The 56,398-nt window shown below is 58.6% G+C and carries 56 protein-coding genes, 1 tRNA gene and 2 pseudogenes (1 of these 59 cut by a window edge); 25 read left to right on the forward strand and 34 right to left on the reverse strand.

All coding sequences use genetic code 11. The annotated features are described in order from the left end of the window. From AC13RE_RS15095 to AC13RE_RS15110, 4 genes and pseudogenes are all read right to left on the reverse strand, one after another. Positions 1-462 (reverse strand): annotated as a pseudogene (locus tag AC13RE_RS15095) (signal recognition particle-docking protein FtsY); the annotation flags it as partial. Positions 463-480: 18 nt separating this feature from the next. Continuing rightward, positions 481-1,755: a tRNA (N(6)-L-threonylcarbamoyladenosine(37)-C(2))-methylthiotransferase MtaB gene (gene mtaB, locus AC13RE_RS15100; protein WP_488563530.1), complete on the reverse strand. Its 1,275-nt coding sequence runs from the start codon at positions 1,753-1,755 to the stop codon at positions 481-483. Beyond that, positions 1,752-2,657 (reverse strand): diaminopimelate epimerase, encoded by a 906-nt coding sequence (gene dapF / locus AC13RE_RS15105; RefSeq protein WP_488563531.1) that lies wholly within the window; start codon positions 2,655-2,657, stop codon positions 1,752-1,754. Before dapF ends, mtaB begins: the two co-directional genes overlap by 4 nt. A gap of 131 nt (positions 2,658-2,788) precedes the next feature. Beyond that, on the reverse strand, positions 2,789-3,370 hold the full coding sequence (locus AC13RE_RS15110; protein ID WP_488563532.1) for a hypothetical protein: 582 nt from the start codon (positions 3,368-3,370) through the stop codon (positions 2,789-2,791). A gap of 223 nt (positions 3,371-3,593) precedes the next feature. Between AC13RE_RS15110 and AC13RE_RS15115 the strand changes: the two genes are divergently transcribed. Beyond that, positions 3,594-4,037, forward strand: a complete 444-nt coding sequence (locus tag AC13RE_RS15115; protein WP_374819425.1) for an SRPBCC family protein — start codon at positions 3,594-3,596, stop codon at positions 4,035-4,037. A 61-nt stretch (positions 4,038-4,098) separates the two neighbouring features. Here the strand turns inward: AC13RE_RS15115 and AC13RE_RS15120 are convergent, their stop codons facing one another. Both AC13RE_RS15120 and AC13RE_RS15125 read right to left on the reverse strand, forming a co-directional pair. Beyond that, positions 4,099-5,115 (reverse strand): MBL fold metallo-hydrolase, encoded by a 1,017-nt coding sequence (locus tag AC13RE_RS15120; protein WP_488563533.1) that lies wholly within the window; start codon positions 5,113-5,115, stop codon positions 4,099-4,101. Next, the gene (locus tag AC13RE_RS15125) at positions 5,112-6,101 is read right to left on the reverse strand and encodes a hypothetical protein (protein ID WP_488563534.1); all 990 of its coding nucleotides are present in this window, start codon (positions 6,099-6,101) and stop codon (positions 5,112-5,114) included. Before AC13RE_RS15125 ends, AC13RE_RS15120 begins: the two co-directional genes overlap by 4 nt. Positions 6,102-6,477: 376 nt before the next feature. On the opposite strand from AC13RE_RS15125, the gene ffh reads away from it, so the two are divergent. The 11 genes from ffh (at position 6,478) to AC13RE_RS15180 (ending at position 16,899) form a co-directional block, all read left to right on the forward strand. Then, positions 6,478-8,046, forward strand: coding sequence for a signal recognition particle protein (gene ffh, locus AC13RE_RS15130; RefSeq protein ID WP_488563535.1), 1,569 nt, complete (start codon positions 6,478-6,480; stop codon positions 8,044-8,046). A gap of 18 nt (positions 8,047-8,064) precedes the next feature. Further along, positions 8,065-8,367, forward strand: coding sequence for a chorismate mutase (locus AC13RE_RS15135; protein ID WP_092717298.1), 303 nt, complete (start codon positions 8,065-8,067; stop codon positions 8,365-8,367). A 125-nt stretch (positions 8,368-8,492) separates the two neighbouring features. Then, a complete protein-coding gene (rpsP, locus tag AC13RE_RS15140; RefSeq protein WP_113345201.1) occupies positions 8,493-8,855 on the forward strand; it encodes a 30S ribosomal protein S16 in 363 nt (120 codons plus the stop codon). A gap of 175 nt (positions 8,856-9,030) precedes the next feature. Beyond that, positions 9,031-9,624 carry a ribosome maturation factor RimM gene (gene rimM, locus AC13RE_RS15145; RefSeq protein ID WP_488563536.1) on the forward strand — a complete coding sequence of 198 codons (594 nt, stop codon included), beginning with the start codon at positions 9,031-9,033 and terminating at the stop codon, positions 9,622-9,624. 24 nt (positions 9,625-9,648) lie between these two features. Further along, positions 9,649-10,341 carry a tRNA (guanosine(37)-N1)-methyltransferase TrmD gene (gene trmD / locus AC13RE_RS15150; RefSeq protein WP_488563537.1) on the forward strand — a complete coding sequence of 231 codons (693 nt, stop codon included), beginning with the start codon at positions 9,649-9,651 and terminating at the stop codon, positions 10,339-10,341. A 269-nt stretch (positions 10,342-10,610) separates the two neighbouring features. Next, complete coding sequence (rplS, locus tag AC13RE_RS15155; protein ID WP_015341481.1) at positions 10,611-11,153, forward strand: 50S ribosomal protein L19; 543 nt, start codon at positions 10,611-10,613, stop codon at positions 11,151-11,153. A 211-nt stretch (positions 11,154-11,364) separates the two neighbouring features. Then, complete coding sequence (locus AC13RE_RS15160; RefSeq protein ID WP_015341482.1) at positions 11,365-12,162, forward strand: basic amino acid ABC transporter substrate-binding protein; 798 nt, start codon at positions 11,365-11,367, stop codon at positions 12,160-12,162. A gap of 34 nt (positions 12,163-12,196) precedes the next feature. Next, a complete protein-coding gene (locus AC13RE_RS15165) occupies positions 12,197-13,075 on the forward strand; it encodes an amino acid ABC transporter permease (protein WP_488563538.1) in 879 nt (292 codons plus the stop codon). An 83-nt stretch (positions 13,076-13,158) separates the two neighbouring features. Further along, complete coding sequence (locus AC13RE_RS15170; RefSeq protein ID WP_280117190.1) at positions 13,159-13,281, forward strand: hypothetical protein; 123 nt, start codon at positions 13,159-13,161, stop codon at positions 13,279-13,281. A 68-nt stretch (positions 13,282-13,349) separates the two neighbouring features. Next, complete coding sequence (gene leuC, locus AC13RE_RS15175) at positions 13,350-14,759, forward strand: 3-isopropylmalate dehydratase large subunit (RefSeq protein WP_112607907.1); 1,410 nt, start codon at positions 13,350-13,352, stop codon at positions 14,757-14,759. A gap of 259 nt (positions 14,760-15,018) precedes the next feature. Beyond that, a complete protein-coding gene (locus AC13RE_RS15180; protein ID WP_488563539.1) occupies positions 15,019-16,899 on the forward strand; it encodes an ABC transporter ATP-binding protein in 1,881 nt (626 codons plus the stop codon). Positions 16,900-17,041: 142 nt separating this feature from the next. Here AC13RE_RS15180 and AC13RE_RS15185 read toward each other — a convergent pair whose 3' ends face one another. Further along, entirely contained in the window at positions 17,042-17,944 is a 903-nt protein-coding gene (locus AC13RE_RS15185; RefSeq protein ID WP_488563540.1) for an EamA family transporter, read from the reverse strand. Positions 17,945-18,026: 82 nt separating this feature from the next. Here AC13RE_RS15185 and AC13RE_RS15190 point away from each other — a divergent pair, with 82 nt between their 5' ends. Beyond that, positions 18,027-18,515 carry a MarR family winged helix-turn-helix transcriptional regulator gene (locus AC13RE_RS15190; protein ID WP_488563541.1) on the forward strand — a complete coding sequence of 163 codons (489 nt, stop codon included), beginning with the start codon at positions 18,027-18,029 and terminating at the stop codon, positions 18,513-18,515. On the opposite strand, the gene AC13RE_RS15195 is transcribed toward AC13RE_RS15190, so the two are convergent. Beyond that, positions 18,516-19,418 carry a LysR family transcriptional regulator gene (locus AC13RE_RS15195; RefSeq protein ID WP_488563542.1) on the reverse strand — a complete coding sequence of 301 codons (903 nt, stop codon included), beginning with the start codon at positions 19,416-19,418 and terminating at the stop codon, positions 18,516-18,518. Positions 19,419-19,555: 137 nt separating this feature from the next. On the opposite strand from AC13RE_RS15195, the gene AC13RE_RS15200 reads away from it, so the two are divergent. After that, complete coding sequence (locus AC13RE_RS15200; protein WP_488563543.1) at positions 19,556-21,010, forward strand: MFS transporter; 1,455 nt, start codon at positions 19,556-19,558, stop codon at positions 21,008-21,010. Between the two features lie 42 nt (positions 21,011-21,052). Here AC13RE_RS15200 and AC13RE_RS15205 read toward each other — a convergent pair whose 3' ends face one another. Continuing rightward, entirely contained in the window at positions 21,053-21,949 is an 897-nt protein-coding gene (locus AC13RE_RS15205; protein ID WP_132720016.1) for a LysR family transcriptional regulator, read from the reverse strand. Positions 21,950-22,015: 66 nt separating this feature from the next. On the opposite strand from AC13RE_RS15205, the gene AC13RE_RS15210 reads away from it, so the two are divergent. Further along, positions 22,016-22,675 carry an NADPH-dependent F420 reductase gene (locus AC13RE_RS15210; protein ID WP_488563544.1) on the forward strand — a complete coding sequence of 220 codons (660 nt, stop codon included), beginning with the start codon at positions 22,016-22,018 and terminating at the stop codon, positions 22,673-22,675. A gap of 83 nt (positions 22,676-22,758) precedes the next feature. Here the strand turns inward: AC13RE_RS15210 and AC13RE_RS15215 are convergent, their stop codons facing one another. Further along, a complete protein-coding gene (locus tag AC13RE_RS15215; protein ID WP_488563545.1) occupies positions 22,759-23,589 on the reverse strand; it encodes an aldo/keto reductase in 831 nt (276 codons plus the stop codon). 145 nt (positions 23,590-23,734) lie between these two features. Next, entirely contained in the window at positions 23,735-24,283 is a 549-nt protein-coding gene (locus tag AC13RE_RS15220; protein WP_488563546.1) for a L,D-transpeptidase family protein, read from the reverse strand. A 148-nt stretch (positions 24,284-24,431) separates the two neighbouring features. On the opposite strand from AC13RE_RS15220, the gene AC13RE_RS15225 reads away from it, so the two are divergent. Both AC13RE_RS15225 and AC13RE_RS15230 read left to right on the forward strand, forming a co-directional pair. After that, a complete protein-coding gene (locus AC13RE_RS15225) occupies positions 24,432-25,115 on the forward strand; it encodes a response regulator transcription factor (RefSeq protein WP_004125729.1) in 684 nt (227 codons plus the stop codon). A gap of 7 nt (positions 25,116-25,122) precedes the next feature. Continuing rightward, positions 25,123-25,578, forward strand: a complete 456-nt coding sequence (locus tag AC13RE_RS15230) for a cyclic nucleotide-binding domain-containing protein (RefSeq protein WP_015341494.1) — start codon at positions 25,123-25,125, stop codon at positions 25,576-25,578. 117 nt (positions 25,579-25,695) lie between these two features. On the opposite strand, the gene xth is transcribed toward AC13RE_RS15230, so the two are convergent. The 6 genes from xth to tesB all read right to left on the reverse strand — a co-directional run bounded on the left by xth (position 25,696) and on the right by tesB (position 33,294). Next, positions 25,696-26,499 carry an exodeoxyribonuclease III gene (gene xth, locus AC13RE_RS15235; RefSeq protein WP_488563547.1) on the reverse strand — a complete coding sequence of 268 codons (804 nt, stop codon included), beginning with the start codon at positions 26,497-26,499 and terminating at the stop codon, positions 25,696-25,698. 201 nt (positions 26,500-26,700) lie between these two features. Then, positions 26,701-27,369 (reverse strand): outer-membrane lipoprotein carrier protein LolA, encoded by a 669-nt coding sequence (locus AC13RE_RS15240; protein ID WP_015341496.1) that lies wholly within the window; start codon positions 27,367-27,369, stop codon positions 26,701-26,703. 135 nt (positions 27,370-27,504) lie between these two features. After that, complete coding sequence (locus AC13RE_RS15245) at positions 27,505-30,177, reverse strand: FtsK/SpoIIIE family DNA translocase (protein ID WP_488563548.1); 2,673 nt, start codon at positions 30,175-30,177, stop codon at positions 27,505-27,507. 273 nt (positions 30,178-30,450) lie between these two features. Beyond that, positions 30,451-31,818, reverse strand: a complete 1,368-nt coding sequence (locus tag AC13RE_RS15250) for an ammonium transporter (RefSeq protein WP_488563549.1) — start codon at positions 31,816-31,818, stop codon at positions 30,451-30,453. 27 nt (positions 31,819-31,845) lie between these two features. Then, the gene (locus AC13RE_RS15255; protein ID WP_015341499.1) at positions 31,846-32,196 is read right to left on the reverse strand and encodes a P-II family nitrogen regulator; all 351 of its coding nucleotides are present in this window, start codon (positions 32,194-32,196) and stop codon (positions 31,846-31,848) included. A gap of 213 nt (positions 32,197-32,409) precedes the next feature. After that, the gene (tesB, locus tag AC13RE_RS15260) at positions 32,410-33,294 is read right to left on the reverse strand and encodes an acyl-CoA thioesterase II (RefSeq protein ID WP_488563550.1); all 885 of its coding nucleotides are present in this window, start codon (positions 33,292-33,294) and stop codon (positions 32,410-32,412) included. An 83-nt stretch (positions 33,295-33,377) separates the two neighbouring features. On the opposite strand from tesB, the gene AC13RE_RS15265 reads away from it, so the two are divergent. Then, on the forward strand, positions 33,378-34,592 hold the full coding sequence (locus AC13RE_RS15265; RefSeq protein ID WP_488563551.1) for a ubiquinone biosynthesis hydroxylase: 1,215 nt from the start codon (positions 33,378-33,380) through the stop codon (positions 34,590-34,592). A 314-nt stretch (positions 34,593-34,906) separates the two neighbouring features. Here the strand turns inward: AC13RE_RS15265 and AC13RE_RS15270 are convergent, their stop codons facing one another. Next, positions 34,907-35,638, reverse strand: coding sequence for an SDR family NAD(P)-dependent oxidoreductase (locus AC13RE_RS15270; RefSeq protein ID WP_488563696.1), 732 nt, complete (start codon positions 35,636-35,638; stop codon positions 34,907-34,909). Between the two features lie 81 nt (positions 35,639-35,719). Between AC13RE_RS15270 and AC13RE_RS15275 the strand changes: the two genes are divergently transcribed. Next, entirely contained in the window at positions 35,720-36,112 is a 393-nt protein-coding gene (locus AC13RE_RS15275) for a winged helix-turn-helix transcriptional regulator (protein WP_488563552.1), read from the forward strand. 180 nt (positions 36,113-36,292) lie between these two features. Here AC13RE_RS15275 and AC13RE_RS15280 read toward each other — a convergent pair whose 3' ends face one another. The 4 genes from AC13RE_RS15280 to AC13RE_RS15295 all read right to left on the reverse strand — a co-directional run bounded on the left by AC13RE_RS15280 (position 36,293) and on the right by AC13RE_RS15295 (position 39,005). Continuing rightward, positions 36,293-36,481: a Trm112 family protein gene (locus AC13RE_RS15280; protein WP_015341504.1), complete on the reverse strand. Its 189-nt coding sequence runs from the start codon at positions 36,479-36,481 to the stop codon at positions 36,293-36,295. A gap of 10 nt (positions 36,482-36,491) precedes the next feature. Next, positions 36,492-37,151, reverse strand: coding sequence for an LON peptidase substrate-binding domain-containing protein (locus AC13RE_RS15285; RefSeq protein WP_488563697.1), 660 nt, complete (start codon positions 37,149-37,151; stop codon positions 36,492-36,494). Between the two features lie 211 nt (positions 37,152-37,362). Beyond that, positions 37,363-38,337 carry a thioredoxin gene (gene trxA, locus AC13RE_RS15290; protein ID WP_488563553.1) on the reverse strand — a complete coding sequence of 325 codons (975 nt, stop codon included), beginning with the start codon at positions 38,335-38,337 and terminating at the stop codon, positions 37,363-37,365. A gap of 158 nt (positions 38,338-38,495) precedes the next feature. Further along, complete coding sequence (locus AC13RE_RS15295) at positions 38,496-39,005, reverse strand: prolyl-tRNA synthetase associated domain-containing protein (RefSeq protein ID WP_488563554.1); 510 nt, start codon at positions 39,003-39,005, stop codon at positions 38,496-38,498. Positions 39,006-39,249: 244 nt separating this feature from the next. Between AC13RE_RS15295 and AC13RE_RS15300 the strand changes: the two genes are divergently transcribed. Then, positions 39,250-39,324: transfer RNA gene (locus tag AC13RE_RS15300), tRNA-Gly, on the forward strand. A gap of 152 nt (positions 39,325-39,476) precedes the next feature. Here the strand turns inward: AC13RE_RS15300 and AC13RE_RS15305 are convergent. Together AC13RE_RS15305 and AC13RE_RS15310 are read right to left on the reverse strand one after the other, a co-directional pair. Further along, positions 39,477-41,342: a DUF6119 family protein gene (locus AC13RE_RS15305; RefSeq protein ID WP_488563555.1), complete on the reverse strand. Its 1,866-nt coding sequence runs from the start codon at positions 41,340-41,342 to the stop codon at positions 39,477-39,479. A gap of 310 nt (positions 41,343-41,652) precedes the next feature. Beyond that, complete coding sequence (locus AC13RE_RS15310) at positions 41,653-41,937, reverse strand: helix-turn-helix domain-containing protein (RefSeq protein WP_488563556.1); 285 nt, start codon at positions 41,935-41,937, stop codon at positions 41,653-41,655. 80 nt (positions 41,938-42,017) lie between these two features. On the opposite strand from AC13RE_RS15310, the gene AC13RE_RS15315 reads away from it, so the two are divergent. Both AC13RE_RS15315 and AC13RE_RS15320 read left to right on the forward strand, forming a co-directional pair. Then, positions 42,018-42,743: a hypothetical protein gene (locus AC13RE_RS15315; RefSeq protein WP_488563557.1), complete on the forward strand. Its 726-nt coding sequence runs from the start codon at positions 42,018-42,020 to the stop codon at positions 42,741-42,743. Between the two features lie 133 nt (positions 42,744-42,876). Then, complete coding sequence (locus AC13RE_RS15320; protein ID WP_488563558.1) at positions 42,877-43,350, forward strand: hypothetical protein; 474 nt, start codon at positions 42,877-42,879, stop codon at positions 43,348-43,350. Between the two features lie 134 nt (positions 43,351-43,484). Here the strand turns inward: AC13RE_RS15320 and AC13RE_RS15325 are convergent, their stop codons facing one another. From AC13RE_RS15325 to AC13RE_RS15340, 4 genes are all read right to left on the reverse strand, one after another. Continuing rightward, complete coding sequence (locus tag AC13RE_RS15325) at positions 43,485-43,670, reverse strand: hypothetical protein (RefSeq protein ID WP_488563559.1); 186 nt, start codon at positions 43,668-43,670, stop codon at positions 43,485-43,487. Positions 43,671-43,799: 129 nt separating this feature from the next. After that, on the reverse strand, positions 43,800-45,068 hold the full coding sequence (locus AC13RE_RS15330) for a tyrosine-type recombinase/integrase (protein WP_488563560.1): 1,269 nt from the start codon (positions 45,066-45,068) through the stop codon (positions 43,800-43,802). A 367-nt stretch (positions 45,069-45,435) separates the two neighbouring features. Next, complete coding sequence (locus AC13RE_RS15335) at positions 45,436-47,604, reverse strand: VapE domain-containing protein (RefSeq protein WP_488563561.1); 2,169 nt, start codon at positions 47,602-47,604, stop codon at positions 45,436-45,438. Then, complete coding sequence (locus AC13RE_RS15340; RefSeq protein WP_488563562.1) at positions 47,604-47,807, reverse strand: hypothetical protein; 204 nt, start codon at positions 47,805-47,807, stop codon at positions 47,604-47,606. Before AC13RE_RS15340 ends, AC13RE_RS15335 begins: the two co-directional genes overlap by 1 nt. 89 nt (positions 47,808-47,896) lie before the next feature. Between AC13RE_RS15340 and AC13RE_RS15345 the strand changes: the two genes are divergently transcribed. Next, positions 47,897-48,427, forward strand: a complete 531-nt coding sequence (locus AC13RE_RS15345; RefSeq protein WP_488563563.1) for a hypothetical protein — start codon at positions 47,897-47,899, stop codon at positions 48,425-48,427. A gap of 156 nt (positions 48,428-48,583) precedes the next feature. Here the strand turns inward: AC13RE_RS15345 and AC13RE_RS15350 are convergent, their stop codons facing one another. Further along, the gene (locus AC13RE_RS15350; RefSeq protein ID WP_488563564.1) at positions 48,584-48,754 is read right to left on the reverse strand and encodes a hypothetical protein; all 171 of its coding nucleotides are present in this window, start codon (positions 48,752-48,754) and stop codon (positions 48,584-48,586) included. Positions 48,755-48,925: 171 nt separating this feature from the next. Here AC13RE_RS15350 and AC13RE_RS15355 point away from each other — a divergent pair, with 171 nt between their 5' ends. Continuing rightward, the gene (locus AC13RE_RS15355) at positions 48,926-49,537 is read left to right on the forward strand and encodes a restriction endonuclease subunit S domain-containing protein (protein WP_488563565.1); all 612 of its coding nucleotides are present in this window, start codon (positions 48,926-48,928) and stop codon (positions 49,535-49,537) included. Continuing rightward, a complete protein-coding gene (locus AC13RE_RS15360; RefSeq protein ID WP_488563566.1) occupies positions 49,527-50,888 on the forward strand; it encodes an N-6 DNA methylase in 1,362 nt (453 codons plus the stop codon). Before AC13RE_RS15355 ends, AC13RE_RS15360 begins: the two co-directional genes overlap by 11 nt. A 12-nt stretch (positions 50,889-50,900) precedes the next feature. Here AC13RE_RS15360 and AC13RE_RS15365 read toward each other — a convergent pair whose 3' ends face one another. From AC13RE_RS15365 to hsdR, 5 genes and pseudogenes are all read right to left on the reverse strand, one after another. Next, positions 50,901-51,599, reverse strand: coding sequence for a restriction endonuclease (locus tag AC13RE_RS15365; protein ID WP_488563698.1), 699 nt, complete (start codon positions 51,597-51,599; stop codon positions 50,901-50,903). Positions 51,600-51,626: 27 nt separating this feature from the next. After that, positions 51,627-51,836, reverse strand: a pseudogene (locus tag AC13RE_RS15370) (winged helix-turn-helix domain-containing protein); the annotation flags it as partial. Positions 51,837-51,850: 14 nt separating this feature from the next. Further along, a complete protein-coding gene (locus AC13RE_RS15375; RefSeq protein ID WP_488563567.1) occupies positions 51,851-53,362 on the reverse strand; it encodes a restriction endonuclease subunit S in 1,512 nt (503 codons plus the stop codon). Continuing rightward, positions 53,362-54,843 (reverse strand): class I SAM-dependent DNA methyltransferase, encoded by a 1,482-nt coding sequence (locus AC13RE_RS15380; protein ID WP_488563568.1) that lies wholly within the window; start codon positions 54,841-54,843, stop codon positions 53,362-53,364. Before AC13RE_RS15380 ends, AC13RE_RS15375 begins: the two co-directional genes overlap by 1 nt. A gap of 13 nt (positions 54,844-54,856) precedes the next feature. Continuing rightward, on the reverse strand, positions 54,857-56,398 hold the final stretch of the coding sequence (gene hsdR, locus AC13RE_RS15385) for a type I restriction-modification system endonuclease (RefSeq protein WP_488563569.1). Its footprint extends 1,884 nt past the window's final position; the window shows 1,542 of its 3,426 coding nt (coding positions 1,885-3,426); its start codon lies beyond the right edge, outside the window; it ends in the stop codon at positions 54,857-54,859.

Consider the following 56,398-nt stretch of genomic DNA (forward strand, 5'->3'; position numbering starts at 1 on the left):
AGCCTCGGAGTTCGTTGAGAGCTCCTCACCCCCCTCTGTCCTGTCGGACATCTCCCCCACAAGGGGGGAGATCGGTTCGATGGGCTGCTCTTCCGAAACTACATTGGCCTCAGGATCGGCAGGTTGCTCCGGTTCGATTGCCTGACGATCTTCCGGTTGCTCTTGCGGCTCGGATTCGAGAGACTGAGCGGCCTCAATTCCCTTTGCGCCGGAAACATCCGCCTGGCTTTCAGCCTGCTGCTCTTGCTCAATCGGCGCCTCACCCTCCAACCGATCTCCCCCCTCGTGGGGGAGATGTCCCGAAGGGACAGAGGGGGGTGATGCAGGCTCGGCAGGTTCTGAAGCCGGCGAAACATCCACGACAGGCGCGTCAACCCGAGCCAAATCCCCTGCAGGCGCCTGCTCCTCAGCCGGCTTTTCACGGCCGAAGGTGAAGACTTTTTTGATGAAACCAAGCGCCATAAAGTGTCCGTTGAAGCATTAGGCCGCGTCGGCGGCCAGAAGTTGCATGTCGAGGTGCTTGCCATTGTGGCCGGTGATTGCGACCTGCACAAGGTCGCGCGGCCGAAGGCCGGGGGCGGCGACAAGCGTGAAGTTTTCCGTATGCGCCAGTCCGCCATTCTCCACAAGCAGCCATTGTCGCGTGCCGACCATCTTGTCGAGATGCGCCCGGTGCAATCTCTGTCCGGCTTCGCGCAGGCGGGCGGCACGTTCCTTGATCAGGCCGCGATCGAGCTGCGGCATGCGGGCAGCCGGCGTGCCTGGGCGTGGGCTATAGGGGAACACATGCAGATGCGCGATACCGGCCTCTTCAGCCAGACCGACGGCATTGGCAAACATCTCTTCCGTCTCGGTCGGAAAGCCGGCGATCATATCGGCGCCGAAGCTCGTCTCCGGGCGCAGACGGCGCACATCCTCAATGAAACGCACGGCATCGGCGCGCGAGTGTCGCCGCTTCATGCGCTTGAGGATCATGTCGTCGCCGTGCTGCAGCGAGAGATGCAGATGCGGCATGAAGCGCGGCTCGTCGGCGATCAGATCCATCAGATGCTGATCGGCCTCGATGCTGTCGATCGAAGACAGCCGCAGCCTTCGGATCTCCGGGATCTGTTTCAGCAGAGTTTTGGCAAGCAGGCCGAGCGTGGGCGTTCCCGGCAGATCAGCACCATAACTCGTGGCATCGACACCCGTCAGCACGATCTCGCGATAGCCGCTTTCGGTGAGATTGCGCGCCTGATCGACAACCGCGCCCATCGGCACCGAGCGCGAATTGCCGCGGCCATAGGGAATGATGCAGAAGGTGCAGCGATGGTCGCAGCCGTTCTGCACCTGGATGAAGGCCCGCACATGGCCGTCGATATGGCGGATCATCTGCGGCGCGGTGGCTCGCACGCTCATGATGTCGTTGACGCGCAGCTTCTCTTCCGCCGAAACGCCGAAATCCGGCAGAGAGCGGTAGGAGGCGCTCTTAAGCTTCTCCTCGTTGCCGAGAACGGCATCCACCTCAGTCATTTCGGCAAAGGTCTGCTTCTCGGTCTGCGCGGCGCAGCCCGTCACGATGATGCGGGCATGCGGATTGTCGCGGCGTGCCCGGCGGATCGCCTGGCGCGCCTGGCGCACGGCCTCGCCCGTCACGGCGCAAGTATTGACCAGAATGGCATTGTTGAGCCCGGCTTTCTCCGCCTCGGCCATCATCACTTCGGATTCATAGGTATTGAGACGACAGCCGAAGGTAATGACCTCGACCCCGCTCACCGCGCCTGAGCCCCCTGCTCCGGATCGCGCGAAAAGCTGCCAGTCACCGGATCGACGGTGCCGGACCATTCCCATTCGGCCGGCCCGGTCATAACGACATGGTCGTTACTGTCTAGCCATTCGATGGTGAGCTTGCTCGGAGCAGGCGCCGAGGCGACCTCGATCGTCACCTTGCGACCGGTGCGGCCGGTGCGGGCGGCGCTGACGGCGGCGGCACAGGCGGCCGAACCGCAGGCAAGCGTCAGGCCGGCGCCGCGCTCCCAGGTGCGGGTGCGCAACGAGGTCGGCGAAAGCACCTGCGCCAGCGTGATATTGGCGCGCTCGGGAAACATCGGATGGTTTTCGAGCAGCGGACCGAAACGATCGAGATCGAAGGACATCGGGTCCCTGTCCACCCAGAAGATCGCGTGCGGATTGCCCATCGACATCACGGAAGGCGAATGCAGGACGGGATTGTCGATCGGCCCGATCTGCAGCTCGATGCGGCTGGTATCGGCGAATTCTTCGGCAAGCGGGATCTTGTCCCAGTCAAAGACGGGCGTGCCCATATCGACCGAAATCGTGCCGTCCTCATGCTCCCGAGCATTGAGAATACCGGCGACGGTTTGGAAGGTGAAAACCTTTTTGCCGGTTTCGGCCGCCAGCGCCTGCACGACACAGCGCGTGCCGTTGCCGCAGGCCTGCGCCTTCGTGCCATCGCAGTTCAGAATATCGATCCAGGCGTCGGTGCCATCAATCTTCGGATCGTGGATCGCCATGATCTGGTCGAACTGGGTGACCGGATCGGCATTGAGCGCGATCGCCGCAGCCGGCGTCACCACATCCTTGCGGCCGCGCATGTCGACGACCAGGATCTTGTTACCAAGCCCGTTCATCCTCGCGAATTCGACCGTATTGCTCATGATGTCATGTCCGTCAGTGTTTTCGAGCTGTATATGGCGGAAATGCGGGGGAATTACCAGTGGGGTGATAATCCTTCGGCTTGCGACGTCGGCCTTGATGATAACAAGGAGAGGAAGGCGAATCGCTGACCTCAATCGTCTCGGCGAAATGCGCTTGCGAAAACGCCGTAGCTGGTGCCGTGGCCTTCGACTACGATGTGCATACCAGGCCTGAGACTTTTCCTGATCTCATCGGGGACATCACATAGTCTGTCGAAGGCAAATAGCAGCCCTTGAAGTTCCAACGGCGAATTGCAGTGACGCTCATTAGGCCTATTAGCGCGTGCTACCGTATAAGGCAGCTCCACGTGATACCCTGCCACCAAAGCCAAGACCATCGGTCCAGCGACGAGCACCGCATTTCTCCCCAAAACATAACCGAACAGAGGGGAGAATAAAACGACTCCGGCTTTCTTGATATCGCCTCCTGGTATTAGATCTTGCCGGATCAAGAAGAGTCCGCACATCAACATCCCCAGCGCCAAACCCGTGAAGTTGCCAAAGGAACTGGTCTCAGAAGCCCATTCGGCCGATGGAAGGAAACGATAACCCAATATCATACCGCCCATGGCGATGAGAAAAGGTAGAATGCCGAGCAACAGCCAAGTCCCGAAAACGAACCTGATTGGTTTGCCAAGCGGATGCCCTGCATTTCCGCTTATTGACTCATTCATCCAGCAATCACTCTTCAAACTACCGTCAGTGCCTATATGGTATGCTTTCGGTTGTTGTTTCAATACACTAGAAGCGATTGAAGTCAGCCTTCGAGGCCATCGCTATATAGTCGGTTTTGCCCGATGACCGACTACCTCAAAAAATTCACTCCGCATGTCGGATCACCGTAACCCCTGCACGTCCTAGGCTCGTCCACTCCGTAAAACCATAGGGATTATGACCATGCCGAATACCATAAGCCTGCACCGCGTCCTCGCCACCAGCCCGGAAAAGGTCTATCGCGCATTCATCGAAGCCGACGCACTTGCCAAGTGGCTGCCGCCGAACGGTTTTGCCTGCAGCGTGCATCACTTCGAAGGAAAAGTCGGCGGCGCGTTCAAGATGTCGTTCCGCAATTTTACGACCAGTGAAGTCCACGCTTTCGGCGGTGAATATATCGAGCTCGTTCCCGGCGAACTGGTGCGTTACACAGACAGGTTCGACGATCCTAACCTGCCCGGCCAAATGGAAGTGACGGTGACGTTAAAAAAAGTGCTGGTGGGAACCGAGGTCAACATCACCCAGGCCGGCATCCCCGATGTCATCCCGCCGGAAGCCTGCTATCTCGGCTGGCAGGAATCGCTGATCAATCTGGCGAAATTGGTTGAGCCTGAGATTAAGCAGTAAGGCTCGATACCCCAACGTTCAACCCCTTCTGCCGCAGGGAGAAGGGGTTGAACGTCAATGTTCACACGACGGGCACGTCGAAAACCTCGCCTGCCCGAAGCGGCCGAAACCGATCCGCCTCCACACCTTCTGCCTTCAGCGCGGCATCCAGCGCCTGAACGGGCGCATCGATCCCCTCATTCGTCAGCTGGAAGGTCGCGAAGTGATGCCCGGCGACATAGGCGGCGTTGCAGAGCTTCATGCCCTTGACAGCCTCTTCCGGATTCTGGTGCTGGCCCTTCATGAACCAGCGCGGCTCGTAGGCGCCAAAGGGCAGGATCGCGAGGCGAAAGCCGCCATGTTTTTGCCGGGCAGCCTCATAATTGATGCCATCGTGAAAGCCGGTATCGCCGACATGATAGATCTTGCCCGCTGGCGTCGTAAGCACGAAGGCCGCCCAGAGCGCCATGCGCCGGTCGCCCATGCCGCGCGCCGACCAATGATGGCAGGGCTCGGTATCGATCGTCACGCCGCCTCTGACCTCAACACGATCGCCCCAGTCGACAACGGCGATGTCGGCATCGGGAACGGCGCGGCGGATGATCGTATCGTTGCCGAGCGGCGTGACGATCTTTGGCCGATGCCCCTGCTGCAGGCGGGCAAGGGTCACGAGGTCGAGGTGATCGTAGTGATTATGCGTCACCAGCACGAGGTCGATATGGGGCAGATCCTCGAAGCGGATGCCGGGCGGCACCACGCGCTTCGGCCCGACGGAGCGGAAGGGGCTGACCCGCTCCGACCAGACGGGATCGGTCAGGATATTCAACCCGGCAATCTGTAGCAGTATCGAGGCATGGCCAACCATGGTGACCCGCATCTGCTCGCCGAAAACATGCCGGTCCGGCTTGGCCGGCGGAAAGGCGCTGATGACGGGATTGGGCCAGCGCACCCGCCCGCCGCCGAGCTGCCAGCGCAAAAGATCGAGCGCATTGCCCGGCGCTACGCCGCCCGGGTTGAAAAAGCGCTGGCCGTCGAAATGATCGGAAACCGGACCTTGATAATAGGGATTCTTCCTGGCAGAGCCGGAGGAGCTTGTCATGGCTTGTCCGCTCCTTGGGTACCTGCCATCTCGGCGGTGGGAAAGCCGGCTTTGGCAAACCATTCTTCGGCTTCGGAAAGCGTCAGCGTCTCCTCAAGCACGACATTCGCCGGCATGGCAAAGAGCTGCGGCGTGAAAAAGCTGGTATCCCACAACGCCGCGCCTTCGACCGGAGGTGAGAGCACAATGATCTGCCGACCATCGATGCGGAAAATCGTCTCGACGGATTCCTCGCCGGAAATATCGGCAAGGCCTGGCTCATCCGACCGCACCGTCTGGTAGCGCCACCACGGTTCGTCATTGCCCTCTTCGGCCACGGTTACACAGCGCGCCATATCGACAATGAACCGGTTAGGCGCTCGACCGCCGGGAAGCCGCTCGCCGAAGGCCGCCTGGACGAGCGTGAACAGATGAAAGCAGTTGACGATATTCTCATAGCGCAGACGAAAACCCTGGCGGCTCGGCAGGTGCAGCACCAGCAGATCGTCGCTGCGGCTCAGAAGCACTTGGCGAACCCAAGCCGCCCCCGGCGTGTAATCCTGCAATTCCGCAAGCTGCGCCATCAGCGCCTTGTTGCCAGCGGCAAGTGCACGCTCCTGCGGCATGCCGGAAAGATGCGAAACTGCCGATTGGCCGAGCAGTTGAAAAGCGTCGAGCAGCTGCCTTTGCCGTGGGCTCAGCTCCTTGCGGCCGGCAAAGCCGCGATGGATCTGCGGCAGCCACGCCAGATAGAGCCCCCAGACGGCCGGACCGCTACGCTCCACCGCACCGCCCTTTTCGACGATGGTGCCGAGCATATTGGCAAGAACGGCGGCTCCAGGCGGCGGCAGGCGGCTGAGCTCGCGCGCCGCCCGCGCCGCGATCTTCGGCTGGGCCCTGGCACTCGCGTAGAAGGCTTGCGCGGCTGCATTGAAACGTGCGTCGACCCGGCCGCCGGCGTAAGCGCGACAGGCAGCGAGGAGATCGGTCAGGGCTGCATCATTCATTCGGAACGGTCTCGGGGAATCACTTGACGGCTGGGATCGATACAACAATTTGAAAACGGTGATACGGTCAAATCGACATCGATATGGTGATGTCATCCGTGCATTTCAGGCATTTCGGCTGCATTGGGTTGACTTTGCCGGCCTTTTCCTGTTTATCGCCCGCAATCTGCGACGAGCACAAGCCTCCGAGCCACCGACCGGGACCCATTTAGGTATAAAGAGATCCCGGAGGTCAACACCCGACAGCGCGACGCGCCCTCGGGTGCTTTTTGGCTTTGCGTCTTGTTTTCGTCATGGAAAAGCACGACGTTTTCGGGCGAGGAACCGCGCAAAGTTGCGCCAAGTCCAATCCCAAGCGATCGATAAGGAAGAACCGATGTTTGAAAACCTCCAGGACCGTCTTGGTTCCATTCTGAATGGACTGACTGGCCGCGGCGCGCTTTCGGAAGCCGATGTTTCCGCGGCATTGCGCGAGGTTCGCCGAGCGCTGCTCGAAGCCGACGTGGCGCTGGATGTCGTTCGCTCCTTTACCGATCGCGTCCGTGAAAAGGCCGTTGGCGCCGAAATCCTGAAGTCGATCAAGCCCGGCCAGATGGTCGTCAAGATCGTCCATGACGAGCTCATCGAAATGCTCGGCGGCGAAGGCGTGGGCATCGATCTCAACGCGCCTGCCCCGGTCGTCGTCATGATGGTCGGTCTGCAGGGCTCGGGTAAGACCACGACCACGGCCAAGATCGCCAACCGCCTGACGAGCCGCGACCGCAAGAAGGTCCTGATGGCCTCGCTCGACACGCGCCGCCCGGCGGCGCAGGAGCAGCTGCGCCAGCTCGGCGTGCAGACGGGCATCGACACGCTTCCGGTCATATCAGGCCAGTCGCCGACCGATATCGCCGCACGCGCCGTACAGGCCGCCAAGCTCGGTGGCCATGACGTCGTCATCCTCGACACCGCCGGCCGTACGCATATCGACGAGCCGCTCATGGTCGAGATGGCGGATATCAAGAAGAAGTCCAATCCACACGAAATCCTGCTGGTCGCCGATAGCTTGACCGGTCAGGACGCCGTCAACCTCGCCCGCAATTTCGACGAGCGCGTAGGAATCACCGGCCTCGTGCTGACCCGTATGGACGGCGACGGCCGCGGCGGTGCGGCCCTTTCGATGCGCGCCGTGACAGGCAAGCCGATCAAGCTGATCGGCGTCGGCGAAAAGATGGGCGAGCTGGAAGAATTCCATCCCCGCCGCATCGCCGACCGCATCCTCGGCATGGGCGACATCGTTTCGCTCGTCGAAAAGGCCGCGGAGAATATCGACGCCGAAAAGGCGGCCGCCATGGCCGCCAAGATGGCCAAGGGCAAGTTCGACCTTAACGATCTTGCTGATCAGCTTGGCCAAATGCAGAAAATGGGCGGCATGGGTGGCATCATGGGCCTGATGCCCGGCATGTCGGGCATGAAGGACAAGATGGCCGCTGCCGGCCTCGACGACCGCCTGTTCAAGCGCCAGCTCGCCATCATCTCCTCGATGACCAAGGCCGAGCGCGCCAATCCGGATCTCTTGAAGCACTCCCGCAAGAAGCGCATCGCCGCCGGCTCCGGCACCGACGCCTCCGACATCAACAAGCTTCTGAAGATGCACCGCCAGATGGCGGACATGATGAAGATGATGGGCGGCAAGGGCAAAGGCGGCATGATGAAGCAGCTGATGGGCGGCCTTGCCGGCAAGATGGGCCTCGGCGGTATGGCCGGCGGTATGCCCGACCTGTCGAACATGGACCCCAAGCAACTCGAAGCCCTGCAGAAGCAGGCCGAAGCCGCTGGTCTCGGCCGTCCCGGTGGTTTGCCGGGTCTGGGCGGCGGCGGCGGTTTTCCGGGTCTCGGTGGCGCCAAATTGCCAGGCCTCGGCGGTGGTTTCCCGGGGCTCCCCGGTTTGCCGAAGAAGAAGTGAAAAGGATCGTTGACCCCCATGATTGATCCAGATGTCAAAGCCCAACTGGGCAACTACCGCCAGTCGATCGACAATATCGATGCCGCACTGGTGCATATGCTGGCCGAACGCTTCCGCTGCACCAAAGAGGTCGGCGTGTTGAAGGCCAAATACGACCTGCCGCCGGCCGACCCGGCGCGCGAAGAATTTCAGATCGAGCGCCTGCGCCGCCTGGCAAAGGACGCAAATCTGGACCCGGATTTCGCCGAGAAGTTCCTGAACTTCGTCATCAAGGAAGTCATCCGGCATCATGAACAGATCGCTGCGGATTTCAAAGGGTAATCCCTGGCCGCGTGACCCAGAAGACGCAGGACGTTTTCGACGGGGATTACACGGCACGAAAAAAGCAGCGCGACGTAACCATACCGCACAACGAAGCGGTCACGAAAAGCCTAAGGAGAATTAACATGGCACTGAAAATTCGTCTCGCCCGCGGTGGCTCCAAGAAGCGCCCGTACTACCACGTTGTCGTAGCCGACGCTCGCTCGCCGCGCGACGGCCGTTTCCTGGAGACCCTCGGCTCCTGGAACCCGATGCTTGCCAAGGACGACGCCAAGCGCGTTGAACTCAAGGCCGAGCGCATCAAGCACTGGCTCGACCACGGCGCACAGCCGACCGACCGCGTTCTGCGCTTCCTCGCCGAAGCCGGCATCGCAACGCGCGAAGCCAAGAACAACCCGGAAAAGGCAAAGCCGGGCAAGCGCGCCCAGGAGCGCGCCGCTGAAAAGGCACAGAAGGCTGCTGACGCCGCTGCTGCTGCTTCTGAATAATCGGTCCTTGTGACTGTCGAAAACGGGCGGCATGGCAACATGCCGCCCGTTTTTTGTTTCCCATCGGCAAATGTTCAGCCTATGAGAGAACCAACGACAGCGCCGCGCGTCACGCGCAAAGGTCGCTGGAGCAATTCGGATCTGCTGCATAATCCCGGTAATCGGCGAAGAGACCATGACGAAACTGCAAAACCCGGTATTGATGGCCACCATCGGCGCCGCGCAAGGCTTGAGAGGCGAGGTGCGAGCGCGCGCCTATACCTCGGATCCGACCGCGCTCGGCGATTACGGTCACCTGCACAGCATGGACGGCCGCAGCTTCGAGGTGCTGGAAATCCGCGAGGCCAAGAATGTGGTCGTGGTGCGCTTTCGCGGCGTCAACGACCGCAACGCCGCCGAGGCGCTGAACGGCCTGGAACTCTATATCGAGCGCGACAACCTGCCTGATGACGAACTCGACGACGACGAATTCTTCTATGCCGATCTCGAAGGGCTGGAGGCCGTCGACGACCAGGGTACCGGCTACGGCACGGTCAGCGGCGTCTATGATTTCGGCGCCGGCGATCTGCTGGAGCTGAAGGGGCCGGGCAAGCGCCCGGTGCTGATCCCCTTTTCCGAAGCCGCGGTGCTTGAAATCGACCTCGAGGGCGGCAAGATCCTGATCGACCCGCTGGCCGCTGGCCTGGTCGACAGCCCCGACGACCTGATCGGCAAACCAGAAAAGCCGGAAACACCCGAGAAGCCGCAGAGCAAGCCGAAGAAGAGGTGATCCTTATTGGGAAGTGAGCGCGCCATGAGTTTCCGGGCGACCATATTGACGCTTTATCCCGAGATGTTCCCGGGCCATCTCGGCACGTCGCTTGCCAGCAAGGCGATGGAACGCGGGCAATGGGCGCTCGACACTGTACAGATCCGTGATTTTGCCACCGACAAGCACCGCACCGTCGACGACACGCCGGCCGGCGGCGGCGCCGGCATGGTGCTGAAGCCAGATGTGCTTGCCCGCGCCATCGACCATGCGAGCGAAAATGACAGCCGTCCGCGCCTGCTGATGAGCCCGCGCGGTAAGCCGCTGACGCAGAAGCGCGTGCGCGAGCTTGCAAACGGCGAAGGTGTTATCATCGTCTGCGGCCGCTTCGAAGGCGTCGACCAGCGCGTCATCGACGGCCGCGACCTCGAGGAAATCTCGATCGGCGACTATATCCTCTCGGGCGGCGAGCCGGCTGCGCTGATCCTGCTCGACGCCATCGTCCGCATCCTGCCCGGCGTCATGGGCAACGACCTCTCCGGCCTGCACGAAAGCTTCGAAGGCGGCCTGCTGGAGCATCCGCATTATACCCGCCCGCAGATCTGGGAAGGCCGCGAGATTCCGGCAATCCTGACCTCCGGCAACCACGCGGCAATCGCCAAATGGCAAAGGGAAAAGGCTGAAGAGCTGACGCGAGAGCGTCGGCCGGATTTGTTGGACGAATTGCAGAAGAAATAACGACAGCACCGGCTGGATGAGCGAGATCCTTGAAATATGCCCGCGAAACTGCCGACAAGCGCCACTTAATTCCTCGCCAAGGGGTGACAAACGCGTGACAATAGGGTATGTGCGCGCCCGGCATGGGAAATTTCCCATCAACCAGCAAAGAAGAGCAGACGTATTCGCTCCTGCCTGAACGGGCATATATCCGAGGCGTGATCTAACGGTCCGACCAGAGATAGAATGATGAGCGCTCTGGCTGTTGAAGCAACAACGAGGTTGATACTATGAACATCATTCAGCAGTTGGAAGCCGAACAGGCTGCCAAGATCGAAGCCAAGCGCACCCTTCCCGCATTTTCCGCCGGCGACACCGTTCGCGTCAACGTGAAGGTCACGGAAGGCAACCGTACCCGCGTTCAGGCCTATGAAGGCGTTTGCATCGCTCGCTCCGGCGGCGGCCTGCAGGAAAACTTCACGGTTCGCAAGATCTCCTACGGCGAAGGCGTCGAGCGCGTATTCCCGGTTTACTCGCCGATGATCGAAAGCGTCGAAGTCGTTCGCCGCGGTAAGGTCCGTCGCGCCAAGCTCTACTACCTGCGCGACCTGCGCGGCAAGGCTGCCCGTATCGTCGAAAACACCGGCACCCGCGCCCGCAAGCTCAACGATGCCGAGCGTCAGGCTCTCGCCGAAGAAAAGGCACGCATCGAAGCCGAGAAGGTTGCAGCCGCTCAGGCACTCGCAGCCGAGAAGGCAGCAGCCGAAGCCGCAGAAGCAAAGGCAGCTGCAGAAGCTGCTGCAGCCGCAGCAGCCGAGCCGGCAGCAGAATAAGTTTCGATCCATACGGATCGCAAAGCTTGAAGGCGGCCCTCGGGTCGCCTTTTTGCTGTCTGCCGCAAGGCGACGCGCAAACGGAAATTTCTTCGACAGCCTTACGTTTTAGACCTGCTTTTCCTTTTTTATAATCGCTGCGATGGCAATAGCCTTGCCATCAGCTTTCCAAATATGACAGTTTTCCGCCACGCTAATCGGGGAGATTTCCATGGCATTTCGTCGTTCGTTCCTTCTGGGCCTCAGCGCCCTCGTGCTTGCACCTTTCGCTGCCTTCGCCGCCGATCTGCCGAACCTGAACGGCAAGACGGTCGTCGTCGTTACCGAGAATGCCTATCCGCCCCTGCAGTTCATCGATCCAAAGACGAACAAGGCAATCGGCTGGGAATATGACGCGATGAACGAGATCGCCAAGCGCCTGAACTTCAAGGTCGAGTACCAGAACACCAGCTGGGACGCGATGATCCAGGCCGTTTCCGAAGGCCAGTACAACATCGGCATGACCGGCATTACCATCAAAGACGACCGCAAGCAGAAGGTCGATTTCTCCGACCCCTACATGCGCTCCGAGCAGTTTATGCTCGTGCGCGGAGACGAGAAGCGCTTCACGGATGCCAAGAGCTTCGCCGCCTTCAAGGACGGTTTGATCGGTGCGCAGCCGGGCACGACACCCTTCTACACCGCCGTCTATTCGGTGCTGGACGGCAACGAGCAGAACCCGCGCATCAAAACCTTCGAAACCTTCGGCGCCACCGTGCAGGCGCTGAAGACCGGTGACGTCGATACGGTGCTGACGGACGGCACCGCTGGCAAGGGCTATGTCGATGCCTCCAATGGCGGCCTGAAGCTCGTCGGCGGTCCGCTCGGCACCGAGGATTTCGGCTTCATCTTCCAGAAGGGTTCCGATCTCGTCGCCCCGATCAATGCCGCCATCGCCAGCCTCAAGGCCGACGGCACGCTCGACGCGCTGAACAAGAAGTGGTTCCTCGACTACAAGATGGGCCAATGAATTCTAAAGATCGATATATTGGAAGCCCGCTCTGATGGCGCCTTTGGCAGGCCCGGGCGGGCACCGCGGCAAGGAAGACTTTCCCTGGTGGCTGGTCGCCCTCGCTATCCTCGGCATCGTCGCCTCATTCGCAATTGCGGCGAACGGCCTCTATGCCCAGATTTTCTCTCTTCTGCTGAATGGCATCGGCGTCACGGTCTTCGTGACGCTGGTGGCTTTTGCGCTGGCCGTGCTGCTCGGCCTCGGGCTGGCGCTACTCGGCCTGTCGGATTTCCTCGTGCTGCGACAGGTGGCGCGCTTCTATATCGAGATCGTGCGCGGCATCCCGATACTGGTGCTACTTTCCTACATCGCATTCGTCGGCACGCCGGCCTTTGTCGCCGTCTATAACGTCGTCGTCTCGCCATTGATCTCCGCCGGCTGGGCAAGCCCGCTCGTCACCCGCGACGTGCCCTTCGTCTGGCGCACGATCATCGCGTTGACAATCGCCTATTCCTCCTTCATCGCCGAAATCTTCCGCGCCGGTATCCAGGCGGTGGACCAGGGCCAGATCGAAGCTGCAAAGGCACTCGGCCTCACCCGCTTTCAGCGCTTCCGCCTCGTCGTCTTTCCCCAGGCGATCCGCGTCATCCTGCCGCCGCTGTCGAACGATTTCATCGCCATGGTGAAGGACAGTTCGCTGGTCTCCGTACTCGGGGTTGCCGATATCAGCCAGCTCGCCAAGCTCTACTATTCGGCCAATTTCCGCTACTTCGAAACGCTGTCGATCCTCGCCTTCATCTACCTGCTTTTGACGATCGGTCTGTCGCTGCTGCTCAGGCAGCTCGAAGCCTGGATGCGCCGCCGCTCCGGCAGCGACCGCTCCGCCTTCCCCCGCCTGGCCGCGGGCCAGCCGCCCGGCGCGCAGGTGTGATTGTTGCGGCTGGATGACGGCCGCTCCGATACAGCCTGTCGTCGCCATTGCCGAAAGTTTTGAAAATTGATATGAGCATGGCCATGAGTAAGATCATGAGCAAAGACGGACGTTACGTCACGGCTTTCGTGCTGCAGGACCATAAGCGCCTGCCGGCACGCTTCTTTGCGATGATTTCGGGCGCGCTCAACAGCCGACTTCGCTGATCACACCCGAGGCCGGCGGTCCTGATCCGTCAATCCCCTTTCGACAATGCCAATATGGATTTGTAGCCATGAGCGCTCCACGCACACTGTACGACAAAATCTGGGATGACCACTTGGTTGACGCCCAAGAAGACGGCACCTGTCTTCTCTATATCGACCGTCATCTCGTTCACGAAGTGACGTCGCCGCAAGCCTTCGAAGGCCTGCGCATGACCGGCCGCAAGGTTCACGCGCCGCAGAAGACGCTTGCCGTCGTCGACCACAACGTGCCGACCTCGCCGGATCGTCATCTCGGCATCAAGAACGAAGAAAGCCGCATTCAGGTCGAGCAGCTCGCCAAGAACGCCGCCGAATTCGGCGTGGAATACTACTCCGAAAACGACAAACGCCAGGGCATCGTTCACATCATCGGCCCCGAACAGGGCTTCACCCTGCCCGGCATGACCATCGTCTGCGGCGACAGCCACACCTCGACCCACGGCGCCTTCGGCTCGCTTGCCCATGGTATCGGCACGTCCGAAGTCGAGCATGTGCTCGCCACGCAGACGCTGATCCAGAAGAAGGCCAAGAACATGCTGGTGCAGGTCGATGGCCAGCTGCCGCCGGGCGTCACCGCCAAGGACATCATCCTCGCCATCATCGGCGAAATCGGCACCGCTGGCGGCACCGGCTACGTCATCGAATATGCCGGCGAAGCCATTCGCTCGCTGTCGATGGAAGGCCGCATGACCATCTGCAACATGTCGATCGAAGGCGGTGCCCGCGCCGGTCTGATCGCTCCGGATGAAATCACCTTCGAATATATCAAGGGCAAGCCGCGCGCGCCGAAAGGCGAAGCGCTGGAACAAGCGATCGCCTACTGGAAGACGCTGAAGTCCGACGAAGGCGCGCATTACGACCGCATCGTCAAGCTCGATGCCGCAAGCCTGCCGCCGATCGTCTCCTGGGGCTCCTCCCCGGAAGACGTCATCTCCGTTCAGGGCATCGTCCCGAACCCCGATGAAATCCAGGACGAGACCAAGCGTACCTCCAAGTGGCGTGCGCTCGACTATATGGGCCTGAAGCCGGGCACGCCGATAACCGAGATCAACGTCGACCGCGTCTTCATCGGCTCCTGCACCAACGGCCGTATCGAAGACCTCCGAGCAGTCGCCAAGGTCGTCGAAGGCAAGACGGTGGCTTCCACGGTCAACGCCATGATCGTTCCGGGCTCTGGCCTGGTGAAGGAGCAGGCTGAGGCCGAAGGTCTCGACAAGATCTTTAAGGCTGCCGGCTTCGACTGGCGCGAGCCCGGCTGTTCCATGTGCCTCGCCATGAACGACGACCGCCTGAAGCCGGGCGAACGTTGCGCCTCGACCTCGAACCGCAACTTCGAAGGCCGCCAGGGCTTCAAGGGCCGCACCCATCTGGTCTCGCCGGCCATGGCCGCCGCCGCCGCAATCGCCGGCCACTTCGTCGATATCCGTGAGTGGAAGTGATCGGCTTCGATTGATTGACAGCAAAAGGCGGCCTCCGAGCCGCCTTTTTTGCTGCTGTGAAAATTCTCCCGCCTGAGCCGTCTATCTCGGAGTTCAGCGACAGCTCTCAGCCCTACCGCTTCAGGCCTGGCTTTCACGACATCTGCTTTCCCTTATATTTTTAAAGTTTCTATTTGAGATTGCAGGCGGAAGGTGATTTTATGCAGCCCGTCTGGCTCATCCCCCCGCGCTCCTCCCGATTTTTTGATCCGAGAAGCCCATGTCGATTTCAGATGCGATCTACCGCCCCTTCGAAGGCCTGATCCGGCCGCTCGACATTCCCTACCGGCCGCTGCCGTCAAACGGGCCATGGGCCGTCCTTCTTCACTTCGTCCTGATGTTTCGCGGCATCCTGATCACACTCGCCCTTTGCACCATGGCGATTGAAGTCATGAGCCTGACCATCGTTTGGGGCCTGTCCGTCATCGTCGACGGCGTCACGCAACAGGGCGCTGCCGCCTTCCTGCACAACGACCGGATGCTGTTGATCTTCCTTGGCCTGATGCTTTTCCCCTGCATCCCAATCGGCTCTTTCCTCGTCAATACGCTGAACTCGCATACGCTTGGCATCGGCATGCCGGCCGCCATTCAATGGCAGGGCCACAGGGCGGTGGAGCGGCAGGACCTCGCCTTCTTCCACGATCTCTATGCCGGCCAGGTCGCCTCGCGCCTGCAACAGGTAGCGTCAGCCGTGCAGCAGCAGGTCATTTCGGCCTTCCAGTCCATCCCGCGCTTTATCATGCAGATGATCGGCTCCGTCATCCTTCTGGGCGCGCTCTCCTGGCAGCTTGCCCTTCCGTCCATCATTTGGATCACGCTCAACGTGCTTCTCGCCATCAGGCTGGCGCCCGTCTTCACTGAACGCTCTCGCCGTTCGGCCAAGCGTCGCAGCCTGATTTCCGGCGCCATCACCGACCTCTACGCCAATATGCAAATGGTCAAGCAATTCGCCGCGGAAGACAGCGAGGCCGGCGCGATTAGAGGCATAATCGGCAAGGCGATCGAAGCTCAGCAGAGTGAACAGCGCATTTACCGCACCTCTGAGGTCATCGTCGTCGTCCTCAACATGATGCACTGGCTGGCAATCCTCTCGATCGGCTTTACCGGGCTCGTGGATGGCTTCGTCACGATCGGCGAATTCACGGCCGCCGTTTATGTTCTCAACCGCTTCTCCGGTCACACGTTTACATTCCTGCAGATGGGCCAGCAGATCTTCCAGGCGATCGGCACGATCAAGGACGCGATGCCGGTCATGACGACACCGCCCACCATCACCGATGGGCCGGACGCAAAGGACCTTGTCGTCCCCACCGGCGAAATCCGCTTCGAGAACGTCCGTTTCGCCTACAAATCTGGCAAGCCCGTCATCGGCGATCTTTCGCTGACCGTGCGACCGGGTGAAAAGGTCGGTCTTGTCGGCCTCTCAGGGGCAGGCAAGACGACGCTCGCCAACCTGCTCCTGCGCTTCTACGATATCGAGGACGGCGCGATCCGGATCGACGGGCAGGATATCCGCGCCATCACACAGGCAAGTCTTCGCCGCGCGATCGGGGTCATCGCGCAGGATGTGGCGCTGCTGCATCGCTCGGTCGGCGACAATATCCGCTATGGCCGACCGGGGGCGACGCAGGAAGAGGTTGAAAGGGTTGCGAAAATAGCGAGCGCCGATGGCTTCATCGCCGACCTTGCCGACAGCGAGGGCCGCAAAGGCTATAACGCCTTCGTCGGCGATCGAGGCATCAAATTGTCAGGTGGCCAGCGCCAGCGGGTGGCCATCGCCCGCGTCCTCCTGAAAGATGCGCCGATCCTGGTGCTCGACGAGGCGACCTCGGCGCTGGACAGCGAATCCGAGGCCGCGATCCAGGAAAGGCTGAACCTCGTGATGGAGGGAAAGACGGTGATCGCTATCGCCCACCGCCTTTCGACAATTACCAGGATGGACCGCATCGTCGTGATGGATCATGGCCGCATCGTCGAGGAGGGCAGGCCGGAAGAACTGATCGGGCAGAACGGGTTGTTTGCCCGCCTCTGGAAACGCCAGACCGGTGGATTTATTCCCGACGACATCAACGAACTCCTGCCGACATCGTCTACGACCTGATGTCAGAAGTCTGGAGGCAACTGTTGCCTCAAGCATGTCGCGCAAAAATATGAAGCGATTTTGCGATAACGACGTGCGCAAAATCAAGAGCCCAAAGGGCGGCGAGCGAATCTGAAAGATCGCCACGCGCTTTAGTAGCCTTCTATCTTCTTGACGCGGTTGCCGGGCGCCCGGTAGGTGCTGATTTTTCGGTGGGTGGAGCCTGCTGCGCGCGCTGGCTGAGCCAGACGCTGCAGAGCACGACGACAATGCCGAACATCTGCATCGGGCTCAGCTGCTGGCCGAGCACTGCCCACCCCAGGATCACGGCCATGGTTGGGCTGAGGAAGCCGAGCGGCGAAACCATCGAGGGCTCGAGCCGCGACAGGCCCCGAAACCAGAGAATGTAAGTCAGCGCCGCGCCGATCAGCCCGAGATAGGCGAAGCCGAGAATGTTGGCGCCGGTCAGATGCGGTAGCAGCGGCTCGAGCAGCAGCGCCACCGGCAGCAAAAGCACGCCGCCCGCCGTCAGCTGCCATGCCGTAAAGGTTAGCGGCGAAACATCCGGCCGCCAACGGCGGCTGAGCACGGTTCCGGCCGCCATGGAGAAGGCGCCGCCGATGCCTGCAATAATGCCGATCGGATCGAGCGTCGCATTCGGCGTCAGGATCAGCAGCGCGACACCACCGATACCGGCAATCGCGGCAACAATCGAAAGGCTGCGAATCGGCGATCCCAGCAGCAAGCGCGCCAGCACGATGACGATCAGCGGCTGCACGGCACCGACCGTCGCGGCCACGCCACCGGGGAGCCGATAGGCCGAAATGAACAGCAGCCACCAGAAGATGGAGAAATTCAGCGCCCCAAGTACCAGCGACTTCAGCCACCAGACCCCATGCGGCAGCCGCCGCACGATGAGGAGCAGCAGCAGACCGGCGGGCAGTGCGCGGAGCATAGCGACAGTCAATGGGTAACCGGCCGGCAAAAACTGCGTTGTCACTAAATACGTGCTGCCCCATATCGCCGGCGCGATGGCGGTGAGCAACAGGTCGAAATTCCGATTCATGGCCTTGGCCTCAAATTTATCTTGACTTCAAGATAATATGAAATACCTTGACGTCAAGATAAATTCATGGCGAGATCTCGTTATGGATCGCATCGACAAAATTCTCTCCCAGTGGCGCCGTGAACGGCCGGACCTCGACACCACGGCGATGGGCCTCTTCGGGCGCCTGCGCAATCTCGCGCTCCATCTCTCGCGCGAGATGGAGAAAACCTTCGGCCGCTTCGGCCTAAATTCCGCGAACTTCGATATGCTGGCGACCCTGCGCCGCTCGGGCGAGCCCTATACGCTCTCCCCCAGCGACCTGATGGAAACGATGATGGTCTCGTCGGGCACGATGACCAATCGTATCGACCAGCTGGAAAGGGCCGGCCTTGTCGCTCGCAGCCAGAACCCGAATGATGGCCGCAGCTTCCTGATATCCCTGACGCCGAAAGGCTTCGAGCTTATCGATGCGGCGGTGACGGCACATGTCGAAACGCAGAAACGCCTGATTTCCACCCTTTCTGAAGGCGAACGAAAGGCTTTTGACCGGCTGCTGCGCAATTATTTAGCCGACTTTGAATCCAGCTGATTACTTCGAGCGCGATTCGGCGCAGACATCGCGAATGCAACCCCTCAGCCAGCGGTGCGCCTGATCCGCATCCATGCGCGGATGCCAAAGCAGCGAGATCGTCACATCCGATATAGGCACCGGCAGCACGAAACTGTGCATGCCGACACGCAGATTGCCCGTATAGCGCTCCGGTACGCTGACGATCAGGTCGGAGGCGCGCGCCAAGGCCAGCGCAGCCGAAAAGCTGCCGACAATCGTTGCGATCTGCCGCTTCAGGCCCAACTCTTCCAACGCCTCGTCGATCTGCCCTTTCTGAAGGCCGCGCCGTGATACCAGAAGATGTTGCCCGGCAGCGTAACGTTCCGGGGTCACCTCTCCTTCACTCAACGGATGTCCGCTTCGGACCACGCCAATGAAGCGATCGCGGAACAGCGCCTGCGTTCGCAATTCCGGACCGGTATCGTCGCCGACAACACCGGTTTCGAAGTCGATCGCCCCATCGCGCAAAGGCGCGCTGTCCTTGTCCAGCTTCTGCATGAAGTAGAGCCGAACGCCAGGCGCCTGCTCGGCAATGCGCGCGATCAGTTCAGCGCCGAAATTCTCCACGAAACCTTCGCGGGTGCGCAACGTGAAAATTCGAGCAAGCTGCTTCAGATCCAAGCTTTCGGCGGGCCGCAGGGCCGCTTCCGCCTCCTGCACAAGCTGACGGACACGGTCGCGCAGCTCCAGCGCCCGCGGCGTCGGCACCAGTCCTCGCCCCGCCCGAACCAGCAGCGGATCCCCTGTCGTCTCACGCAGACGCGCAAGCTGTCGGCTCATGGCGGATGGGCTGAGCCGCAATCGCCGGGCAGCGCGCGCGACACTGCCTTCGGCAAGCAGAACATTGAGAGTGATAAGCAGATTGAGATCGGGCGTGGACATGCCGCGAGCATAGCACTGTTTGTGTAATATATAGCGTCAAACGCACGAATGAAGTGCAAATGCTGCGCGTTCCGCCATATCGCGTCGAGAGCTACCTTTCTGCCGGAAGTTTTATTACGTCGCTAGAAATGGAGCTCATGTTGCAGCCAATCATCGAAGATCCGGGCAAAGCCGGCCACATTAAATCAGCATCCTCGACCCGCTGGGCGCTCGCCAGCCTCTCGCTCTCCATGCTGATGCCCTCGCTCGGCACCAGCATTGCCAATATCGCTCTGCCGACGCTTGCCCAGGCATTCGGTGCCTCCTTCCAGCAGGCGCAATGGATCGTGCTCGCCTATCTCCTCGCCATCACCACGCTGATCGTCAGCGTCGGAAAGTTAGGCGACATTTTCGGCCGACGGCGCCTACTGCTGATCGGCATAAGCCTCTTCACGCTCGCCTCGCTCTTCTGCGGCGTCGCACCGACGCTCTGGCTATTGCTCGCCGCCAGAGGTCTGCAGGGCCTCGGTGCCGCCATGATGATGGCGCTGACCGTGGCGATGGTCGGCGAAACCGTGCCGAAAGAGCGGACAGGCAGCGCCATGGGCCTGCTCGGCACCATGTCCGCGATCGGCACCACGCTCGGCCCATCGCTCGGTGGCATCGTCATCGCCAGCTTCGGCTGGGAGACCATTTTCCTGATCAACGTGCCGCTCGGGATCGCAAATTTTCTGCTCGCCGCCCGCTTCCTGCCGAGGGATCGTCGGGACCGGAAGGCGAGCAAGGGCCAACTGGATACGATCGGTACCCTGCTGTTGTCACTGACACTCGCTGCCTATGCGCTGGCCATGACCCTTGGGCGCGGCAGCCTCGGTGCGCTGAATATCGGCCTGCTGTTAGCGGCAGCTTTCGGCATCGTTCTCTTTGCGGTCACTGAAACGAAAGTGGAGGCGCCGTTGTTGCGCCCTTTGATGTTCCGTGATGCATCGCTAAGCGCAGGTCTTGCCATGAGCACCCTCGTTTCCACCGTCATTATGGCGACGCTGGTGGTCGGCCCCTTCTATCTCTCCCGCAGCCTTGGCTTCGATGCAGCCCATGTCGGCGCCATCATGTCCTGCGGCCCGCTGGTGTCGGCCCTGACGGGCGTACCGGCCGGCCGCATCGCCGACCGCTTCGGCGCCCAACGTGTGACCATGACGGGTCTTGTCGGCATGATTGCCGGCCTCTTCCTGATAGTGATGTTGCAAGGCAGGTTCGGAGCCGCCGGCTACATCGGTCCGCTGGTTATCGTGACCGCAAACTATGCGCTCTTTCAGGCGTCCAATAACACTACCATCATGAAGGACATAAAGGCGGAGCAACGTGGCGTGGTTTCCGGTATGTTGAGCCTGTCGCGAAATCTCGGCCTGATCACAGGCACAGCCGTCATGGGTGCGATCTTCACGCTGGGGTCGGGAACGAGCGATATTATCACGGCACGCCCGGAAGCCATTGCAACAGGCATGCAGATCACCTTTGCAGTCGGCGCCCTGCTCATCGTCGCGACGCTGGCCATCGCTATCACCGGCATGGCGCGTTCAAGGCGTGATGCCCTTGCGCAAGAGGTCTCGTGAGAACGAGCCCAGAGGATAGCGGGGGATAATCCCGCCATCCGGTCACACCGGTCCGTGGCCGCCGAATTCCGCCGAAACGAAGTCGAGAAAGCTACGGAGCTTCGGCGTGATGCGGCGATCCGGCGCGTAGAGAACATGCAGCGGGCGCGTCGGCACGCTATATCCGGGCAAAAGCGGTACCAGCGCTCCCGTTTCCAGGCTCGATTGGATGAGTTCGGACGACTGCAGGATAATGCCGAGCCCTGCCAGCGCGGCTTTCAGCAACGCCTCACCATTGTCGATCATCAGCCGGCCGGAGATCGGAACGCTCACATTCCCCTCCGGTCCTTCAAAATCCCAATGAGTCCTGAGCATTGTATGCGAGAAGATCAGGCACTCATGATTTCGAAGATCATCTGGCGTGGAGGGGGTGCCGCGGGCGCGCAGATAGCTCGGCGCAGCACAGATCACCAGACGATAGGGACCGAGACGACGGGCTATCAACCCGCTGTCAGCAAGCTCACCGACGCGAAAGACTGCGTCATGGCCCTCATCGATCAGATCCACCATGCGGTTCGTTAGCGACAGATCGATCGAAACCTCCGGATGCATACCCAGATATTTGGGAAGCGTTGGCGCGAGCGCATGGATACCGAAGGTGACCGGGGCGTTGACCCTCAGCTTCCCGCGCGGCACGGCCCGGGTTTCCGCCGCCAGCGCCTCCGCAGCCTCGACTTCTGCCAGTATATTGCGCGAGCGCTCGTAAAACTGGCTGCCGACTTCCGTCAGGTGCTGACGACGCGTGGTGCGGTTCAGAAGCCGAACACCAAGATGCTGTTCGAGAAATTGCACATGTTTGCCGACGAGCTGTGGCGACATGTTCAATGCCTCTGCCGCGGCACTGAAGGAGCCGAGCTCGACTGCCTTGACGAAAACGTTCATGCCGGAGAAGCGATCCATTAGAAACAATCCGTTTCAAGTATCGAGTTATCTAGACCATTTATCCGGATATGGCGATAATTTTATATGTTTGTCAGTTACAACAAGGAGCTGATAAATATGAAAATCGCTGTCATTGGTGTCGGAAATATGGGTGCGGGACTGGCGCGTCTGCTGACCGGAGCAGGGTCTGACGTCATCATCGGCCATCGCGATCCCGCAAAGGCAGCAGCCTTTGCCGCCGAACTGGGCGCTGGCATCGAAGCGGGCGGGGTTGCCGCCGCCATCAAGCTCGCAGATATCGTCATACTGGCGCTGCCCTATGGCGCTATCGCGGAAACGTTGAAGGAAGCCGGAAATCTCAGGGGAAAGGTGCTGGTCGATGTCAGCAACCCCGCAACCGCGGACTTCCGTGATCTCGTCATCGGACACTCGAGCTCGGCGGCCGAAGAAATCCAGGCGCTTGCACCCGAGGCGACGGTGGTAAAGGCTTTCAATACGATTTTCGCACCGTTGCTGCCCGCAGAAGGACGTAACGGCAAGGTGCTACAGGTCTTCATTGCCGGAGACGACGAGAAGGCAAAACATGCCGTATCCGACCTCGTCAAATCCATCGGCTTCGAGCCGGTCAACGCCGGTCCGCTTAGCAATGCCCGTTTCATCGAGCCTATCGGCGAGATGAACATCCACTTCGGCTTCTTTCTCGGCAAAGGACCGACTGTGGCACCGGCCTGGGTTCAGGTCTGACGGCACTCAGGACGCCAGGATGACAAAAGAGGCTCGGAGTCTTCACTCCGGGCCTCTTTGCATAAACTGATGGCAACCTGCGATCAAAAGCTCGCCGTCAGCGGATCCGGACCGATGCGACCTCCGGCGGAATCGAGCTTGGCTATGTCAGCCAGGTCGTCACTGTCGAGCTTGAAATCGAAAACGTTGAGGTTTTCCTCGATGCGGCTCGGCGTCACCGATTTCGGGATGACGATCAGGCCGTTGTCGATGTGCCAGCGGATGATGATCTGTGCCGGGGTGCGGCCATGCTTGGCGGCGACCTTGCCGATGACGGCGTTGGTCAGAAGCTTGCCCTGGCCGAGCGGGCTCCAGGATTCGGTCTTGATGCCGAGTTTGTCGTGAACGGCACGCAGTTCCTTCTGCTGGAAGGTGGGATGCAGCTCGATCTGGTTCAGCACAGGCGTCACGCCGGTCTCGCCGATAATACGTTCGAGATGCGCGGCGGCAAAATTGGAGACGCCGATCGAATGGGCGCGGCCTTCTTCCTTGAGACGGACGAAAGCCTTCCAGGTGTCGAGATAGCGGTTGCGATGCGGCGACGGCCAGTGGATGAGGTAGAGGTCGATATAGTCGGTGCCGAGCCGTTTCAGGCTTTCGTCGAAGGCCTTCAGCGTGGAATCGAAACCCTGTGCCTCATTCCAGAGCTTGGTTGTGAGATAGATGTCCTTGCGGGCAACGCCGGACTGGCGCACGCCTTCGCCAACGCCATCTTCGTTGGCATAGATGGCTGCGGTATCGATATGGCGATAGCCGGCTTTCAAAGCCGTGCTGACGGCCATCGGCGCGACGTTTTCCGGCGTCTGCCAGACACCGAGGCCGACCTGCGGAATGGATTTGCCGTCATTGAACGTGATTGTCGGTTGCGTGGTCACGATAAGTCTCCAAAGGATGAGAAGCGGGTGGAGTGAAGGCGTGATTTAAATTCTAAAAGAAAAGGGGTCGGTCTGGTCCGCAAAGGCGCACCGGTCGAAATCCCATATAGTGGAGAATAGCGGGATGTTAACCCCGGGCGACCTTTCAGACAACCCGGACGGTCGTACCTCTTCGCAGTAACGGCAGGATGCGCCTCATGTCGCGCAGGCTCACCGCAACACACCCGGCCGTCGGCTCATATCCCGGCCTGATCAGGTGGAAGAAGATCGCCGAGCCGCGATTGCGCCGGCGCGAGCGCACGTTCCAATCCAGCACCAGGCAGATATCGTAAAGGCCATCCTCCCGCTGCAATTCCTCGTGGCTCGGCTTGAAGGGCGCCTTCACCGGCCTGTTGTAATTGGCATCGTCGGGTTGATCGCACCAGAGCATGTCCTCCCGGATATGCCGCATCGGCAGGGCCGTCCGCAGGAAGCGGACCCGATCGCCGCGCGTGAAGCCATAGAGTAGCTTCATGCCCGCAATCGGCGTCGCGCCGTCGCCCTCCCGCTTCAAGATGCTGCGCCCGGACCGGCCGATTGCCGCCGGTACCGTGATGCCCCCCACTTGCACCAATGCCCGCGTTTTCTTACGCGGCGCAGGCCGCACGACGATCGTCGATGCGGTCCGCCCCGCCTCCGCCCTTATCTTTTGCATTTCCCTCACATGTTTTTGCTTTGCGTGTGATTTCGTTTGAAATCATAGCAGTTTCAACCAAACGACCAAGCCTGAGCCGCCTCGCGACTTGCCAAAAGTGCAATTTGGCGTAGGACTTAGGAGGAATGAGAACAAGGACCCGAACGGCATGACGGCACGCACCATTCTCCTGGTGGATGATGACAACGACCTGCGTGAGATGTTGGTCGAGCAATTATCGCTTTACGAGGAATTCAACGTCCTGCAGGAAGTGACTGCCGGAAAGGGCGTGCAGACGGCGCGCACCGTGCCCGTCGATCTCCTGATCATGGATGTCGGCCTGCCCGATATGGACGGCCGCGAAGCCGTAAAGCTGCTGCGAAAGAATGGCTTCAAGCCGCCGATCATCATGCTGACGGGCCACGACACGGATTCCGACACCATTCTTGGCCTCGAAGCCGGCGCCAACGATTATGTGACGAAGCCTTTCCGCTTCGCCGTGCTGCTTGCCCGCATCCGCGCGCAATTGCGCCAGCACGAGCAGAGCGAGGATGCGACCTTTACTGTCGGACGCTACCTCTTCAAGCCGAGCCAGAAACTGCTGACCACCGAAGACGGACAGAAGATCCGCCTCACGGAAAAGGAAGCCGCCATCATCCGTTATCTCTATCGCGCCGACCAGAAGGTTGTGACCCGCGATATCCTTCTCGAAGAGGTTTGGGGTTACAATTCCGGCGTGACCACCCATACGCTCGAAACGCACGTCTACCGCCTTCGCCAGAAGATCGAACGAGATCCCTCCAACGCCGAAATCCTGGTCACGGAAAACGGCGGCTACAAGATCATTCCGTAGGCGATCGATGGCGCTGAACGACGATATTCGACTGCTGTCGCAACTGCCGCTGTTTCATGGCATGGGCGACGAGCCACTGCGACTGATCGCCTTCGGTGCCGATCGCCGCCACGTGAACGAAGGCCAGACGCTGTTCCGGGAAAAATCGCCCGCCGAATGCGCCTATGTCATCACGCGCGGCAGTTTCGAGCTCAGCACCATCGATGCTAACGGCCAGATACAGGTGGAAGCGATAGTCCAGGCAGGCACCATGCTTTCGGAGCTGGCGATGGTGACCTTGGTGGAACGGAAATATACGGCTGTCGCCGCCGAAGAGTCCGACGTGATCCGCATCACGCGCGCCCTCTTTCACCGCTTGATCGAGGAATATCCAGACGCCGGCCTGCTGATCCAGAACCGCATCCGCGAAAACTTCGCCGCCCTGGCCCGGCAGGCAGCAGCAATGCTGGGGCGCTTTTCCTGAAGCAATTCTAGGAAAAGTGCGAAGCGGTTTTCCGTCCGGAATTGCATAAATACAAAGGGATAGAGCGTTTTCGCGATTCAAAGAAAAGCGCAAACGCTCTAATATCCTCAATCCCTTTTAGAGATTGAAATGCGCCACCACCGGCACGTGGTCGGACGGGCGATCCCAGCCGCGCGCCGCTTTCAGGATCTCGATCCTCTGCAGATGCGGGCCGAGATCGGAGGATGACCAGATATGGTCGAGACGGCGGCCACGGTCGGCGGCCTCCCAATCCTTGGCGCGATAGCTCCACCACGTATAGAGCTTTTCGTTTTCCGGCACCTGCTGGCGCATCAGGTCAAGCCAGGCGCCGCGTTTCATCACCTCAAGAAGCCCTTCGGTCTCCACAGGCGTATGGCTGACGATCTTCAGGAGCTGCTTGTGCGACCAGACGTCGTGCTCGAGCGGAGCGATATTGAGATCGCCGACGAGGATGGCGGAGGTGTTCTGCTCGGCATTGGCATGCAGCTTCTTCATCTCCTCGATGAAATCGAGCTTGTGGCCGAATTTCGGATTGATGGTGCGATCCGGCTCGTCGCCGCCGGCCGGCACATAGAAGTTATGCAGGCGAATGCGGCGGCCACCGCGCTCGAAGATGGCCGAGATATGCCTGCTGTCGCCGACATTGCAATAATCCTGGCGGTGGTCCTCGGTCAGCGGGAAACGCGAAGCAATGGCGACGCCATGATAACCCTTCTGGCCATGAATGATGATGTGCTCATAGCCAAGCGCGCGGAGCGGCGCATGCGGAAAAAGCTCGTTCGGAACCTTGGTTTCCTGCAGGCAGAGAATATCCGGCCGGGTCTGCATGACGAATTGCTCGACAATGGGCATGCGCAGCCGCACTGAATTGATATTCCAGGTCGCAATCGAAAATCCCATGCCCGAACCTTTTCCCTAAAGCAATTCGAGGAAAAGTGCGCAGCGGTTTTCCGTCCGGAATTGCGTCAAAACAGACAGCCGAAGCGACTCGGCGATTCGATGAATCGCTGGTCCCTCCGGTCAGCCTAAGGCTTTAGACCGGCTGTGGCGGAAAGAAAAGCGCCATTCGCCGCTTACTATGGCTCGGGATGGAGACGACGCTCAGCGCGTATAATCGATGCGGAAAACGCTGTCGTCGAAGGCGACATTGGTCTTCACGTTGTTGATGATCACATCGGTCGTCTTGCCCTGCGGATCGATGACGGTCCATTGGCGCAGATCATAGGACTTCGAATCGAAGATCATCGTGATGGTGGAATCGCCGAAGACAGTTCGGTTGCCGAGCGTGATCTTGGTGAGGTCCGGCTGCGAATCGACGTTGCGCACCATGTCGGCGGAAAGATCGATCTTGTTGGCCAGCAGCAGGCTCAGCGGCGTCTTCGACAGCTGATACATGTTCCTCGTCTGCGTCTGGTCGTTGATGACCTGCACGTTGTTCCCGTCGCAGATCACGCGCATGCGCGACGGCGGATCGTAGTTGAAGCGCATCTTGCCGGGCCGCTGGATGAAGAAGGCGCCGCTCATCTGATCGCCGCGCGGGCCGATCTGCAGGAAACCACCCTTCATCGACTTGATGGACGAGAAGTGGTCGGCAATGGCCTGGGCGATGCCGGGATTGAGGGTAGCTGCGGCTGCCTGTGTCTGCGCCTGGGCCTGGGCGAAAGCCGAAACCGGCAGAGCGCCTGCCGCACCGACCGCAACCACGGCGCCGAGGAAATGCCGGCGGGTCAGGGAAAGTCGGCTGGACGGCTGCGCATCAAACTTTGTCATCAAATTCTCCTTCATGCTTCGTCCATGGCGCCCAAAATCGGCGTCTTCATGGCGCAACGGCCCAGGGCCGGTAAGGGCTGCGATCAAATTTCTCTGAACATAGGCTGGGCACGCAAAACCGGAAGACGGATCGCCTCAGCGATCCAGAATGTCGGCTTCGGTCGGAACGAGAATTTCGCGCTTGCCGGCATGGTTGGCTGGGCCGATCAGTCCCTCCTGCTCCATGCGCTCGATCAGCGACGCGGCACGATTGTAGCCGATGCCGAGACGGCGCTGGATATAGGAGGTCGAGGCCTTGCCGTCACGCAGCACGATCGCAACTGCCTGATCATAGGGATCCTCCGAATCGGAGAGATTGGACGTGCCTGCCGGGCCATGGCCGTCATCGTCCTCGTCGTCATCGGCAGTGATGGCATCGAGATATTGCGGCGCGCCCTGTGTCTTCAGATAAGCGACGATATCCTCCACCTCGCCATCGGAGACGAAGGGTCCGTGGACGCGCTGGATGCGCCCGCCGCCGGCCATATAGAGCATGTCGCCCATGCCGAGGAGTTGTTCGGCACCCTGCTCGCCGAGGATGGTGCGGCTATCGATCTTCGACGTTACCTGGAAGGAGATGCGGGTCGGGAAGTTCGCCTTGATCGTGCCGGTGATGACATCGACCGAGGGGCGTTGCGTTGCCATGATGACGTGGATGCCGGCGGCGCGCGCCATCTGCGCCAAGCGCTGCACCGCGCCTTCGATATCCTTGCCAGCGACCATCATCAGGTCGGCCATTTCGTCGATGATGACGACGATATAGGGCATGGGCTTCAGGTCGAATTCTTCGGTCTCGTAGATCGCCTCGCCGGTCTGCCGATCGAAGCCGGTCTGCACGGTCCGGCTGATCGCCTCACCCTTGGCGACGGCCTGTTCGACGCGGCTGTTGAAGCCGTCGATGTTGCGCACGCCGATCTTCGACATCTTCTTGTAGCGCTCTTCCATCTCGCGGACGGTCCATTTGAGCGCAACCACGGCCTTCTTCGGATCAGTGACGACAGGCGACAGGAGGTGCGGAATGCCGTCATAGACGGAGAGTTCGAGCATCTTCGGATCGATCATGATCAGACGGCATTGCTCGGGCGTCATGCGGTAGAGCAGCGACAGGATCATGGTATTGATGGCGACGGATTTACCCGAGCCGGTGGTACCGGCGACGAGCAGATGCGGCATCTTGGCGAGATCGGCAATCACGGGCTCGCCGCCGATCGTCTTGCCGAGCGACATGGCAAGCTTTGCCTTGGAGGTCTCGAAATCGCGGCTGGCGATGAGCTCGCGCAGATAGACCGTCTCGCGCGTCGAGTTCGGCAGCTCGATGCCGATCGCATTGCGGCCGGGAACGACGGCGACGCGGGCAGCGATCGCGCTCATCGAACGGGCGATATCATCGGCAAGGCCGATAACGCGGGACGACTTGATGCCTGGCGCCGGCTCCAGCTCATAGAGCGTGACGACCGGACCGGGGCGGACATGGATGATTTCGCCCTTGACGCCGAAATCCTCCAGCACGCCTTCGAGCATGCGCGCATTCTGCTCCAGCGCGTCAGCCGAGAGCGTTGCATCGCGGGCGACGGCCTTCGGCTCGGCAAGCAAATGGACAGCGGGAAGCTGGAAGCCATAGGGACGGATGAAGGAAGTCTGCGCCTCGCGCTCAGCCCGCGCGCCAGGCTTCGGGCGTGGCGCGGCTGGGGTGACGCGATGGCCGGCGGCGGCTCCCTTCGATGCAGCCGGGGCCAACGGCCAATCTTCATCCTCATCGTCAGGCAGGATATCAGCAGGACGCCGCGGATCGCGATCATAAAGGGAATCGTCGTCCTCATCCTCGTCATCGCCGAGGCTGATCGAGGGCGCGGACACCACACGCCGGGCGGCGGGGCCATCCATGGACGGATCGAGACGGTCACCACGCACCATCGGCGCCTTGGCGCGCACGGGCTCGTTCAGCGTGCCGAATTCGTCATCATTGAAATCGTAAGGCGCGTCGAAGGCATGGTCGCGGCGCTTGCGTGGGCCCATACCGAACAGCCGGCGCAGGCGGGCGTGCGTATTGTACCAGGCATGCATGACGGCACCGAAGGCCATGAAATTGCCAAGGAAGCTGCCGCGGTCGTCATCCTCGTCCACGTCGCCCACCCGACGGGCGCGGCTGCGGGTTTCCTCGTAATCGTCCTCATCCTCCTCGTCTTCCACAAGGTTTTCGCCGATGATACCGGAGGCAAAGAGCATGAGCCAAATGGCCGGGACGGCGAGAACCGAACCGATGATGATGGCGACGACACCGCTCGGATAGGTGCCGATGAAAAGGGCTGGGAGGCGTAGCAGAAGATCACCGACGACACCGCCGATGCCGTTGGGGATCGGCCAGGTGGGCGGCGCCGGGAAGCAGGCGATGGAGCCGGCCGCGACGACGCAGCCGCCGAACCAGGCGCCGAGGCGCGATGGCACCCGATGAAGCTTGCGGTTGGTGATCAGCGCAAAGGCCCAGGCGACGACGGGCAGCATGGCCAGAAGCGAGGTAAGGCCGAGCGACTGCATCATGATGTCGGCAAAAGCGGCGCCGGGAAAGCCGAGCAGGTTGGTCGGCGCATTGGCAGTTGCGTAGGAATAGCTGGGGTCCATGACGTTCCAGGTCGCCAGCGCCGCAACGGCGAGCGCCAGCAGGAACAATATTGCAAAGCCCGAAAGCCCCTTGATCTGACGCCAAACCACGCTCGAAAGCGATAAACGGTCGGGGCGACCGCTCAACGCCGCCGAATTGCTTCTGCCCATGATATCAAGCCCCGTTCCAGTCCAAAGCGCAAGCGAATCGGTCTATGCCCACTCGCCGGCAGGTTAGCCATACCTAATCAGAGGAGGGTTAATGGCATGTTAACCATGCACGCCGAGCCGGGGGATTGTCGGCTTTTCCGGCTGGATGTGATTGCACCAAAGAAAAGGGCCCGAACCGAGGTCCGGGCCAAGAGCGACCTATTTGCGATGAAACAGGACGCGACGGGATGTTCAGCGAGACCGGAAACTTTGCTCCGGTCTCGCAAGCTCCGATCAGGAATTGTGGTAGGCGGCTTCGCCGTGCGAGGCGAGGTCGAGACCTTCGCGCTCGGCTTCCGGAGCGACGCGCAGACCGATGATGACATCGACGACCTTGTAAAGGATCGCCGAACCGATGCCGCACCACAGGATGGTCGTGACGACGGCGGTCAACTGGACGATGACCTGGCTGCTCATGGTGACGCCTTCGGCATAGCCGACGCCGCCGAGCGAGGCGCTGGCGAAGATACCGGTTGCGATGGCGCCGAAGATGCCGCCGATGCAGTGCACGCCGAAGACGTCAGCCGTGTCGTCATAGCCGAACTTGTTCTTCACGACCGAGACGAAGAAGTAGCAGAGCGGCGAGACGATAAGGCCCATCACGATCGCGCCCATCGGACCGGCGATGCCGGCTGCAGGCGTGATGGCGACGAGGCCGGCAACCATGCCCGAAGCGCCGCCGAGCATGGAGGCCTTGCCGCGGGTGAAGGTTTCGACCAGCGACCAGGAGATGATAGCAGCCGCGGTTGCGATGAAGGTGTTGACGGTTGCGAGCATTGCGCCGCCGGATGCTTCAAGGTTCGAGCCGGCATTGAAGCCGAACCAGCCGACCCAGAGCATGGATGCGCCGACCATGGTCAGCGTCATGGAATGCGGAGCCATCATGTCCTTGCCGAAGCCGACACGCTTGCCGACGAGAATGGCGCCGACGATGCCTGCGATACCGGCATTGATGTGAACGACGGTGCCGCCTGCGAAGTCGAGCGCGCCCATCTTGAAGAGCATGCCGTTGGAATCCCAGACCATGTGAGCGATCGGGAAGTAGACGAAGGTCGCCCACAGCGCGCAGAAGAGCACGGCCGCGCCGAACTTGATGCGCTCGGCGAAGGCACCGATGATCAGAGCCGGCGTGATGGCGGCAAAGGTCATCTGGAACAGCATGAAGATGAACTCAGGAATGACGACGCCCTTGGAGAAGGTTGCAGCCGTCGTCGAGGTCGAAACGCCCGACAGGAACATCTTGGCCGTGCCGCCCCAATAGGGGCTGGCGCCGCCGCCGAAGGCGAAGGAGTAGCCGTAGAGAACCCAGATGATCATCACGACCGCGCCGATCATCGTGCACTGCATCAGGACCGAGAGCATGTTTTTGGCGCGGACAAGACCGCCATAGAACAGCGCAAGGCCTGGAACGAGCATGAAGAGCACGAGAATGGTGGAGATGAACATGAAGGCGGTGTCGCCCTTGTCCGGAACCGGAGTGGCGGCGGTCGCAGCGGCTGCAGCCGGGGCGGTCTCCTGCGCAAAGGCGATCGCCGGCGCAAGCAAGGCCGCAGAAAGCGCGCCCACCCGTGTCAGGGCGGAGGAAAGCTTGGAAAATGACATGCAAATAACTCCCTGGTCCGCCGTGTCTTACAGCGCTTCTGAATCGGTTTCGCCCGTACGGATACGCACGGCATGGTCAATGGAATAGACAAAGATCTTGCCGTCGCCGATTTGGCCGGTCTTGGCGGCCGACGCGATGGCCTCGACGGCCTTGTCGACGGTTTCGGATGCGACTGCGACTTCGATCTTCAGCTTCGGCAGGAAGCTCACGGCATATTCGGTGCCGCGATAGATCTCGGTATGCCCCTTCTGGCGCCCGTAGCCCTTTACTTCGGTCACAGTCAGGCCCTGGATGCCGACAGCCGTGAGGGCCTCACGGACCTCATCGAGCTTGAACGGCTTGATAATGGCCATCACAATTTTCATCTGGTTTCCCATCCTTTGTTAGCCTCGGCGCGGAGCCGACTCTCCTTGCCGCCGACGAGTGTTTCTGCAGCGACTGGCCATACACATTCAAAGGGCGTGCCAGATTCGTGACACATTTATAACGTATTGAAATAAAACAGATTTATTGCGTAGATCCAATAAAGCGGCATTTCTCGCCAAAAGAGCAGCACAAATAAAGTGCAATTTTATAAAATTGCACTTTATTTAATCATTTGCCTTTTTACGAATCAGGCCTTCCTGCGCTACCGACGCAATCAGGATACCGGATCGCGTAAATAGGCTGCCACGCGTAAATCCGCGCGCGCCGGAGGCGCTGGGGCTCTCCTGGCTGTAGAGCAGCCAGTCGTCCAGCTTGAACGGTCGATGGAACCACATGGCGTGGTCGAGGCTCGCCACCTGGACGGTTGGGTCCAGAACCGATGTGCCGTGCGCATTCAGGGAAACATCGAGCAGCGTCATGTCAGAGAGATAGGCGAGCACCGCATTCTGGTAGAGCCGGTCGTCCGGCACCGGTCCCGTCACCCGAACCCAGATATTCTGCCGCTGGCTCGGCTGCGCGCGCGAGAAATAGCTTTCGATCGACACCGGCCTGATTTCGATCGCCCGCTTGCGCTCCCAGTAGCGGCGGACATTCTCCGGCGCATGGGCGAGATAGCGCTGCTTGACCTGCTCTTCGTCCATCAGATCCTCCGGCATCGGCACGTCAGACATATCGCCTTGATGATCGAAGCCGGGCTCGTCGACCTGGAAGGATGCGGTCAGCGCAAAAATCGCCTTGCCATGCTGGATGGCCAGCACACGCCGCGTATTGAAGCTGGAACCATCGCGCAGGCGGTCGACCTGATAAAGGATCGGCACCGAAGGATCGCCCGGCAGCATGAAATAGGCATGCAGCGAATGCGCGAAGCGATCGCCATTCACCGTTCTCTGCGCCGCCATCAGCGCCTGGCCGATGACTTGCCCGCCGAAGACGCGCTGCCAGCCGACCTGCGGGCTGTTGCCGCGAAACAGGTTCATCTCGATCGTTTCGAGATCGAGCGTCGCCAGTACGGTTTCCATCGGGGTGAGCGTCTCGGTCTCTCGCGACATTTTGCTTGAACTCCCATGGTAGGAACCGTCAACAGGATGCTCTATATAGAGCAGGACGTGACAGTAAGACACAGGGAAGCGCTATGTTGGACATGCTGGTAGTGGGTGGCGGATATGTGGGTCTTGCCGCAGCAGTCGCAGTCAAGCAGGCCGCACCTCACCTCGACGTCATGATCGTGGAAGCCGCTCCCGAAACCGCCTGGAAGAAGGACATGCGGGCATCGGCGATCATCGCCGCCGCTTCGAAGATGCTCGATGTTCTCGGCGTCTGGAACGAGATCGCGCCTGAGGCCGAGCCGATCACCCGCATGATCGTCACCGATTCGCGCACCGGCGATCCCGTCCGCCCGGTCTTCCTCACCTTCGACGGCGAAGTGGCCGAGGGTCAGCCCTTCGCCCACATGGTCTCGAATATGACCATGGTCGGGGCGCTTCGCGGTGCCTGCGAACGCTTGGGCATCCCGATCAAGCATGGCCTCAGCGCCACGGATTTCGTCACCGACGACAACAAGACCACGCTCACCCTCTCGGATGGCAGCACCCTGGAAACGCGGCTTCTGGTCGCCTGCGACGGCGTGCGCTCCAAGCTGCGTGACATGGCCGGTATCAAGACCGTCAATTGGGATTACGGCCAGTCCGGCATCGTCGTGACAGTCGAGCATGAGCGCCCGCATGGCGGCTGCGCCGAGGAGCATTTCCTGCCCTCCGGCCCCTTCGCCATCCTGCCATTGAAAAACAACCGCTCCTCGCTCGTCTGGACGGAACGCACCCCCGATGCCGAACGGCTGGTCGCCTCGGACGATCTCGTCTTCGAGGAGGAACTGGAACGCCGCTTCGGCCATAAGCTCGGCGCACTCACCACTGTCGGAGAACGCCGCGCCTTCCCGCTCGGCCTGACGCTTGCCCGCGCTTTCGTCGCGCCTCGCTTTGCGCTGGCCGGCGATGCCGCCCACGGCATCCACCCGATCTCCGGCCAGGGCCTCAATCTCGGCTTCAAGGATGTGGCGGCCCTTGCCGAAACCATCGTCGAGGCCGACCGCCTCGGCCTCGACATCGGCTCGATCAACACCCTCGAACGCTACCAGACCTGGCGCCGCTTCGACACCTTCCGCATGGGGGTGACGACCGACGTGCTGAACCGGCTGTTTTCCAACGACAACACACCGCTGCGCATCGCCCGCGACTTCGGGCTAGGGATCGTCGACCGCCTGCCAAACCTCAAATCCTTCTTCATCGGCCAGGCAGCCGGCACCACGGCGAAGGACAATCCGCGGCTGCTTGCGGGCGAGGCGATTTAAAAAGTCGGGAAATTGGAAGGGGGCAATTCGCCGCCGGTGCCTGCCAAGGGGCCGATAGCTGAACGTCGGCTGCACGACGCGCTAGAGGGAAAAGCGGACATCGCAGTTCTTCCTGCCGATGTCTGAGTTCGGCCTAAACCTGACGTTTCACGACAGGTCAACGGGTCCGTGGAGCACCTAGGCGCTAACATGATCGCACGCGGTGTTCAGTGTCTTTTTTCGATGTTGAACGGTTTCAAATTTAAGTCGGCTGTTATCGAGCGCGTTTACTGTACCCGACCTGCTCAGATCGGGTACAGCGTTTCGACGTAAGCTTAGACCTGCCGCAAGCCGCCGTCGACGCACAGTTCGGCACCGGCGATGTAGCTCGCGTCTTCGCTCAACAAGAACAAGGCGGCCGCAGCCACTTCTGAAGGACGCGCCATTCGCCCCATCGGGATCGGAGCGACAAGCGCTGCACGCATATCTTCCGGAACCACAGCCATCATTTCCGTATCCGTTGGACCGGGCGCAACAACGTTGACGCGTATCCCATTGGGCGCGAGTTCTGCCGTCCAGGTTCGGGCATAAGAACGGACGGCTGCTTTGGTGGCCGCATAGGTTCCGTACGAAGAGTAGCCCGCGTTATCCGCGATGGATCCGACGAGGACGACCGACCCACCTTCTGTCATAGCAGGGAGCGCCGCCTGCATGCCGAAAACCATCCCGCGGACGTTGACGCCGAAGTGGCGGTCGAAGTGGTCCGGCGTTATGTCTGCGATCTGCGCAGGCTCGGAGAGGCCTGCATTCAATACGAGTGCATCAATATGGCCATATGCTTTCCGCACTTTTTCGACAGTCTCCACCATATCTTCGCGCACACTGGCATCGGCGGCAATACCGACCGCGTCGTGGCCGATACCCGTCGCCGCCTTCTCGGCATCTTCACGTCTACGACTGGTAATGAAGACCTTCGCCCCTTCGGCAGAAAGCCGCTCTGCAATTGCCAAGCCTATGCCCTTGGCGCCCCCGACGACCAGGGCAACCTTGTTACTCATTCGAGCCATCGCAAATCCTTTCAATTGATGGTCTCGTCATGATATACGTCATATATCTGATATCAATTACGCACCTGAAGTAGCCTAGATATGGACGAGTATACTGACCTGGAAGCACTTTCTCATCGCGCCTGTGCCGACATGGCTCGGGTTCGCCCGGTGCTCGACAAGATCGCTGACAAATGGACGATCCTGATACTGACAGTGATCTGTCCCAGACCCTCGCGCTTCAACGAGATCAAGCGGCGTCTCGATGGGATCACGCACAAGGCTCTGGCCGACGCTTTGAAGAGGCTTGAGCGGAACGGCCTTGTGACGAGAACCGTACTCCCAACTCAGCCGATTGGCGTGGAATATGCAATCACCCCACTAGGCCATTCACTGCGGGAGCCGTTTGAAGCACTATGTGCATGGGCAGCGGCCAACGGCGACAAGGTCGAGGCGGCCACGCGACGCTATGACAACACGGGAAATCGTCGCTGACAATGTCGCTATGACCGCTTCTGGCGCGCAGGGAAGATGACGGGCGCCCTAGGACTATGTCAGCTTCCAGGCTAGTCGATGACGACCTCCACGACCGACATGAAGACGCAAAGTCGCCATTCCATTGGTCACAGAGAGGGACGGCCGGCCCCTACTCCACAATTCCGAAAGAAACTAACTTCAATCCTCGATACGCCGTGCCTCCGAAATCAGCATGATCGGAATGCCGTCGCGGATCGGATAGGCAAGGCGCCCCTTTTCCGAGATCAGCTCGTTCTTTTCCCGATCGTAGCTCAGCGACCCCTTGGTCAGCGGGCAGACGAGGAGATCGAGCAGTTTCGGATCGACTTTGCTGACCGTAACATCCATCGGCAAGCTCCTACTGCATCAGCGAATCGGTGTCGCCGGAGCCGGCGAGTACGATCTTGACGATGGCGATGAAGGTTTCGGCGCGGGTTTTGAGATCCGGGGCTTCGAGAAGTGCCTGCTTTTCGGCCGGATCGAAGGGCGCCATCATCGAGAGCGAGTTGACAAGCATCATATTATCGGCGCGCTCGACGCTTTCCCAATCCGCCTCCAGCTTGTTGGCTTCCAGATAGGCCCGGAAGGCCGAAAGAAGTGCGGCGCGGTCGACCGTATCCTCTTCATGGTGCGACTTGAGGTCGGAGATGAAAGGCGTGATGCGGAAAGTGCGATAGGGCTGGTGCGTGGCGATTTCATCCATCAGCCGGAAACGGCATATGCCGGTCAGCGCGGCAATGTAGCGTCCGTCGCCGGTTTCGGCGATGGACGTGATGCGTCCCAGGCAGCCGACATGCGAGAGGTTCGGCGATTCGGTCGGCTCGGAAAGCGCAGGCTGCACGATGCCGATCAGCCTGTTGCCGGCGATCGCCGCATCGAACATGGCAAGATAGCGCGGCTCGAAGACATTGAGCGGCAATTGCGCCCCGGGCAGCAGCAACGCACCGGACAAGGGAAAGACAGCAACTGATTCGGGCAGATCGCTTGGCTTCAAATATCTGGCATTGCCGACTTGCATCTCTTCCATCCCGCTAGAACACCGTGCTGCCGGCCACGGAGGGCCGCACAGGAACGACACACATCGCGGTCGCTTCCCATCCCGCGCCACGTCGTCAGACAATGTGAGCCCGTCTGCCGAAAACACAAGAGTATTTTAGCCGAGGTGCCGATACGCCGCGTTCATCTAAACAAACGATCGCGCGAAATGTTTCGCACGATCGCCATCTCCATCAGGAAAACAGAATCGAGGAAAGCTTGCGCCGTGCGGCGATCGTGGCCGGGTCCTTGGCGCCCCATACCTCGAAGAACTCCAGCAGCTGGCGGCGCGCGCCGTCGTCGTCGTAGCTGCGATCCTTGCGCATGACGGTCAGAAGATGCTCGGCCGCCTCTTCGCGCTTGCCTTCGACATTACGGATCTTGGCGAGCTTGACGCGCTGCTCGTGATTGTCGGGATTGGCCGCCAGTTCCTGCTCGATCGCCACTGGATCGCCGAGCTTGCGGGCCTCGTCGATCTGGTCGAGCTTCTTCACCACCGCCTGGATGCCGGCATCGTTGGCGAGCGTTTCCGGCAGGTCGGCAAGCGCCTCGCGGGCGCGCTGGCTCTGGCCGGCGGCGATCATGCATTCCGCCATGCCGGCAAGGGCCTTGGCATTTTCGGGATCCGCCTGCAGCACCGCGCCGAAGAGCTCTGCGGCACCATTGACATCACCTGCGGCAAGCAGCCTGCTCGCCTCTTCCAGAACGGCGGCTATTTCCGCCGCCTGATCGTCCGCACCGCCCGCTGGGCCGCCGAGACGATCGATGAACTGGCGAACCTGGCTCTCGGGAACAGCACCCATGAAACCATCGGCCGGACGGCCGTCGACGAAAGCGATAACGGCCGGGATCGACTGGATGCCGAGCTGACCGGCGATCGACGGATGATCGTCGATGTTCATCTTGACCAGCTTGACGCGCCCCTGGGCTTCAGTGACGACCTTTTCGAGAACCGGCGTCAGCTGCTTGCAGGGGCCACACCAGGGCGCCCAGAAATCGACCAGCACCGGTTGCCGGCGCGATTCTTCGATAACGTCCTTGGCGAAGTTGGCAGTCGTTGTGTCCTTGATCGGCGAAGCGCCACCGGCTGCCGGCGCGCCGCCGTAAGATGCCGAGGCCGACATCTGCCCGCCGAAGGAAGCGTTATAGGGATTGTTCGAACCGCTCATGAGTGTCTCCCGCCTGCCGGCATCCTTGATCTTGTGAGGAGCATGATTCCCAAACGAACTGATAAAGTTCGCCGGACAGCACGCCGAATGGAATGGTCAAAGCACGCGGACAGCCCGAAGAGAAGCCGCCTGCCATATCTTAGCGCTAAAATCGTACGTTAGCTCGTCACTTTCAAGACTAGCGGCGCATGACCCGTCGCCTCCATGAAGCGCAGGAGATCGCCGCTGGCAATCGACGTCGTCGCATCGTTCGACAGGGGATGGCAATTGACGGTGTCATGCGCCATCAAATCGGCATCGAGGACGAAGGTGACATTGTTGCCCGCGTCGTTGATCGCACCGAAAGCCGTGACGGATCCCGGAATGACGCCGAGATATTCCATCAGCTTTTCCGGCTTGCCGAAGGACACCTTGCTCGCCGCGCCAATCAACGTGTGGACGGTCTTCAGATCGACGGTCGCGTTTTCCTCGACGGTCAGCAGGAAGAAATTGTCCTTTTTGTCCTTCAGGAACAGGTTCTTCGTGTGCCCGCCGGGGATCTCGTCGCGCAACGACACCGATTCGGCGACGGTGAAGACCGGAGCGTGATCCTTGGTGGTATGGGCAATGCCGAGCTCATCCAGGAATCGGAAAAGATCGTCGCGGGTTTTCGGGCTGGTCTCGGTCATGACGTCTCGCAATCAAAAATGGTTCGCCCCTGATACGTCGCTCACAATTTCATTGCAATCTTCGAGACGACAAAGCCCGGCGTTTCCGGGCTTTCCGAGAGCTTATGGAAAGAAGATGCATTTTTTCTTCGCGAACTCGTCATTTCCCTGTTGCATTTGAAAAATGGTTAGGCCATATAGCGCCCGTCGCCGCAAGACGACGCCCAGCGGTCCAACACACTACCCCGGATCGCGACGGGAATGAGCGGGTGTAGCTCAGGGGTAGAGCACAACCTTGCCAAGGTTGGGGTCGAGGGTTCGAATCCCTTCGCCCGCTCCAGTTTTCAAAGTCTTCAAAGCCTCGGTTTTCCGGGGCTTTTGTGTTTTACAATGAAATTGGAACCACCGGACGAGGGATGTCAGTTAGGGCAGGTTACTACAGGGTTACGAATTCAATTTCACGAGTAATCGTTTGCGCCTCACCGGACAGAGCTATAGCACTTCGGTGAAAGGCCAACGATGCGAAGACGAATATCCATCTTCCCGAACTTTAACCGACAATTCGAAACGCGTTCCTGCTGCGCTCTCAGATACCTCCTTAGGGCAGCGCTTTATATCGATCATGGAATCTAATCCCTGCCCATTGACCACCCGCACTACATTTTTTTTACCGTTTTGAACCACTTCCACAAGGTAGCTCTCATAAGGCATATGCCCATCCTTCGCTTCACTGTGATCAGGAATGAAGGTCAGTGATGAAGGAATTCTCGCGAAATCGAGGCGTTGCATATTCCTCATCAAACTGAGCTTTGAAAACAGTGGGAGGTTGGAGGAAGCCCCTTCCCAATTCTTATGGGTGATAATACCAAAAACGATCTTGTAGTCCGAATTCTGGAATGGCGCTAAAAAGTCTGCGGGATCGGCTTCGCCCAATTTCTGTACTACTATCGCTTCCATTTTTTCGCGAGACGCCACCTCGTGCGTTATTAGTTCCACAGAATTTACACCTTGGTTGAAGAGATGACTAAGGTGAGATGAGCGCGTGGAAATCTTTATATGGTAAAATATGCCCCGTTGACCGGATCGCGCTGTTCCATCGGGTCGTGCGGTGTAAATATCGCAGGGCTCAATCGCCGTGGCACCTGAGGGGCTGATGTCGGTTTGGTCGAGGCATAGCAACCCCTTGTGAACCGCAGCCATCGCCGAGTTGTAGCTCTCTTCGCTATAAACTCTCTTCCCCTTTTTCATCACATCATGGTTGTACGGACTTAAATCAGTAGGTTCGCACTTTGCGTCGAGGTAGGTCTTCAGGCGCGTCGCGAAAGCCTTTTCGACTTTATACCAAGCCCCTTCACATAAATGATAAATGGCCTCTTCGTCATCTGGCTCAACATCAAATATTACGCTTCGATAAAGTCCATATGACTTATCGGGCGAACCCTCTGTATCGGTTAGTATCAGCCGATAATCTCGTTTCAGGGCGTCCAAACTGAGGTTTTCGAGGCCTTCCTCGCCTATGTACTCATAAAACTTCTCAATAGAGATATCAGGATAAATTTGGCTCGGCCTGTCACCTCCCCCGAACATGCAGCACGTATTGTCCTTATAATCGACAATGTCGGGAATTGTCAGGGTAGTTGCCCCATCTCTTTGCTTGATTGAGGCAAGAAGCCTAGCATTTAATGGAGCGATGTCGGCAGGATTGCGCACCGGCGAGATGTTCTCAATATTCGGAAAGGACGTTTTGTACTCGTCACTCTCATACAATTCGAGAAATCGCTTGCATCTAGCTGAGAGAGCTTCTGGACTAATCTTCAGGCTAATTTTAAGGCTGGCTGAGCCTGTTGCGCTTTTGAATAAATCCTCAAACTCAGGCTTTACTTTTCCGGTTAGGCTCTTGATGATTTCGCTATTGGCATCAAAATCGAGATACGTGAGTTCCGTGGAAATTGGCACTTGCGTTCGCTTACGACGCGCCGGCCCGGGCTCGACCATGTCGGCACTTCGGAGTTCTCGGGGGTCAAGCATGTTGAGTGTGACGCGCAAACCAAAATCATACTCATACGCGACGTCTTTAAGATTGTGGTAGACCTGCCCAAAACAAATCGCAAAACAACGACCTTCTACCGGCAAGAAAAGTAGTGCACCCTTAAACTCCTGCCAAATGTCCTCGTCAATGCCAAAATATGACCGCCACCACGGACGCTTTCGGTCAGCATCAAGTATATAAATTACACCATCGGCAGGTAGGTTATCGGCCGCCGCTGCCTCTAAATTATGGTCAGCGGTAAGCGAATTGGAAGCATCGTAACCTTCACGTAGAAGATAAATCGAAAATGGTCTTGCTTTCTCGGCCATGCCATACTCTCAGAGAGCTATTGTTCCAGCAGAAGCTCACCACAGAGTGTCACAAAAAACAACAATAAGTTGTCAATATGCTCGGCATGAATGAATTAAACGCGCTCCGAACTGGGCCACGCGCAACATTCGCGTACCTGATGTAAAATGTTTCGCGCAATTGTACCCGCATCCGGCATCGGATTCGTAAGGGTAGTGCATGCAAACCGAGCAAGACATGCTGTTCTTTAATACAAACTCGTCCCCAGCTGATTTTTGCTACGACCGGCTATCGGCTAACGCTTCTAATATACTAGCTGCTCGTCTAAGGTCATCGTCTTGTAGAGCATGAAGAGAGAGCATGAAGAGCTGCAGTCGCTCGTTGCAGGGAGACTTCTGCCGGTGTTGCCAATTTTGTCGAATCGATTAGCAAATCATTCGGCGTCGTGGCCAAAACACACGCAATCTTTACGAGAGTCGCGAGATCTGGTTCGCGCCGACCGCTTACATAGTTTCCGTATCTCCGCTCACTAAGCCCAGCGCGGCGAGCAACTTCGGCATTGGAAATGCCCAACTCCTCAGCGCGCTTTCTAAGATTTGTTGCGAACGGTTCCATGGGAACAAATTGTTCATTACATACCCCACGGGTCTATGTACGTTATGGCGTTACTATACACGCCATAACGTGGGGTTTGCGTGAAACATCAGTATGTCGGCGACATCAATGACTATAGGAAATACGCACTATTGCGCTCGCTGGCCTCGACGGGAATAAACAGGATTGGCGTCTGTTGGATGCTGACGCTTCCAGATACTCGCAACGACGGAGGCAAACTGGAATATCTTCGGCAGCCGGAGAGGTTCCGCGATTTCGATCCGAGACTGTACGACATACTGGCCCACGCCGCTGCAACGCCGGATCGTCGCCGCCTGCAAACGATCGAAGACAGCGGCGCAATCCCAAATGCGCTTTACCATAGCGACATATTGTCTGATTCCTTGTCCGAGCGAAGGGCATTTATGGGCGCATGCGCGTCAGCATTCCGCCATGCTGACCTCGTCTTCTTCGACCCAGATAATGGCATAGAAGGCTCACTACCCAAAGGACGAAAGTACTCATCCAAATACCTATATCTGGACGAGGTAGCGACATTCTACGCGTCAGGTAAATCGCTCCTGATCTACCAGCATTTCCCGCGAATCGAACGTAAGTCGTTCATAGCGTCATGTGCAATGCGTCTACGAGCAGTCGCTCCCGATGCAGAGATTTGGACTTTCACCAGCTCCAACGTGGTCTTCCTACTCCTCCTGAATCCCGAAAGCCCGGCGCGGCTAGCAATGGCAGCAATGCAAGCCTGCCACCAATGGGACACGCGCTTCATCGTCGGCGCGCACTTAAAGGATGCCCGGACGTTGGTATAATTGACGGCGATTTCTTCGAATGATTTTTTGGTAATTTTTTCAATGGGATGAGAAAATGAACAGATTAAGTCTCCTCTTCACATGCGCGGCTCTGACCTTGTCCAGTTGCGCAACCGTGGAAACGAAAACGTCGATGGTTACACCGAACGGTAATAATGTCCGCGAAGCCGGCCCCGGCGATGTTGTCATGTCATTTGAATCGCGTCGATCACTCCCCAACATTGTTGGCAAAGCCGACATCTGGGGCCGGACGACAAGCGCAGGCGGCACCACTGTAAGGTTCATCGGAGGAAGAGGTAACCAAGCCTTCTTCGAAAGATCAGATGTGGCGGTTGAGAGCAACGCAACCACGATGACTGAGAGCCCGTTGATCATTCCGCAAACAACGACAACCACTGTGGATGGAACCGTCGGCCTAACATCGGTCAACGGGACCGCTAGATCCACATCCTATCAATATATTCCACCGCGTGGATCGACACAGTATTCGACGGCACGACAGCCTATTCGGATCGCGGTCGAAGGCGGCCGCAGCGTCACCATTCAGGGTAAGGTACTGAAGGTGATCAGCGTTTCCGCGAACTCGGTGAAATATACCATTCGGTGAGTGCATCGCGCGTACCATGGTACGGCGGTGGTGTGAGTCGACGCCCGCTCGGGGCCCCCGCTCATAATCGAACAAAAGGTGGCATCGGGGGGGATTGAGCACTTTTCCTCCGAAACGCTGCATGGCTCGCAGTGTCAGCCGACGACCGCCAGCGCCGGCCGGGTATCGATAATAAGATAGTCCATCGAATTGCAGCAACCGCTATCTTCAAGGGCGGCATCTATCTCTTCGGCGTCAATGCCGGTGCGGCAGGATGCCTGCTGCACCGTCATCATGGTAGCTTCGCCCGTGGCGTTGTCGATCACCAATAAATAGTCCATCACTTCGTTCCTTCGTGTTTGCAAAATTAAAACACAGCGGAATTTTCGGGACAATTTATCGCGTAATTTCAGTGGCATAACGCAGGAGCTGAGCGGCAGCCGGCGCCCTACCGCCGCCCGCATGGGCCGCTACGGGCCGGCGTACGTACTTCCTGACGCGCTGTAGCTATAGGCGTGGTCCAGGGCCGCCATAGCAGCAGCGCCGCCACGTACGGCCTGCGTGTAGTGACCGAGCGTCACGGTGGGATTGACGTGACCAGCAATCTGGGCAACGAGGCCAACCTCGATCCCCTGCGCCTGCAAGGTGGAGATAAAAGAATGGCGCGCGGAATGCGGCGTTACATACGGGAGCCTAAGAGCCTTGAAGGCAGGAGCCCAATAACGCTTGCGAAAATTCTGATAGAGCAAAGGTCCGCCACCGCCCAACCTGGGCTTTGGCCATTCCTGAAGGCGACCAGGGCCGGGGAAAACGCGATGTAGTTCCTTGCCTTTCCTTGGGCAACGAATGCGCCATTCAAGAAGCATCTCGCGGAGAGTGGCGGTCATCGGAATGTCACGAGTTCCCGCCTCCGTCTTCGTCATTTCCGTCAACGAGCCGTCGCGCTCTTGAATACGGCAAATGCGGATGACGCCCTTATCGAAATCTACCTCACTCCAAAGCAACCCCAATTGCTCCGAGGGACGCGTACCCACGAGGAATGGGAAGGCGTAGTAGATGCCATGCTCCGGGTCATTCTTGGCTGCAGCGACCAACCTGGCAATATCCGCGGGCGTGAGCATCGCCTTTTTCGGCTTATGCCGCGACCGCGCAAGACCGGTCGGCATCGAAGGCGCGCGGATGGAGAAGTCTTCTTCAGCGAGAGCGAGGATGGACTTCAAATGACTTTTGGCACGGTTGGCTGTGTAGTTGCCGCATTGCTCGACAACCGTTTTGTGCCAGACGCGGATCATTGCAGTAGTAAGCTCAGTCAATTTAATATCGCCGAGCAGCTTGATGAACCGGGCATTTTGGGACGCAACCCCACTCTCGGTGTAATCGGCCCGTTCTTGTGCGGTGCCGATCAACAATGGACCACGGATCGCGCCGTTGACGACCACTTTATAGCCCTTCAAGGTGGACGCCTTCACCTTGCTTTCCTTATCGGTCAACCAATGGTCAATCGCCTTGGAAACATTCGGAGCTTTGCGCTCGTCCACATAATTGTTTTCGGCGACCTTAACGAGCAGCGCATTCCGGAATGCCTCAGCATCCTTCTTCCGGTTGAATACGCGACGCCGCCGCTTCTTTGTCAGGGGTTCGCGATATTCGCAGTAATACTGCGGATATTCGGCAGTGGTGCCGTCCTTGAGTTTGCGACGTCGGGTCGCGCTAGTGATGGAAACGTTGAATTCAGTCATCGGATTACCTGTGTCAGATAAAAAAATCTCAAGGAAAACATGGCCTTGTGACCCGCACAAGTAATCGCCGACGGCCCGTTGGGCCGCCAGAAACGCCCTCGGTAGTGACCAGGTATGTAACCTTGAATTATGAGGAGGTACGGAGACCGCGACGCGACGCGGTCTCTGATATTTTGGATTCCGAGCTCATGGAGGTTGAAATCGCTACCGGGGAATCGTGCAGAGTAATTCCATCGGACCAGGCGGGTGGCGGCGGTGGCATGCCACCTGGGGCCGGTGGAGGCAGTACATAGCCGGCAGCTAGGCAACTCTGCTACACACCCGGCGCGCCTACAGCACATGCCACCACTGCCACCGCCACCACCGCCTAGAATTTCGGTCTTGTCGGCTCCGGGTCATCGACCTGCCCTTCAAGTTTGAGCCGGTGGAATCCGCGTAGTGTTTTCCCTTCGACTTTGAACTTGCCGGGCTCCCAGCCGACGCTTCGCATAAGGCCGGCAATCCGTTTCCCGTGTCCGTGATGCTGACGCTCCGGCGGAATTCCCAACACCCCTTCAAGCAGGTCTGCGGTATAAACTCGCGCTTCGCTGCCGAATACTTTCCCGTTGACGGCTGATAGTTTTTCCAGCCACGGATCATCTTCCAGGCGATCCTCCTGCTCGGCGGCCGCAATCGCCCACAACTCTTGGGGAAGAAGGATGCTCGCACCATCGGCTTCAAGTTTTGCGGCCTCGGCCCAGAGCTGATCACGATCACGGAGAAGAATCTCCAGATCTATCTCTCCTGTCTTCACAGGCAGGAACCGGCGGTTGCCGGTACGATCCTTCAGGTACTTATGCTCGTTGGTAGTGCCAACGAATATCGTTTGGCGGGCTCTTGCCTCGGGATGCCGACCGTAGGACATTCGAGCGCGGTCAACGTCGCGCGACGCAAAGGCCTTCATGCGCTCCACCTCGCTCTTATTGAGCCCCGACATTTCGCTTAACTCATATATCCAAACGCCTTGCATTGCCTCCATCTGAGCCTTGGTGTCGAGGGTCAACAACTCGTTGTCGGAGTGATTGCCAGGGCCGGCAAGGATGCGCAGCGCCGTGGACTTGCCTGTGCCCTGCTTACCTTCGAGGATCACGATGGTATCGAACTTGACGCCGGGTTCGCGCACGCGCCTTACAGCAGCAATGAGCATGATCCGCCCAATTGCTCGATTTAGTGGCGTGTCCTCAGCGCCTAAATACCGTGTCAGCCAATTGTCCACACGAGGAACGCCGTCCCACATCAGCGCATCAAGCATCTGCCTGATTGGATGGAAGGTGTGCTCCAAACAAAGCTGCGTCACCGCATCACGCACGTTTTCTGGTTTGGGGTCAAAGTTGAACGTCTCAATGATGAATGACCGCAGCAAGGCGCAGGCATCATCGCTGATTTCGCCTTCGTGCTCGTCAAGCATAGAGCCGTTGACGACTTTTCGGTGCCGAAATAAGTCGTGAGAGAAGGTGAAGTCGAGCCGGCGAAGCGCGACGACGGTATTGCGCATTGTGGCCCTCGGGAGGCCATTCTTGTCGTAGTCAGGCCAACCGTCTGACACCGCAGCCAGAGCAGAGAGGGCTTGCCGCCGGGCAGATTGGATAGGCTTCTTCTTTTCCAAGATTGAGCGAGAGATGCCAAAATCCGGGTTGATGAGCACGCCGGTAATGATCTCTTCAGAGCAGCCTGCACGAGCAAGATCGCAGGCGACCCGGAACACCGCTTCGCTGCGCGAACGGAAACGTGGAGAAGGACCAGTACGGGGGCGCTCCTTATCATCGCCCAGCTCTATGATTGTTCTGGTGGCCCGCAACAGTGTCGGAGGCAGCGCGCCTAGATCGACTGGGATGACAAACGCATTTTGTGCTACTGCGCCCTTTGGGTCTGCCGGCTGCGGTCCATCGCCCTGCGGAAAGTCGTCCAGCGAATAGCAAAGTGACCAGTCGGCTTTCACAAGCCGGGCAAGCGCCGATTTGCGCCCGCTTGCCTGCTTCTTCGCGTTCGGAATATTTACCGTTCCCGGCAAGCGCATGATGCGGTCGATGTTGTGACATTTGTCACCAGCCAGGACCTTGGCCACAGCCTCGTTGATCGCCTCGACGCGGACTAAATCAGTAGTCGGCTCATTCAGCCGCCAATAAGCATGATAACCGCCGCCCGAGAATACAACGCTCGTAGGAGGGAGCAAGAAGCTGAGAAGACGCTGCTCGGCGCTCACATCATCTATATCGACATGAACAAACAGAGCTCTCGAAATATCCCCCTTAGTGGCCTTCTTGTTCACGACGCCGGAGAGCAAGTCATTTACATGAAAGTAGAGATTTGACTCTCCTTGCCGAGCATCGATCCATGCACCTATTCCCTCGTCTTCGTTCGGAAAGAACGTCCTCGCTTCCACTCGTCCATCGAGAGAGATAGCGACAAGGTGGCGTCGCTGGCCAGGGAACATCCGATCGAGGAATTCGACCGCTCCATCAGTGTTGCCTACTGAGAAGTCCCGTTCGTCTGCCATTACTGCGCACCTCCTTGACGACGGGAGTCGATGTACGCGACGACTTCGGAGAGCCTCACTAGCTTCCTGGAATTGAACGGTTTGTAGTGGGGAATATCGCCGCGCTTCACGGCGCGTTGAATCTGCCAGTAGTAAGCGCCAAGCGCTCCAGCAGCTTCGTGGAAAGTGAGGAGTTTTTCAGTAGATAGGTTGGGTCGTTCCATTTAAACCTCCTTTGATTGAGTTGGAGGTCTGTTTAGATATACGTCTGCCCTCTGCTTGTATGGGGAAAAACTAGCAAAGGAATGCGCATATGCCGATGGACATCGAACCGGTTGATTACGGAGACCCCGTAGGTCGCGACTTTTTTGACAAGCTACTTCTTGGAGTTATCGACGCCTATCCTGTACCCGCGAAATCCACCCTCGCAGCTACCCGTTTGCGGGACGAACGTCTGCGCGAGGCGCGTAAAGCACTGCTGGGACAACCAAACTTAGAAGGTCGGCCCCGCGACCACGACACCACTGTATTGAGATGGATCGGCAGCCAACATCACAGAGACCTATCTGCGCAAGGACTTGCTAGGCTTACCGGGAAGCCGTTATCGAAAGTTCGTTCAACTAGGCAGCTTGTTTCGGAAGCCGTTGCTCGCTTTGAGTTGACCGGGAGCGCCGAAGAGCGCCTACGGAAGAAGCTCAGATCGACAGGGATGCGAAGGTGGTTCGACATTGCCGAACTCCACGACGACGTTCCCGAACAATTGGACATGAATTTACTTCTCAAGGTTAGCGAGATTTTGGAGCGGCGCGGCATTCGCATGAACCTGGGGAGCGTGGAGAGATAGTCGCTTTTACATTCGGAGGTCGCGCGCCCGCACGCGTAGGTAGGCCACCACGAACGGCTGAGGATACAGCGCATACCGACGGGATGAGACGTACAGGGGTATGAAATTTCCAGCGAGTGGGCCACCTCGACCAAGCGATAATTGAAGCGGAATCGACTAGTTCTGGGAGAACTTCATGTCGTGGGGACGAACTAACAAGCCCGCATTCTGCTCGAATTTAATGCCAGCACTACTGATCTCCACGCGGTAACCACTGCTGGCGGCAATCAAGATAATGATGACTACTGTCCCAAGCGTCAGGAGCCGATTGACGTCAAAATCCTTCACGTTTCACACTCCCTTTCGAACCAACTTGCTTCCGTCGCCACTTTTATGGCCAAGGAACGCGTGCTATACAAACAGTATTGCAGCGAACGAACATGATATACAGAAAGCCCCAGATAGATTCAAGCTGGCTTTGGAATATTTTTAGTACTGCATGGGATAGGGAGACAGATAGTGACAACACTGATTGCCGTGTCGCTAAAGGAAGCGGCGAGCTCAATTTTCATGGGAGTGAATTTGGCCCGGGTTCCTCCGGCGACTGGTGAGACCGAAAGTGTGCCAGTTATTCACGTAAAGGATCTCGCTGAAGGCGTGCTTAACGATGTCCAATCATTGGAAACCGTTGAGATCTCAAAATCTTTTCAATTGGGCAGACAACACTTGCAAACTGGCGATTTGCTAATAAGTGCGCGCGGGACGCTCATGAAAACCGTAGTCATACAAGCCTCTCATTCAGGATCAATTGCGAGCGCCAATTTCATTGTCGTACGCATGGGAGAAAATCCCATTCTCTCACCGTGGCTGCTAAATGCTTTTCTCCAGCAGCCACGCGTGCTGGCTCGCATACTCAGTCGCGCGACAAGCACCGCCCAAGCCGCACTCACGATTCGTGACGTTGAAACATTGCCTATTCCCGTTCCAGAACCCGAGCTACAACCTGTTTTAGCTCACTTCCTTAGCGTGTCGGAGGATCACTATCGAACTGCAATTGATGTCGCTCGCCTCCGAAAAGAAGAGGCAATGGAAATTTTAGCTCAGTATATGGACGTCAGAGATGCACTATAACGAGACCCAAAAGGACACGCACTTTGTTCCGTGGGATCTTATTCTGCGATCAATGTTGGATTTGAGTCGCGGAACTCGATTTCAGCATTACAATGAACCGCTTGCTCTCTTGGGATTCGTTTATTGTCTCAGGCGCGATCATGCAGACGTCGCACCTCCCATCGTTGGTATGGATCATTTCTTTGCGTGGCTCGGCCGCCAGATGGAAAAGCGTTGGGCAGGTGCAGAGAATTCGGTAATCAAATATCTTTTCCCGAACCTCAATCAATTGGAGTCGAGCATTGGTAATGGCTGGCTCAAGTTTGCGCTGAGCGAATGGCCCCTCGACGGTTTCCCCGAATGGTTTCGCACCAAACTTTACCAACTTAAAATTGAAATGTACCACTGGACACCCCCAGCGGTAGAGAATATGATCTCGTCACTTTTTGACAGCACCAATTTCAAAGCGATTTGCGATCCCGCTTGCGGTACGGGAGGATTGCTACATGCTACGGCTGCTGGGCGAGGAAAGCACGCACTATTCTTCGGGCAGGAGGAGGGCAAGGAAGCTTGGGCCTGGGCTTGTCTTAGATTCTGGGTCTCCGGTCTTCACGCCGACTTGAGGAGCGGCAACGCTCTAAAGAATGATGCTTTTCAAGAACTCGGTAGTACTCGACTTTTTGATCTGGTCGTAAGCAACCCACCGTTTGGGGTGCATATTAATTCGCGAGGTATAGGTTTAGCGGAGTATCGCAGCACGTTAATGGGTGAACTACCCAACCGAGTGTCAAGCGAAGTTGCATACGTAAATAAAATCTATGACAGCTTACGAGACGGAGGCATCGCGGCGATCATAGTTCCGAATGGGCTTTTGTTTCGAGCTGGGCTGGATGAAAGACTTAGAGAAGCGCTGATAAACCGCGATGCTATTGAAGCCGTTATCGGCTTGCCAGCGCGCCTTTTTGCGCCCAGTACGAGCATTGAAGCAGGGATTCTTATCCTTAACAAGCACAAAGCTCACCAACGTCGAGATCACGTCTTATTCCTAGACGCCCGAGATCTGGGTCAACGGGATGGCGCTCGTATCGTTCTCCCGGATGCAGCAATACAGCGGATTTCGGTGACCTACCGAGAGTGGAAATTTGAACAAGGATTTTCGAAAGTTGTGGCTTCACAGGATTTAGCATCCGAAGCTTTTTCCTTGTCACCTTCCCGCTACATTCAGCCTGCACCCACACAAACGACAGTCAGTTTTTCCGATCGTCGGGTCCTTATCAACGAACTGGATCAACGCTGCGCTGATTTGCAACAAGAGTATGAAACACTGCGGGTCGAGCTTACGCGCTGGAAAGGCGAGTCGAACGCAATGTGATGGTGAAGGCGATCACTCCTCGACGAAGAAATCCTCATCAAGCCGCTTGACTTCGACCGTGCGAGCAACACGGACGCCGACGCCGTGTTCGATCATCAGATCGGCAAATCGGTCGCCGTCGATCAATACGATCCGCTGAGGCAGATGGCTGACGAAATCCGTGGCCGGTGCGCTAAAGCTCGATGTCGTGACGAACACGCCCTTCGATGCGCCGAAGCCCACCAGGCTGCCGACGAAGGCCTGGATCTCAGGCCGACCAACGCCGACATGCGGCGCGTAGCGCTTGGCCTGGACGTAGATGCGGTCGAGGCCGAGGCGGTCCTCGTCGATCACGCCGTCGATGCCACCATCACCGGTCTTTCCAAGGCGGCGGGCGGCATCTTCATGGCTACCGCCATAGCCCATTCCGACCAGTAGATCGACGATGGCGCGCTCGAAGAAAGCAGGACTCTGCGCCAGGACGCGTTGCAGCAGGTCCGCTTTCAGGGCCTGATGCAGGACGGACTGTGCGGCATCGATCTGCTCCTCAGGTGTGGCGGCGGTCGTCGCATCGATTGCCTCGCCGGAGCCGAGTGCCGCTGCATTGGGGCTGCCGGAGCCGGAATTGCTGGACGAATAAAATTCGACAAAAGCCGGATAGGCTTTCAAGGTATCAACATCGATGGAGCCAGGGTTGGTTGCAAGCAGCCTGCGCCCCATCTCGCTTGCCAAGAACCGGCCTCTTGATGGACTTTCGATTAGACCCGCTTTCGTCATGTAGAATTTTGCCCAGTGAAGGCGGTTATTCAGCACGCGTTGTCGCCCACTAGGCAACATTTCCTCCCGTTCCAGAACAGAAAGACCTAGCTGGTCGGCCAGTTTGTCAGCCGCCTCAGGCACGCGCGTTTCGCTCTCGGCAGCGAGTCTAAGAACCGGGAGCATGAGAGACTGATAATCGGGAATGGCCATGATGGTGTCCGGGTTCAGGAGGCCGCGCGCCGACCGCGTTTTTGCCTCGGCGCTGCTGCACGTTCCGCCTTGATGCGCTCCAGAAGTTTGTCGGCCGGCTCGTCATTCGGGTCCTGCGGCACAAGTTTACCGCGAAAAGCCTTGGCAAGGATGGCGGCTTCCAGCCGGTCGAGCAGTTTTCGTGCACGGGTGGCTTCGGCTTCGAGGCGGTCGGCACGAGCGAAGGCTATGTCTATCAGTCGCTTCATTTCCACTTGCTCTTCTTTCGAAGGTAGCGGAATGGCAAGTGAGCGTAGCTTGGTTCCATTTACATTCGCTTGCCCAACCTGCTGGCTAGCAACACTTTCGATCCATGAGCGACCTATCGGGGAATTGAGGTAGCGGACAAGCAAGTCAGGTAAAATACCGCAGCACTGAAGTCGTATAAGGTATGAGGCGTACGAAATCGGTCTCGAAGCGCCACGAAAGACCGCACTCTTTCCCACAAGCTCAAAGCTATTCGTGCGATTGAAAAGAACATCGCCGTCTGTGAGCAGAAGGTCTGGGAATTCGTGATGATTAGACGGCAAATACTTCAGATTCGAGAAATCCAGCTCACCGCTCTGGATGTTGCCCATACGGAGTACCGGCACGCCGTCGGAGTTCTCATCTGTTTTCGATGACGATCCATACTGGGCAACGGCGATCACCCGATCAACTGATACCCAGCGCCATCCATCAGGGATAGCGAACTTAGGTTGCCAGTCTATTGTCGCAGCAGGCTTCTTCCGTTTCACCTTAGTCTTTTGCACGAAAAGGCTGTCCAGATATTCATCGTCTTCGGCTTTGAGTTGAGATGTTCGCCGAAATCGTTCGGTAAGGCGCCCCGCGAAAGCATCAACCACAACAGATTGCCTCAGTTTCTCAGCCAGCAAAGGCACCCGATCCAGTTCGACACGCGCGCGAGCGATGCGGGCAGTTAGCGCATCCAGCCGTCCAACTATCCGGCGTTGTTCTGCTATCGGAGGCAAGTCGATATGAAACGCCTTGACCGCAGGAAAATAGATCGTGGTGTGTGTCGATCCTTCTCCAAACTTCCGAATATCGTCCCCTTCTGCCAAGAGGGTGGCCATTAGAAAGTTCGGATCGAGCGCTTCGCTACAACTCCATGTGACAAAGTCTTGGCTTGTTGCCATCTCGCGGCCTAACTTGACCACGTAGCCGACAGACGCTGTTCGCGACAGGCAGACGGTTTCTTTCGGCAACAGCCTTGCGGCTGAGTTTTCCAGCCCCAGCGGCGTAATCGTTTGAGCGGTGACGTCGATGATGCCTCCATGATGAGCGCCGGCATCGCGAATTCCGACCCAGGGAACGTCCCCGCCCCAATACTCCGGATGATTTCTGCTTGGCGTATGCCCTGTCCCGAGGTCAGCAATGTCGGTCAGTGGAGTGCGAACCCATCCTGGGGGCGTCGGATGTCCTGGATCATTCACGGAAATACCGAAGCGACCTCGCAGTATGCGATCTGTTGGTGCCCTTCCGCTCACTACTCCGCTGCCTCCGGTATCACCAATTCGATAGCATCCCCCTCCAATCCCGCCATCAGTGCGGCAATTTCCTCCAATGCCGATTTCAAATGATCCTCGATAGCGAGCGCAAAATCTTCCGGCGTCTCCAGCCCATCCTCAGCCTCTGCGCTGGTATCCTTCAGCCAGGTGATATCGAGATTGTCGCCACGGGTGGCGATCTCTTCGCGGGTAAACTTGCGAAAGCGGCTGGCTTCGCCTTGATCTTCGCGCGGCGAGCCGCCGTTCGAGTCTTCGCCGAAAGCCTCCACGAAGGGTTCGAGATCGGCAGCCTTGAAGGTGTTGGTCTTGCCATAGGAAGGCGCGCCAGAGCGGGCGTCGTAAATCCACACCTCCTTCGTCGCGTCCTCCATCGGCGCTTCCTCGGTCGCGCGGGTGAAGAACAGCACATTGGTCTTTACACCCTGCGCATAAAAGATGCCGGTTGGCAGACGCAGGATGGTGTGCAGATTGCACCGGCTCATCAGCATGCGGCGCAACTCCTTTCCGCGACCATCATCGAACAGCACATTGTCTGGCACAACGACGGCGGCGCGGCCGCCAAGCTTTAGTGCACGGATGCAGTGTTCGACGAAGGGTAGCTGATATGATGAAACACGATCTGTGATCGTCAGGTCGTCGCGCTTGGGTGGTCCGCCGGCTGGGCCAAAGGGCGGATTGGTGAGGATAAGATCAGCATTCTTGAATTTCGGCTCCGATCCCCTCGGGCTCAGCGTATCGGCCAGATCGATATGGTCCGGATCGATGGCATGCAGATGCAGATTCATCAGCAACAAGCGAAAGGTATCAGGTACGTTCTCCACGCCGCGCAGCGCGTCGCGCAACTGAAAGGCCTGTTGCTTGGGCGACAGCGCAAAATAATCGTCAGTAGCCGCCTTCATGAAGCTATTGGCGGCAATGAGAAATCCACCCGTGCCCGCCGCCGGGTCCTGTATAACCTCGCCCGGCTGTGGCTTCATCAGGTCGACCATGACGTCGATTAGCACGCGTGGTGTGAAATACTGCCCTGCGCCGCGCTTGGTCTCCTCAGCCATCTTCTGAAGCAGACCTTCATAGGCATCACCAAACCGGTCACGCTCTTCGCTAAACCAGTGCAGCGCGTCGATAGCATCAATCAGCTTGCGCAGGTTGGCCGGCTCGCGAACGATGGTTGCGGCATTCTGGAAGATAGCGACCACGGAGCGGTCGGCGATCTTGGTGCCATCGCCGAGATCGATCAGTGCTTGACGATAGCGCTGCAGTACCTCGGTTTCACTGGCCGATTTCAGCGCGCCCCAGCGGAATTGTTCCGGGATGCGGCTCTCATCCTTCTGCTCGGAGGCCATCTTCAGAAACAAGAGATAGGTCAGCTCCGTCACATATTGCTGGTAGGTGACACCGTCCTTGCGCAGCAAAGCACAGAGACGCCAGAGCTTGTTCACGAGATCGGCAGAGGGGTTCATGGCAAATCTTTCGTCAGGCAACTTCACCGCCATCCCAGATGGCGGCGTTCAAATCCTTGAGTACATCTCCTAGACCGGAATCGAACTCTCGGTCTACCATCTCGAATCCACCCGCTTGTGCGAAAAGTGGTTCGGAGAGAATTTCAGGATCGCTGACCGGTTGCGCCTTCAAGACACGACCGATCCGGCCCAGCCATTGTTTTTGTTTCTGCGTCCAGGCACGACTTGCCAAGATCTTCTGCACGCCGTTCTCGACGCGTGTTTCATAGGGTACAAGAGGGTCACCAAGTGCCGCCTGGCGCACGAAACCGATGATATGGGCGGCGATATCCGCGTTGCGGGCGCTGCCATAAGCACGCCGAAGGCTTGCCTCCGAAAAGCCCTCAGCGTCCAATCGAATGGCCAGTTCCTTCAGTTCCTTGCGTGTCAATTCGCGTGGCCGCTGAGTAGCAGCGACCATCGCGGGAATGGCATTCATGTTGGTCCGGACGAAAGCCTCAAAACTCTCGATGTAATCGGCGGGACTTGCCTTACCACCAAAGTCGTCTTCGACCGAGATCAGTTCATCCTCATGCTCGGAAATATAGATCCCATCACGGCGTCCGATATTTCGAGGCATGTCGAGAATGGTCGTCAGGGACGGATGTTGCTGGAAGAGAGCTATCGTTTCTGCCGGCGGCGCAGCTTTCAGACCTTCAATAAGCGGCTCCAGAGGACCGAGTACTGCCTCTAGCGTTTCTCTTTGCTGGTCTGCCAAGCGTTTTAGGCGCTGACGTAGTTTCACGACGATTTGGTCACGGACGAATACGCGGTCTTCCTCGGTCGTGGCACGACCCAGGTCCCCGACAAGCGTTGCGAAACTCAAAGTCGGATCGACGACGACCGGTCGCATGTCCGTTACTTCTTGAAGGTTCGCATAGATATCGACGGCGTCGAAAATGCGGAAATATTCCTTTCCGATCTCATCGCATTTGCGTGTCGCTCGGCCAATCATCTGATCGTAGAGAATGCGACTGTTTACACGGCGAACGAAGACAAGATTGGTGATCGCGGGCACATCGATACCGGTCGAGAGGAGGTCGACGGTGACGACATATTTCGGACGCGGATCGTTCTTAAAGGCCTTGATACGATCCGCTGGCTTGTCAACTGAGCCTGTGATCTTTTCGACGAGGTCATGCGGTTGGGGACCATACTCCTCAATCAGCGCGGCGCGCAGCTCCTCCACTAATATATCGGCGTGGTCGTCGCGAGCCGCAAAAAGGAGGGTTTTACCCGGTTGGTTCGGCGGGCACTCCCCCGCAACTGCAGTCGCGACTGCGCGGTTGAATGCGCGGGTGTAGACCTTCTTGTTGAATTCGGCGACCTCGAAATCGACCTGATCGTCGAGATCAAATAGATCGACCTGACCTGTACGAGGATCAATGATGTTAACCTCTTCGCCCTTATCAAAGCTGATACCCGTCTGACTGAGAGCCGTCGTAATACGACGAGGCGGACGGTGGTCGATCAGGTAGCCATCGATCACAGCTTGGCGATAGCCGTAGCGAAAGAC

It is taken from the genome of Martinezella sp. CNPSo 3959 (assembly GCF_057784355.1).

Bases quoted from the DNA above. Each gene is read 5' to 3' on its own strand.
- AC13RE_RS15120 (WP_488563533.1), bottom strand. From the start codon at position 5,115: ATGACAAGCTCCTCCGGCTCTGCCAGGAAGAATCCCTATTATCAAGGT.
- AC13RE_RS15230 (WP_015341494.1), top strand. From the start codon at position 25,123: ATGGCGCTGAACGACGATATTCGACTGCTGTCGCAACTGCCGCTGTTT.
- AC13RE_RS15250 (WP_488563549.1), bottom strand. From the start codon at position 31,818: ATGTCATTTTCCAAGCTTTCCTCCGCCCTGACACGGGTGGGCGCGCTT.
- AC13RE_RS15360 (WP_488563566.1), top strand. From the start codon at position 49,527: ATGCACTATAACGAGACCCAAAAGGACACGCACTTTGTTCCGTGGGAT.
- AC13RE_RS15180 (WP_488563539.1), top strand. From the start codon at position 15,019: ATGTCGATTTCAGATGCGATCTACCGCCCCTTCGAAGGCCTGATCCGG.
- AC13RE_RS15330 (WP_488563560.1), bottom strand. From the start codon at position 45,068: ATGACTGAATTCAACGTTTCCATCACTAGCGCGACCCGACGTCGCAAA.
- AC13RE_RS15285 (WP_488563697.1), bottom strand. From the start codon at position 37,151: ATGCAAGTCGGCAATGCCAGATATTTGAAGCCAAGCGATCTGCCCGAA.
- AC13RE_RS15165 (WP_488563538.1), top strand. From the start codon at position 12,197: ATGGCGCCTTTGGCAGGCCCGGGCGGGCACCGCGGCAAGGAAGACTTT.
- AC13RE_RS15135 (WP_092717298.1), top strand. From the start codon at position 8,065: ATGATTGATCCAGATGTCAAAGCCCAACTGGGCAACTACCGCCAGTCG.
- AC13RE_RS15345 (WP_488563563.1), top strand. From the start codon at position 47,897: ATGCCGATGGACATCGAACCGGTTGATTACGGAGACCCCGTAGGTCGC.
- AC13RE_RS15380 (WP_488563568.1), bottom strand. From the start codon at position 54,843: ATGAACCCCTCTGCCGATCTCGTGAACAAGCTCTGGCGTCTCTGTGCT.
- AC13RE_RS15170 (WP_280117190.1), top strand. From the start codon at position 13,159: ATGAGTAAGATCATGAGCAAAGACGGACGTTACGTCACGGCTTTCGTG.
- AC13RE_RS15295 (WP_488563554.1), bottom strand. From the start codon at position 39,005: ATGACCGAGACCAGCCCGAAAACCCGCGACGATCTTTTCCGATTCCTG.
- AC13RE_RS15195 (WP_488563542.1), bottom strand. From the start codon at position 19,418: ATGTCCACGCCCGATCTCAATCTGCTTATCACTCTCAATGTTCTGCTT.
- AC13RE_RS15200 (WP_488563543.1), top strand. From the start codon at position 19,556: ATGTTGCAGCCAATCATCGAAGATCCGGGCAAAGCCGGCCACATTAAA.
- rpsP (WP_113345201.1), top strand. From the start codon at position 8,493: ATGGCACTGAAAATTCGTCTCGCCCGCGGTGGCTCCAAGAAGCGCCCG.
- AC13RE_RS15225 (WP_004125729.1), top strand. From the start codon at position 24,432: ATGACGGCACGCACCATTCTCCTGGTGGATGATGACAACGACCTGCGT.
- AC13RE_RS15320 (WP_488563558.1), top strand. From the start codon at position 42,877: ATGGTTACACCGAACGGTAATAATGTCCGCGAAGCCGGCCCCGGCGAT.
- AC13RE_RS15210 (WP_488563544.1), top strand. From the start codon at position 22,016: ATGTTTGTCAGTTACAACAAGGAGCTGATAAATATGAAAATCGCTGTC.
- AC13RE_RS15335 (WP_488563561.1), bottom strand. From the start codon at position 47,604: ATGGCAGACGAACGGGACTTCTCAGTAGGCAACACTGATGGAGCGGTC.
- AC13RE_RS15325 (WP_488563559.1), bottom strand. From the start codon at position 43,670: ATGGACTATTTATTGGTGATCGACAACGCCACGGGCGAAGCTACCATG.
- AC13RE_RS15265 (WP_488563551.1), top strand. From the start codon at position 33,378: ATGTTGGACATGCTGGTAGTGGGTGGCGGATATGTGGGTCTTGCCGCA.
- tesB (WP_488563550.1), bottom strand. From the start codon at position 33,294: ATGTCGCGAGAGACCGAGACGCTCACCCCGATGGAAACCGTACTGGCG.
- trxA (WP_488563553.1), bottom strand. From the start codon at position 38,337: ATGAGCGGTTCGAACAATCCCTATAACGCTTCCTTCGGCGGGCAGATG.
- AC13RE_RS15240 (WP_015341496.1), bottom strand. From the start codon at position 27,369: ATGACAAAGTTTGATGCGCAGCCGTCCAGCCGACTTTCCCTGACCCGC.
- AC13RE_RS15125 (WP_488563534.1), bottom strand. From the start codon at position 6,101: ATGAATGATGCAGCCCTGACCGATCTCCTCGCTGCCTGTCGCGCTTAC.
- AC13RE_RS15280 (WP_015341504.1), bottom strand. From the start codon at position 36,481: ATGGATGTTACGGTCAGCAAAGTCGATCCGAAACTGCTCGATCTCCTC.
- AC13RE_RS15305 (WP_488563555.1), bottom strand. From the start codon at position 41,342: ATGGCCGAGAAAGCAAGACCATTTTCGATTTATCTTCTACGTGAAGGT.
- AC13RE_RS15310 (WP_488563556.1), bottom strand. From the start codon at position 41,937: ATGGAACCGTTCGCAACAAATCTTAGAAAGCGCGCTGAGGAGTTGGGC.
- AC13RE_RS15275 (WP_488563552.1), top strand. From the start codon at position 35,720: ATGGACGAGTATACTGACCTGGAAGCACTTTCTCATCGCGCCTGTGCC.
- AC13RE_RS15270 (WP_488563696.1), bottom strand. From the start codon at position 35,638: ATGGCTCGAATGAGTAACAAGGTTGCCCTGGTCGTCGGGGGCGCCAAG.
- AC13RE_RS15185 (WP_488563540.1), bottom strand. From the start codon at position 17,944: ATGAATCGGAATTTCGACCTGTTGCTCACCGCCATCGCGCCGGCGATA.
- AC13RE_RS15255 (WP_015341499.1), bottom strand. From the start codon at position 32,196: ATGGGAAACCAGATGAAAATTGTGATGGCCATTATCAAGCCGTTCAAG.
- AC13RE_RS15160 (WP_015341482.1), top strand. From the start codon at position 11,365: ATGGCATTTCGTCGTTCGTTCCTTCTGGGCCTCAGCGCCCTCGTGCTT.
- dapF (WP_488563531.1), bottom strand. From the start codon at position 2,657: ATGAGCAATACGGTCGAATTCGCGAGGATGAACGGGCTTGGTAACAAG.
- xth (WP_488563547.1), bottom strand. From the start codon at position 26,499: ATGGGATTTTCGATTGCGACCTGGAATATCAATTCAGTGCGGCTGCGC.
- AC13RE_RS15340 (WP_488563562.1), bottom strand. From the start codon at position 47,807: ATGGAACGACCCAACCTATCTACTGAAAAACTCCTCACTTTCCACGAA.
- AC13RE_RS15190 (WP_488563541.1), top strand. From the start codon at position 18,027: ATGGATCGCATCGACAAAATTCTCTCCCAGTGGCGCCGTGAACGGCCG.
- rimM (WP_488563536.1), top strand. From the start codon at position 9,031: ATGACGAAACTGCAAAACCCGGTATTGATGGCCACCATCGGCGCCGCG.
- AC13RE_RS15110 (WP_488563532.1), bottom strand. From the start codon at position 3,370: ATGAATGAGTCAATAAGCGGAAATGCAGGGCATCCGCTTGGCAAACCA.
- AC13RE_RS15205 (WP_132720016.1), bottom strand. From the start codon at position 21,949: ATGGATCGCTTCTCCGGCATGAACGTTTTCGTCAAGGCAGTCGAGCTC.
- ffh (WP_488563535.1), top strand. From the start codon at position 6,478: ATGTTTGAAAACCTCCAGGACCGTCTTGGTTCCATTCTGAATGGACTG.
- trmD (WP_488563537.1), top strand. From the start codon at position 9,649: ATGAGTTTCCGGGCGACCATATTGACGCTTTATCCCGAGATGTTCCCG.
- rplS (WP_015341481.1), top strand. From the start codon at position 10,611: ATGAACATCATTCAGCAGTTGGAAGCCGAACAGGCTGCCAAGATCGAA.
- leuC (WP_112607907.1), top strand. From the start codon at position 13,350: ATGAGCGCTCCACGCACACTGTACGACAAAATCTGGGATGACCACTTG.
- AC13RE_RS15245 (WP_488563548.1), bottom strand. From the start codon at position 30,177: ATGGGCAGAAGCAATTCGGCGGCGTTGAGCGGTCGCCCCGACCGTTTA.
- AC13RE_RS15115 (WP_374819425.1), top strand. From the start codon at position 3,594: ATGCCGAATACCATAAGCCTGCACCGCGTCCTCGCCACCAGCCCGGAA.
- AC13RE_RS15220 (WP_488563546.1), bottom strand. From the start codon at position 24,283: ATGCAAAAGATAAGGGCGGAGGCGGGGCGGACCGCATCGACGATCGTC.